Annotated in this window: 31 protein-coding genes (1 of these 31 only partly in view); 16 read left to right on the top strand and 15 right to left on the bottom strand. The window is 58.6% G+C overall.

What is annotated here, in order from left to right:
- Both AC5S3R_RS15820 and AC5S3R_RS15815 read right to left on the bottom strand, forming a co-directional pair.
- Positions 1-1421 (bottom strand): MHYT domain-containing protein (locus AC5S3R_RS15820; RefSeq protein WP_494268118.1); only part of this gene is annotated, 1421 nt, incomplete at its 3' end.
- A 64-nt stretch (positions 1422-1485) separates the two neighbouring features.
- Positions 1486-1893 carry a vitamin K epoxide reductase family protein gene (locus tag AC5S3R_RS15815; RefSeq protein ID WP_494268117.1) on the bottom strand — a complete coding sequence of 136 codons (408 nt, stop codon included), beginning with the start codon at positions 1891-1893 and terminating at the stop codon, positions 1486-1488.
- Here AC5S3R_RS15815 and AC5S3R_RS15810 point away from each other — a divergent pair.
- The gene (locus AC5S3R_RS15810) at positions 1892-2626 is read left to right on the top strand and encodes a DsbA family protein (protein ID WP_494268115.1); all 735 of its coding nucleotides are present in this window, start codon (positions 1892-1894) and stop codon (positions 2624-2626) included. The genes AC5S3R_RS15815 and AC5S3R_RS15810 overlap by 2 nt on opposite strands.
- A gap of 70 nt (positions 2627-2696) precedes the next feature.
- Here the strand turns inward: AC5S3R_RS15810 and AC5S3R_RS15805 are convergent, their stop codons facing one another.
- Positions 2697-5153 carry an ADOP family duplicated permease gene (locus tag AC5S3R_RS15805; RefSeq protein WP_494268114.1) on the bottom strand — a complete coding sequence of 819 codons (2457 nt, stop codon included), beginning with the start codon at positions 5151-5153 and terminating at the stop codon, positions 2697-2699.
- Positions 5154-5263: 110 nt separating this feature from the next.
- Between AC5S3R_RS15805 and AC5S3R_RS15800 the strand changes: the two genes are divergently transcribed.
- Positions 5264-5776: a MarR family winged helix-turn-helix transcriptional regulator gene (locus tag AC5S3R_RS15800; RefSeq protein WP_494268113.1), complete on the top strand. Its 513-nt coding sequence runs from the start codon at positions 5264-5266 to the stop codon at positions 5774-5776.
- 148 nt (positions 5777-5924) lie between these two features.
- On the opposite strand, the gene AC5S3R_RS15795 is transcribed toward AC5S3R_RS15800, so the two are convergent.
- The 5 genes from AC5S3R_RS15795 to AC5S3R_RS15775 form a co-directional block, all read right to left on the bottom strand.
- Positions 5925-8495, bottom strand: coding sequence for a CHAT domain-containing protein (locus AC5S3R_RS15795; RefSeq protein ID WP_494268111.1), 2571 nt, complete (start codon positions 8493-8495; stop codon positions 5925-5927).
- A 44-nt stretch (positions 8496-8539) separates the two neighbouring features.
- Positions 8540-9424 (bottom strand): hypothetical protein, encoded by an 885-nt coding sequence (locus AC5S3R_RS15790; RefSeq protein ID WP_494268109.1) that lies wholly within the window; start codon positions 9422-9424, stop codon positions 8540-8542.
- A 326-nt stretch (positions 9425-9750) separates the two neighbouring features.
- On the bottom strand, positions 9751-10425 hold the full coding sequence (locus AC5S3R_RS15785; protein WP_494268107.1) for a zf-HC2 domain-containing protein: 675 nt from the start codon (positions 10423-10425) through the stop codon (positions 9751-9753).
- 91 nt (positions 10426-10516) lie between these two features.
- Entirely contained in the window at positions 10517-11104 is a 588-nt protein-coding gene (locus AC5S3R_RS15780) for an RNA polymerase sigma factor (protein ID WP_494268106.1), read from the bottom strand.
- An 865-nt stretch (positions 11105-11969) separates the two neighbouring features.
- On the bottom strand, positions 11970-13334 hold the full coding sequence (locus AC5S3R_RS15775; RefSeq protein ID WP_494268104.1) for a hypothetical protein: 1365 nt from the start codon (positions 13332-13334) through the stop codon (positions 11970-11972).
- A gap of 233 nt (positions 13335-13567) precedes the next feature.
- Between AC5S3R_RS15775 and AC5S3R_RS15770 the strand changes: the two genes are divergently transcribed.
- The 5 genes from AC5S3R_RS15770 (at position 13568) to AC5S3R_RS15750 (ending at position 18543) form a co-directional block, all read left to right on the top strand.
- The gene (locus AC5S3R_RS15770) at positions 13568-14620 is read left to right on the top strand and encodes a ketose-bisphosphate aldolase (protein ID WP_494268102.1); all 1053 of its coding nucleotides are present in this window, start codon (positions 13568-13570) and stop codon (positions 14618-14620) included.
- 186 nt (positions 14621-14806) lie between these two features.
- Positions 14807-16348 carry a methyl-accepting chemotaxis protein gene (locus tag AC5S3R_RS15765; protein ID WP_494268100.1) on the top strand — a complete coding sequence of 514 codons (1542 nt, stop codon included), beginning with the start codon at positions 14807-14809 and terminating at the stop codon, positions 16346-16348.
- 41 nt (positions 16349-16389) lie between these two features.
- Positions 16390-17289, top strand: coding sequence for a D-hexose-6-phosphate mutarotase (locus AC5S3R_RS15760; protein WP_494268098.1), 900 nt, complete (start codon positions 16390-16392; stop codon positions 17287-17289).
- Between the two features lie 10 nt (positions 17290-17299).
- Positions 17300-17698, top strand: coding sequence for a thiol-disulfide oxidoreductase DCC family protein (locus AC5S3R_RS15755; RefSeq protein WP_494268097.1), 399 nt, complete (start codon positions 17300-17302; stop codon positions 17696-17698).
- Between the two features lie 62 nt (positions 17699-17760).
- Positions 17761-18543: a 3-keto-disaccharide hydrolase gene (locus tag AC5S3R_RS15750; protein WP_494268096.1), complete on the top strand. Its 783-nt coding sequence runs from the start codon at positions 17761-17763 to the stop codon at positions 18541-18543.
- A 71-nt stretch (positions 18544-18614) separates the two neighbouring features.
- On the opposite strand, the gene AC5S3R_RS15745 is transcribed toward AC5S3R_RS15750, so the two are convergent.
- Positions 18615-20069 (bottom strand): DHA2 family efflux MFS transporter permease subunit, encoded by a 1455-nt coding sequence (locus AC5S3R_RS15745; RefSeq protein ID WP_494268095.1) that lies wholly within the window; start codon positions 20067-20069, stop codon positions 18615-18617.
- Between the two features lie 87 nt (positions 20070-20156).
- Complete coding sequence (locus tag AC5S3R_RS15740) at positions 20157-22157, bottom strand: ABC transporter ATP-binding protein (RefSeq protein ID WP_494268094.1); 2001 nt, start codon at positions 22155-22157, stop codon at positions 20157-20159.
- Between the two features lie 148 nt (positions 22158-22305).
- Here AC5S3R_RS15740 and AC5S3R_RS15735 point away from each other — a divergent pair, with 148 nt between their 5' ends.
- Positions 22306-23934, top strand: a complete 1629-nt coding sequence (locus tag AC5S3R_RS15735; protein WP_494268093.1) for a hypothetical protein — start codon at positions 22306-22308, stop codon at positions 23932-23934.
- On the opposite strand, the gene AC5S3R_RS15730 is transcribed toward AC5S3R_RS15735, so the two are convergent.
- Entirely contained in the window at positions 23935-25293 is a 1359-nt protein-coding gene (locus tag AC5S3R_RS15730; protein WP_494268092.1) for an aminotransferase family protein, read from the bottom strand.
- Between the two features lie 213 nt (positions 25294-25506).
- Between AC5S3R_RS15730 and AC5S3R_RS15725 the strand changes: the two genes are divergently transcribed.
- Positions 25507-30135, top strand: coding sequence for a beta strand repeat-containing protein (locus tag AC5S3R_RS15725; RefSeq protein WP_494268091.1), 4629 nt, complete (start codon positions 25507-25509; stop codon positions 30133-30135).
- Positions 30136-30224: 89 nt separating this feature from the next.
- Entirely contained in the window at positions 30225-30353 is a 129-nt protein-coding gene (locus tag AC5S3R_RS15720; protein WP_494268090.1) for a hypothetical protein, read from the top strand.
- Positions 30354-30403: 50 nt separating this feature from the next.
- Here the strand turns inward: AC5S3R_RS15720 and AC5S3R_RS15715 are convergent, their stop codons facing one another.
- From AC5S3R_RS15715 to AC5S3R_RS15705, 3 genes are all read right to left on the bottom strand, one after another.
- Entirely contained in the window at positions 30404-32329 is a 1926-nt protein-coding gene (locus tag AC5S3R_RS15715; protein WP_494268089.1) for a CocE/NonD family hydrolase, read from the bottom strand.
- 135 nt (positions 32330-32464) lie between these two features.
- Positions 32465-34930 (bottom strand): ATP-dependent Clp protease ATP-binding subunit, encoded by a 2466-nt coding sequence (locus AC5S3R_RS15710; protein WP_494268088.1) that lies wholly within the window; start codon positions 34928-34930, stop codon positions 32465-32467.
- 315 nt (positions 34931-35245) lie between these two features.
- Positions 35246-36028 carry an ABC transporter ATP-binding protein gene (locus tag AC5S3R_RS15705; RefSeq protein WP_494268087.1) on the bottom strand — a complete coding sequence of 261 codons (783 nt, stop codon included), beginning with the start codon at positions 36026-36028 and terminating at the stop codon, positions 35246-35248.
- Positions 36029-36202: 174 nt separating this feature from the next.
- On the opposite strand from AC5S3R_RS15705, the gene AC5S3R_RS15700 reads away from it, so the two are divergent.
- Entirely contained in the window at positions 36203-37612 is a 1410-nt protein-coding gene (locus AC5S3R_RS15700; RefSeq protein WP_494268086.1) for an amidohydrolase family protein, read from the top strand.
- 115 nt (positions 37613-37727) lie between these two features.
- Here the strand turns inward: AC5S3R_RS15700 and AC5S3R_RS15695 are convergent, their stop codons facing one another.
- Entirely contained in the window at positions 37728-38222 is a 495-nt protein-coding gene (locus AC5S3R_RS15695; protein WP_494268085.1) for a nucleoside deaminase, read from the bottom strand.
- A gap of 146 nt (positions 38223-38368) precedes the next feature.
- Here AC5S3R_RS15695 and allB point away from each other — a divergent pair, with 146 nt between their 5' ends.
- The 5 genes in view from allB to uraD are tightly spaced (at most 27 nt apart) and all read left to right on the top strand, a layout consistent with a single transcriptional unit that may run on beyond the window.
- On the top strand, positions 38369-39730 hold the full coding sequence (gene allB / locus AC5S3R_RS15690; protein WP_494268084.1) for an allantoinase AllB: 1362 nt from the start codon (positions 38369-38371) through the stop codon (positions 39728-39730).
- On the top strand, positions 39715-40950 hold the full coding sequence (locus AC5S3R_RS15685; RefSeq protein WP_494268083.1) for an allantoate amidohydrolase: 1236 nt from the start codon (positions 39715-39717) through the stop codon (positions 40948-40950). Before allB ends, AC5S3R_RS15685 begins: the two co-directional genes overlap by 16 nt.
- Before the next feature lie 27 nt (positions 40951-40977).
- Positions 40978-41718, top strand: coding sequence for a (S)-ureidoglycine aminohydrolase (gene allE, locus AC5S3R_RS15680; RefSeq protein WP_494268082.1), 741 nt, complete (start codon positions 40978-40980; stop codon positions 41716-41718).
- Positions 41719-41721: 3 nt separating this feature from the next.
- Positions 41722-42963: a M20 family metallo-hydrolase gene (locus AC5S3R_RS15675; RefSeq protein WP_494268081.1), complete on the top strand. Its 1242-nt coding sequence runs from the start codon at positions 41722-41724 to the stop codon at positions 42961-42963.
- Between the two features lie 11 nt (positions 42964-42974).
- A protein-coding gene (gene uraD / locus AC5S3R_RS15670; RefSeq protein ID WP_494268079.1) for a 2-oxo-4-hydroxy-4-carboxy-5-ureidoimidazoline decarboxylase crosses the window boundary here: on the top strand, positions 42975-43421 show its 5' portion. 63 nt of this gene lie beyond the right edge of the window; 447 of the gene's 510 nt are visible here — the first part of the coding sequence; the start codon lies at positions 42975-42977; the stop codon falls past the right edge of the window.

Raw genomic sequence — 43421 nt, 5'->3', positions numbered from 1 at the left:
AAGCGGCTGCCTGTGGCCCCCGCGCCGCTGGTTATCGAATCAAAGTACAGCGTACCGCCGTGGCGCGCAATGATTTCCGTGCTGATGGATAGTCCCAGTCCCGTTCCGTTGCGCCCCTTGGTAGTGAAGAACGGCTCCAGAATCTTTCCGCGCACCTCTGTTGGAATTCCCGCGCCGGTATCTGCAATCTCAATCTGTACGCCGCGAGGTCCCGGGTCTACCGTCAAGCGCAGCTTTCCGCCGCTGGGCATTGCATCAATCGCATTGCTGATAAGGTTCGCCATTACCTGCCGAATCTCGCCCTCGCGGCAAATCACCTGCGGCACGCTGTCCGGCCAATGCCGCTCCACCGTCACCTTGTTTGCCGCCAGCGGGGTTTGAAAGAGCACCAGAGCCGACTCCAGCAGCTCCGGAATCGAGACTTCAGCCGGAGCGCTCTCCTGCCGGTAAAAGCGCAGCGTCTGCGCGGTAATCGCGCCGATTCGCTCTACCTCTTTCTGCGCCATTCCGAGATATTGCTTTTCGTTTTCGCCAATCTGGCCCATCTGCGCGAGGAACAGAAGGTTGGTCACCGCTTCGAGCGGGTTGTTAATCTCATGCGCTACCGAGGCTGCTATCTTGCCCGCCGCAGCGAGCCCTTCCAGCTTGCGCGTGCTCTCCTCGTTGCGCTGCTGCGCTTCGCCTGCCGCCTCAATCCATCGCGCCTTGTCGCGGTATGAGACCACCAGCAACGCGAAGAAGAGCAGCATGGCATTGCCTACACCAAACCGCGCCAGTATCTCGCCGCCCAGGGAGACCGGCATGCGCACGCTGACCGCATCCGGCGCAGGCGTGAACGCGCACATTCCCGCGTAGTGCATTCCGCAGATGGCCACGGCAGCCACTCCGGAGGCGACAATGCGCGGCCTCAAAGCCTTGATGCCGTTGGCGCTGCGGTCCAGCATCTCCATTGCGCCCCACGAGGCCGCCACCGCAATCAGGAATGAGTACACAACCCAGAACGGGTCCCACATGACCGGCCCGGAAAACTGCAGCGCGCTCATGCCGATGTAGTGCATGGCGCAGATGCCCGCGCCCACCACCACCGCTCCCACAACGCGCGAAGACACGGACTTGTTTCCCAGCCTGTGATTCTGCGCGACCAGGTGCAGCGCCAGCCACGCGCTGCCCACCGCCACCAGCACCGACAGCGCCGTGCGGTCCACCGCGTAGTAGAGCGGAAACGGCGGCTGCCACGCCTGCATGCCGATAAAGTGCATCGACCAGATGCCGAGGCCCAGCGTTATGCCGCCAAAGAGCACCCACCCGCGGCTGCCGGTATTGGCACGCGCGTGGTCCATGGACTCAAAGGCCACAAACCCCGCAAGAAATGCGATGACGAACGAACAGAAAATTGTCCAAAGATCGTAATTTCCGGGCAAGCGGAACCTCTTCGCGCATGCGAGAAAATCGGGAAATGGAACCCCGGGCCCAATTATCTATCCATCAAGCCGTACGCGATGGATTGCTTTTCAGGAAAATCCACACCAGGGCAAGGATCGTAATCAGCGCAATCGTAACCTGCGAAATTACGCAGTAGAGGCACCAGACTTCCAGACGGAAGGCCTCAATCGACGTCAAATAGAGAGCAAACCCGCAGCCAATGGCGGCAGCAAGCAAGGTAAGCGCGCGGCGCTTCTGCACGGCAAGCAAGGCCAGCGCAAGATAACCCGCAATCCCAATTGCCGCAACCGGGACATGCTGCAGCTCCGCATACCGGCTGTGGTTCACAACACCGCAGTCCCAGTGGGAGTTGATATCGCATGGCTCCACGGCGTTTGAATAATGCACCCGCAACGCAAGGATTGATACAATCAGGCCCAGTATTGCCAGAGAGGCGATCACAAACCGCATGAAGCTTTTACTCCTTTATCCCGAACAAAATCCCTGCATGCAAAATCAAAACTATCGTTCCAACAAGCTTACCCCAGCCAGCTCCGTTTCCGCTTCGGCGATTTTCCGCTGGGCCTTCGCCGCGTTCTCCCTTGCACTGGTGCTCGTGGGAGCATCCGCACATGCACAGAACATGGCCGCGCTGAAACCGCCGCCGGGCGCGCATGTGGCTCTCTATGAGTTTGCCGACCTGCAGTGCCCAATGTGCGCACGCGAGAATCCACTCCTCAGGGACGCCGCAGCCAAGTACCACATTCCCTGGCTGCGCCATGACTTCCCGCTGCCCATGCACAACTGGAGCTTCCAGGCCGCGGTGAATGCACGATGGTTTGACGCAAATCCCAAGCATCTGGGCAACGACTATCGCGATGCAATCTTTGCCAATCAGGCCAGCATTGAGACGACGGGCGACCTTACCCAGTTCACGCAGAAATTTGCGCAGCAGCACGGCATTGCCCTGCCCTTCGCGATTGATCCGATGGGAACCTTCAGCAATGCCGTCAAAGCCGACGCGGCATTGGCGCAGAGCCTGGGCGTTCATCAGACGCCTACGGTATGGGTTGTGACCGACCGCACCAACGGAGCCGCGCCTTATACCGAGGTGACGGACTTCAACAAGCTCTACGTGATGCTCGATGCGGCGATTGCGAAAACCGGCAGCAAGGCTGCAGTCGCTACCCACGCGAAGAAATAAGAGAGCGTGTATGCAAGACAAAAGCCCTGCTTATGCGGGGCTTTTGCTTTCTGCTCCCTTATTCCCTGCCTTATTCCGCCCGCAACGCTTCCACGGCGTTTACGCGTGCTGCGCGATATGCGGGAATTGCTGAAGCGACAACGGCTGCGAGCAGAATCACCAGCGCTGGGCCCGCAAAGGCCAGCACGCCCGGCTGGTCAATCTGCGCAATGTAGCTCCCTGCCACGCGCACTGCGGCAAAGCCGAGCACGATACCGGCTACAACGCCCAGGCCGGCCATCCACAGACCATCGCGCAGCACGCTCGCCAGAATTGAATTCGGCTGCGCCCCCAAGGCCATGCGGATTCCAAACTCGCGTGTTCTGCTGGAAACGGAAAACGCCAGCACTCCTGCCACGCCGACTACGGAGATCAGCAGCGCCACCGCTGCGAATCCGCCAAAGACAATTGCGTTCAGCTTGTCTGGCGAAAGCACCTCGGCACGCACGTCTCCCAGCGTCGTGGGCTTCTCAATCGGCTGGTCACCACTCATCTGATGAATCGTCTGCGTAATTGCGGGCAGCAACGAGTACGCATCCTGATGCGCACGTACGAACAGCCTTCCGCCTGCCCACTCCTGATCAATCGGCTGATAGACCGACATCTCCGGCGCGGGGATGATGTTCTCATCGTCGAAGTCAGGAACGACCGCGATAATTCTGCGTGGCTCCGGGCTGATGCCGATGAACTTGATGACAGGGTCGGTCCAGCGCAGTGTGCGGTTGAGCGCGTCCTGCCCGGGGAAGAGCTGGTCTGCGAGGCTCTTCGAGATAATGACTACGCGCTCGTTGCCGTCCTTGTCGCCGTCGTTAAAGTCGCGGCCTTCGAAAATCGGCACGCCCATTGTTGCGAAGAATCCCGGCCCTACTCCACGGAACTTTGCGCGGTAGTCCTGCCCGTCTGCCCTGCGCGCGCCGGAGGCTGCAAAGCTCATGGCGATGCTTGCTTCGCGCGAGTCGCGCCACGGCACGCTGAAGCCCTGCGATACGTGCTCCACGCCGGGAATCGCCGCGACGCTCCGCACTACTTCGTGATAGAACTCGCGTATCTGCTCGGGGGTTTTGTGATACGTCATTTGCGGCAGGTTGATCGCCAGCACTTGCGAGGTATCGAACGGAGGCCGCGTGCTTTCGAGGACAAAGAGCGTCTTCATCAAGACCACTGCGCCAACCAGCAGCAGGAACGACGCCGCAATCTGCGTAACCGCAAAGGCTTTCAGCTTGCGGCCACTTCCGCCTGTCACGCGAGCGCCGCGCGCTGACAGGCCACCCCCTGCGGCTTCCGGGGAAGGCAGCTTTGGCACATAAGCAAGGAAGACCGCCGCAACAAACGCCAGCGCAATGCCTACCCACACCAACGTAAAGTCGAGATGAATCTCGCTTGCGCGTACAGAGAACCGCGCTGCGTAACGCGCCAACTCCTCGACCATGGGGATTGCCACGAGCACGGCTGCAATTGCGCCAGAGATGCAGAGCACAAGGCTTTCAGCGAGCAGGGTGCGGCGCAAGGCCGATGCGGTTGCGCCGAGTGCGGCACGCACCGCCAGTTCTCCTTCACGCCGGACTGTTCTTGCGAGCACAAGGTTTGCCACGTTCGAGCTGGCGATGACAAACAGCAGCGCTGAGGCGGCAAACAGAATCCACAGAATCGCGCTGGCCTTTGCGTTGATCTGGTCGTGCATCCGCGTCACGCTGATCTGGTAGTGGTCGGTGGGGTGGTACTCGGCTGTATGCGCCGCCGTCATGGTTGCATAGGAGCGGTTCAGCTCGGCACGCGCCTGCTCCAGCGTTGCGCCCGGAGCCAGCCTTCCGAATATCTCGGTCATGCGATGCGAGCGGCCTGTCACCATAGTTGCGGAAAGATGATGCGGACTCGTCACCAGGTTGGCGAAGATTTGCGTCTCCGCCGGGTAGGGCGCGGACGGCTCCAGCACGCCGATTACCGTGCCGGAAGTTGGCCCGGCGTACACCTCAATGCGTACTACCTTGCCGAGCACGTTCGGGTCCGAGTGCAACGCTTCGCGCCAGAAGTTATACGTCAGCACAATCGCGCCCGCTGCATTGCGCCCGTCATCCTGCGGCCCCAGCAAGCGCCCCAGCACTGGCCGCAGGCCCATTACGTGGAAGTAATTGCCGTCCACAACTCCAGCGGTGACCGTGGTTGGAGATCCAAGGCCCACGAGCGTAAAGTCTACTTGCGAGAAGGTGCCAATCTCGCTGATTGTCTTCAGTCCCGTGCGAAGATCCACAATCTCCGGCACGGAAAACGTGGTGTTCTCCATGCCGAGGCCCGGCGCGCTCTGACGGATGTACAGCAGCCGGTTCTCGTCCTGATTTTGCAGCGGCTTGAGCAGCACCGCACGCACCACGCTGAAGATGGCGGCATTCGCGCCGATTCCCAGCGCCAGCGTCAGAGCCACCGTAATCCAAAGCGCGGGAACCCGCGCAAGCGAACGAACCGCGAACTTCAAATCGCGAAAGAAAGACATGAAGGACCTCCGGGGGAGGGGAAAATTCGCCAATAAAAGTTGACAGATACGTTGGTATCAACCAATCTAACCCCGTGTCAAGCTCTAAAATGGCTGTGGGAACGACTAAAATGGCTTCTTCGATGAAAAAAATTCCGGCGAAAAAATCAGCAGCCTCAAAAAACGCAGCGCCAGCGGAAGTCCCCGGCGGCATTCTTCCCTACACCACCACCCTGCTTGTGCGCGACTGCTGCTTGTGCCTGCATGTCCAGCGCGCCGCACGCACGCTTGCCCGCCGCTTTGACGAAGCCCTGCGCCCCTACGACCTGACCAACGGGCAGTTTTCTTTATTGATGAGCCTCAACCGCCCCGAGCCGCCATCGATGGCTCCCGTGGCGTCTCTGCTGGCAATGGACCGGACCACGCTCACCGCCGCCCTTAAGCCGTTGGAGCGCCGAGGGCTGGTCAAGATTACGCCAGACCCGGACGACCGCCGCAGCCGCATTCTTTCGCTCACCGCGAAGGGTCGTAAGCTGCTGGCGCAAGCTATGCCGGTATGGCAGTCTACTCATGAAGAGATTGAACTGCTCATCCCGGCAGGCACTCCTGAAGACCTTCGGCTGAATCTCAAGGCATTGTCTTGAAGGCGGCTTTTAGCTGTTAGCTCGACTGAGCGAGAACGGGCGGGGCATGTTCTCAAGCGTTGCTTCCTTAACTCAATTCCTATTTATTCCATGAAGCTGCGAGCTGCACGGAGGAACTAATAGCTAGAAGCTAACAGCTGCTTTTTCCCTATCGGCTGTATATCTGAAATGCTGCCCAGTAAAACGGCTGGCGCAATTTCCCTTTTGCGTGCAGCAGCTCCAGCTTTGCCTCGCGCAGCGCCTCTGCCGGGGTCTTGCCTGCTGCAATCCCCGCGTACAGCGTATCCATCAGTTTCGGCGTAGAATCATCACTCACTTCCCACAACGCTGCCACTACCTGCCGAGCCCCGGCACGCAAAAATGCCCACGACAATCCAATCGGGCCCTCGCCCACATAGGCTCGCGTCCCTGCTCCGTCGCATGCGGAAATCGTTACCAGCCGCGCATTCAGCGGATGCGTCAATATCTCCCGCGCATATAGCTTGTACGCTCCCGCGGCATCTTCCGCCTGCGCTGCGGTAACCACTTGCTTCCCATCCGGCTGCGAAAGCAGAATCGCCGAATCCAGCGGGTTGGTCCGGTTCGCCGTTGCATGCGAGACAAAGTGAATAAACTCAAACCGCTCCGGGTTCGCATTCACATATGCGGCAGGTGTAGCCTTTGCGTCGGAAATTACATCCACGCTTGCCGCATCAAAGTGCCCCGCCACTCGCTTCATCTCCGTGCCAAAGTACCGCAGCGGCGGAAACTTCGGGTCCTCCATCACAGGATTCCCCACCAGCAGCATCTTCTGCGCCCCTGCCGCCTTCGCGTTCTCTCCGTGCGCCAGCAAATCCAGCGAAGGCGCGGACTCCAGCGTCCAGTCTTCAATCAGCGCATGCGCCTTGCGCGCCGATTCCGGAACCGGCAACGTTTCAAAGTTCAGCTCATTCAACGCGCCATCCGCCAGCACAATCACGGGCTTCTTCGCATCCACCATCCCCCGTGCCGGCTCCACCAGCGTGTGATACAAGAACACACCGTCCGCATTCGCCGTCTCTATCGGGTCATGCAAATCGATAATCGCCCGACGATAGCTCTCCACATGCCCGGCAATCTCACTCTCGCCCGGCAGCGTAAACACAGCCGACTTCTGCGGCGTAACCACCCACAGATACGATGCCGTCTTATCCAGCCAATAGAAGAACAGCGTTGCATCCGTCTTCCGTGCAATCTGTTCCGCGCGCAGTGCTTCTTCTTTCCCCTCTGGATGCTTCGCGTCCATGCCAAGCCCAGCGGCAAGTGTCCGCGCCCGAATCTGGTCCGCCTGCGCCAAAGCCTCCGCAGTTCTTCCACGCTTGACGAGGAACCGCACATAGTTCTTGTAAACATGGCTGGCGGTGGTGGTGAACGAAAGCGCGGAATCCTCATGCTTCAACTGCGCACGCGCCGCAATCCACTCCGCAATCGCGTTCTTGTACGTACGCTCAGCCAGTGCAAACTTCCCTTCCGCTTCATAAAGCCTGCCTAAAGAGTTGCCCGCGTTCAGCCGGTCGGCAATCGGGTTGGAGGTATTGGCAAGAATCGAGCGGTAATTTTCCTCGCCCTTGGCAAAGTCATGCTTCGCCGTAGCCAGTTCCCCCTCCACCAGAGTCAGGTACGACGATGGGGCATGTTTTTCCTCCGCCTCGATCTGCTGCGCCTCTCTCAGGTGAGCATCTGCCTTATCCAGCTTGTCGGTATCGGTATATATCTCCAACAGGGCAACGTTGAGCAAAGCGTCCACAATTCCCTGCGGCTTGCGCAACTGTCTCGCAATCGCCAGAATCCTTTCGTCCAGCTCTTCCGCGTGAAGCACTTCTTCGTGGTCGTAATTCAGTGTCCCGCGATCACGGTACACAAGCGCTTCCTGCGTTACCCAGAATTGCTGCGAGCTTAGATCGCCCAGCCCGGCTGCAATCTTCTCCGCCGTCTCCAACCACTCCAGAGCCCGGTCGGTATCGCCCAGCTTCCACCACGCATCGCCCAGGTTGCCCGCAGTCAGTTGCTTCAGATCGTCATAACCATGGCGGGCGGCCATCTCGTTTCCCGTGCGCGACCATTGCACCGACTCGTCAAACTGCTCCGCCTGGAATGCCACGTATCCCAGTTGCATCAACGCATTCGCCTGCCGCCACGTATCTTTGTGCGCCCGGGCAAAATCAAGCGCGCGCAGATAGAACATCTGCGCCCTGTCCTTGTGCCGCAGGTTGTAAGCCAGGGAGCCACGCCCCAACCACATCCCTCCGCAAACATCCGGCTGCGGCTGTGCCTTGCTGCAAAGCTCTTCCGCGTCGTCCAGCTCCTGGTTCGCGGTCCTCATATTCGCTGGATACAGCTCCATTTGCTGTATCCAGGCGGAAGCCTGATAGGTCAGCTTTTCCACCTGCCCGCTCAAAGCGTCTTTGTGCGGTGGGGAATACTTTGAAAGAACGTCGAGCGCCTGCTTGCCATACTCGCTGCCCGCCTCATTGCTGCCCAGGTAAATCAGTGTCTGCGCATCCAGCAGGCGAAACTTCCCTGCCAGCTCGGGCTCGGATTCCTGATAGCGCGCCCACCCCGCCGCGGCCTCCTGGTGCGCCTCCGCATTGAATCCCTGGTGAAAAATTCGCACGGCATGCTCATAAGTATCTTCGGCGGCATCAGGGCGTTCATCTTTCAAAGGAATCAGCAGCAAAAACAGCAGGGCCAGCGGCAACACATACCATAGCCACTGACCCCGCTTGCGTTCTCTTTTTCCCGGTTCTACGGGCGTGTTCTGCCGCCCCCCGAACCCGATGCGATCGGAATTGTCCCGTCGATTGCGCAACCCAGCTTCAGATTCAGCATGGTCAGCTTCACCACGGTTGACTCGGGAATCCCATCCCCGTTGTAGTCCTCGTGGGTTATCACCAGGTTGGCCAGTTCCACGGTGCCAAAGTCGGGAATTTTCAAGATATTCCCGAAAGTAGTCCCAGGGAACGATCCGGTCACATGATGCACCAGCGAACACTCAAGCTTCTCCGAAATAGAAACATTAGAGGAAAGTTGATTGTACGCTGCCTTAAGCTCTTCAGGCGCATCTTCGCGGTCGTGAATCCCCGCGTACTGTTTTTTCAGGCGCTCCACCAGCGGCGGATGCTGGGCATATCCCTTATCGCCCGTGGGCTTCTCCCCAACCAGTTTCAGGTCAATTTCGGCATGGATCGGATGACCAGCAACTCTCAGATTCTCAAACCGCGTGCCCAGAAAGCTGATCTCCGGAACATAGCCCGTCTTAGGATGCTCGGTGATAATCTGCCCCACCACGCGGTCGCAGGTGAGAATCTCAAGCACGTTCAGCCCTTCCACCACGGTCGTCGTCAAGGTTGCCCACCCGTGGCCGTCCTTTGTGCCGCGATTGCCTGCCACCTGCGTATAGGCGCGATTGAAGGAAAGAACACCTTCCACCCTGTAGGGGTCCGAATGCTCCGCAAGGTAGCCGCCGCGCTGATAAAGATGTGTCGTTGTCTGCGGCTCAATCTTCTGCTTCAAGGGCAGATGAAGCTGGCCGGAAAGTATCTCGGCTTCGGCATGAAAATCATGCGTCCTCGTCTTAGTTGACTTCTTGTGCGTTACCTCGATAACAGACTCATCACGCATTCTCGCCATAAACGGACCCATCCTCTCAGAAATCGAAACATCAGTTAGGAAAAGTTAGAAAGAGCGCACAGGCTTTTGCCTGCACAGAATTTCTCGAACCAACGTAGGAGCTTTCATACAAAAGGGGGGGGAGATACCTGGGCCCGAAAATAATCACTCCCGGATTTTCGCGGGAATTGTATCGAATACAGAAGGCATTTGCATAAAAAAGACAGGGGACAGGGTGTCGGGTGCAGGGAGATTGCTATTCCGCCTAACTGGGCATCCCAGCCTTGCACGCGGATGGAATATCGAGAGTTTTTCTCTACTCCCCGCGTCCTCCTGCACCCGATCTCCTATTTGTCCACTGTCAAATCAAACACGCTTGTCGTTGCCACTGTCCGTCCGCCCTGCGCGTCCACGCCAGTGACCTTGACCGTATACGTGCCGTTCACGAGTGTCCGTCCCGGAATCGTCAGCGTCTGCTGTTCGCCTGCCTGCGGAACCGGCACTGTCTTGCTCCACAGCGTCTTTCCCTGCGGACTCACCAGCTCCACCACGTACGAGACGTAGCCTGTTCCGTCGGACGGCAGCACGTCGGGAATGGAAAGCGCGCCCTGCGCACTCACCGTCAGACGCTGGTGATCGCCGTCGCCGCGTGTAGAACCACGGAGTGGGGTTGGAGAGGCCAGGCTGGGCTCACTCGCCGCAGTCTTAAGCCCTGGTAGAACCACAAAGTTCTGGTATCCCACCACGAGCAGCAACAACGCCATCACCGGAACCATGTAAACAGGCTTCAGCCACGCGAACCAATCGTGCTTCTCTTTTACCGGCCGGGCGTCCTTCACCACAGCCATCTTCGGCAACTGCTTCTTCGCTTCGTCGATGAACACAACACCTGCGCGCACATCCATCGCGCACTCGGTGCAATCGAACATATGCTCTTCAAACGCATCGCGAGCATCAGGGCCCATCTCGTTGAGCAGGTACTGCTCCACGGCCATCTGTTCCAGTGCTTCGCTATGATTCATCGCTTTTCCTCCCTGCCGTACCAGGGCTTAACCAAACTGCTTGCAACCCAACATCCCATCTAAAATTCAGACTTCCTTTCCTTCCAGCCATTCAGGCCCTCGCTCCCATCAACGTGGGATTCCCCAGGCGTTTCACATACTCTGTCTTGAATCCCTGCTTGGCGCGGTGCAGCAAAACGCGCAGATACTCGCGGTCTACACCGAACTTCGCGCACACCTCGTCGCGGTCGCGCTCTTCCAGAAACACCGCTTTCAACAGGTCGCGGTCGCGCTGCGGCAGCTCTCGCAGAATCTCGCGAACCTTGTCCGCTTCCTGGCGGCTCGCGGCAATATCCAAGGCATTCCTGCTCTTATCCGCCGGCTCCGGGCTGTTCTCGTCATCGAGAGAATCGTTGCGCCCCATCGCGCGGTACTCCTCAAAAAGAATGTTGTTACAGGTCGAATTCACAAATGCGCCCAGCCGCTCCGGCTGCCGCAACCCGCCATCTCTCCGCAGGGTGGCATACACCCGTGCGAAGGTCTCCTGACATACGTCATCAATTGCCTGCGCTGACCGTAGCCGCGAGCGCAACTTGATTTGCAGCAGCGCGCTGAAATACGCAACAAAGTGATCCTGCGTAGTCCTGTCGCCGGCGCAAAGATTTTCTACGTAACTTGCATCAAAAGAATGAAATTGCAACGTTTTCCTCGTTCCGGGGGAAGGAGACGAGTATAGCACTGCATCAGTTAATGTCGAGCGAACACCACGGCCCAGTGAGCCCGAATCAGCACCCCGGCTCGCGGTAATCCTTGCACCGTTTCCCGGAATTGCAACCGTCGTAGACAAGTTCATAGCCCTGCTCCATGCCAGACTGCGGCCGTGGATTCTTCCACGCTCTTCCCCCGCAAGCTGTGTGTCTCGATACACAGGAGCCTCCCCCTACGGAGGCACCAGAATCACCACCAACAGGTTCCATCTTCAGGACGCCAAGACGTCCCTCCGCTGGCAGAATCTCAACGTTCGCAAGCAACTTTCACCAGGCCGGACCCAGGACAGACACGAACCAAGGTCCGCGCATTCCATCCGGAAATGTATGGGAAAAGCCTCACGCCGCCTCGAATCCCTGGCAGGACGGTATTGCAGCATCTGGCTTTGGAGAGAGAGAAGTATCACAGACGGAGCCCGCTCCTCCGAAAAGCGAGCCCCGTCTGTGTTCTGGAGCTGGCCTTCAAGACGCGTGCGCTACCCGAAGGAACTGTCCCAGAACGCTGCGTGCTTTGCGCCACTGCGCACAACACGCTTTCCACTCAAACGCCGGCAAGCTTCAGCCGTTTATCCTGCCCCCAATGCCACGATGCGCGTGACTTCAGCCAAACATCCTATTGGAATCTCAGGATGTCCGCTCGCGTATCCCATCCATTGGGTTACATCGGGGTAGTGAGCAGGAGTAAAAAAGCGTTTCATCTATATAAGCGAAATTCGTCAGAAAATTGTGTCACGCAAAAAAAGAAATTTTCCAACTTAATTAAGAGACAGCCGCAGACCCCGCTTTTGCGGTTGCTTTCTACTCGTTACCCCCTGCGCCCTGCCCTTTCGACCCGTGCAGAATCTGCTCAATCACCCTCTTATCCTTCGGATAGCCATCATGCGCCCGCGTCGGGCTCTCAATCACTCCAAACCAGTGCAGAGCATTCTTCACCAGCAGATTCTGCACATCCACCGTCTGCAGCGGCGGAACCCTCCACGTCAGCAGGTCGCTCGGGTCATTCAGCGCAATAATCTTCGGCTTCACGCAGGGCGTGCCCGTCTTCGCCAGCGACATCTCGTAATCACAATGCAGCTCGCCCCACGCTTCCAGATGCGTAACAAACTCATCCTGCGGCGATTCATCGAGATTCGCCAGTTCCAGCAGCGGCACCTGGTTGGCAAAGAAGTAAACCAGCGAAGTCTGCCGCAGCACCTGCATGTAAGCCTGCGCCGACCGCTGTCCACTGTCGGCGCGCGCGGCGATATCCTCCACATCCAGTGCGGAAAAAATCAGGTAGCTGCCCAGCGAGTGCGCCACCAGCACAAACTCCTGTTCCGGAGCTGGGAAAATCGCCGATTCGTCCGTTCCCGTCGCCTCGGATGCTGCCACCGACTTCAAAATCAGTTGCCGAATCCCATCGGTCATCCACGAGTGCATGGGCCCGAGCGACAAAATCGCATCTGCAAATCCCCAGTCCGCCAGATTGCTCTTGAGCGCCCGGTTGGCCAACGCGCTGCGCTTCGGCAGCTTCAGAAGCTCCTGCGCCTCCGCCTTTGTAACCCAGTCATAGGAAAGAAACCGCCCTGCCACTTGCGGGTCAGGCTCACGCGTGGAGCAGGTCTTCAGTCGCTCCGGAGCCGGCCCCGCCAGGCGCGCATCCGACGCAATAATCTGACGGCACTTCAGGCTCATCGCCAGCGGCCACCAGTTCAGCTCATCCACAAACACTGCTTCGCCGTTCCTGCGCGCCAGCTTGTAATGCACGGCAAACGGAGCCGCCGCTCGCCACTCTTCCGCCGTGGCCCAAACCGGCTTTCCCATATACCGCAGCGACGGCAGCGGCCCATCCGGCGCAAACAGCCTGCGATCTGCATAGTCATACGGCCCCACCTGCTCCCCCGCATCACTCGTGCAGTCCTTCAGATATGAGCAGATGCTCTTCCGCAGCGCCAGCGAATCATGCGATCCCGGTCCATCGGCTCCAATCCCGTGAATAAAAAAGATGTGAACCTCATGCCCGGCCATCCGCGTCAGCTCATCGCCCAGCGAACTGTACGCACCATGCTGCAGCGACACCTCAGGCGCAGCCTGCGCCCACACGCACACCGCACCAGCCGCCAACACCCCTGCGGCCACAATCCTTTTGAAAGCAAAGCGCAAAAAAACAGAGCAAGCCAGCATGCCCCATCCTCCCAACGCCTCAACTTCAAGTCAAGTAACCACAAAGGCCCACACCTGCACTTCTGCACCCCGTACCCTGCACCCTGTCCCCTGTTTTTTCTGTGTCCCATCTCACAAACCAGCCGTCCCAAACCTCTGCTACCATAAAGGCGACATAAGCAAGGCGCCCCTCGGGCTTCTGTACCACGTACCTCAGAGGCGGCTGAAAAAAGCACTCGCAAAGGAGATTCACCATGCCTCTCGTTACCACGCGGCAACTCCTCGACGAAGCCGCCAAGGGCGGTTACGGCGTCGGCGCATTCAACGTCAACAACATGGAGCAGATTCAGGCCATCGTAGGCGCGGCCATTGAGACCAACTCCCCGGTCATCATCCAGGCCAGCCGCGGCGCTCGCTCCTATGCGGAAGACCGCTACCTTTTCCACCTCATCCTCGCCGCCAACGAACTGCATCCCGAAGTAATGATTGCCATGCACCAGGACCACGGCAACAGCTTTGAGACCTGCAAGTCGGCCATTGAGCTTGGCTTCACCTCCGTCATGATGGACGGCTCGCTCAAGGAAGACGGCAAGACCCCCAACACCTTTGAAGAGAACGTGGAAGTCACCCGCCGCGTAGTTGAATACGCGCATGAGCGCGGTGTTTCCGTCGAAGGCGAAATCGGCGTCCTTGGCGGCGTGGAAGACGGACACGGCGCGGGCGGCACGGGCCTTGAGCACCTCACCGATCCCGACCAGGCGGTTGAGTTCGCCGAGCGCACCGGCGTGGATTCGCTTGCTGTTGCCATCGGCACCAGCCACGGCGCTTACAAGTTCTCGAAGAAGCCCGACGGCTCCGTCCTCAAGATGGACCTGCTCATCAAGATTCACCAGCGCCTGCCGCACACGCATCTCGTCATGCACGGCTCCAGCTCGGTGCCAAAGGATCTGCAGGACATCGTGAACCAATATGGTGGTAGCCTCAAGCCCACGTGGGGCGTTCCGGTCGAGGAGATTCAGCTCGGCATCAAGAACGGCGTCCGCAAAATCAACGTGGATACCGATAGCCGCCTTGCCATCACCGGCGCCATTCGCAAGGTCTTCGCGGAAACCCCCGAGAAGTTCGATCCCCGCGACTACCTGAAGCCCGCCCGCGAAGCCATGAAGAAGCTGGTGGCCCTGCGCATGACGCAGTTCGGCCAGGCCGGCCACGGCGGAGACTACAAACCTCTGCCGCTGGAGCACTTCATCAAGGGCTACGCCGACGGAAGCCTCGACACGCGCCCCTCGCTGGTAGCTGCGAAGTAGGACTAGTCGTCCAGGCAACTGCGCCTCCGGCGCAAAACCCAAAGGCCGCTCCATCCGGAGCGGCCTTTGTTCTTTCTAATTACCATCGGCAACTTCCCAAACCGGAAAGTCACTTTCCCCTCTTCAAAAAATTCTGCATCCCTTCTCCTTCCCGCCGATAAGCCTCAACAGGAAGGTAGTCCAGCCATGTCCAAAATTGCCCATACCGCCGAAGCCTCCCAGGCCAACACCTCTCTCGTTCACCGCCTGGCCTGCCAGGCCGACCGCATCATGGTCGCCGTGCTCTGGCTGCTCTGGCTCGTCTCCTTCGGGTTCGCCTTCCTCAATCAGACACTGCCATTGTGGGCTATACTCGCCACGGCTATCTCGGCTCTCGGAACCCTCCTCGTCCGCGCCGCGTGCGGCTCCCTCGCCACGCGCCTCTACATGGCTGCCGCCTTCATGGCCTACTCCGCCCTGCTCATCCACCAAGCTCACGGAGAAGTCGAATCCCACTTCGGCATCTTCGTTCTTCTCGCCTTCCTGCTCTACTACCGTGACTGGCGCCCGCTCATTGCCGGAGCCGCTGTTATTGCCGTTCATCACGCGCTCTTTTACTTCCTGCAATCCATCGGCACGCCCGTCTACGTCTTCCCGCACACCGGCATGCCGCTCATGGTTGTCATTCATGCTGCGTATGTCGTTGTTGAGACGACCGTGCTGGTCCTCATGGCCAGCAGCCTTCGCCATGAAACGCAGGAAGCCTCCACGCTTGCGCAACTCGGCATGCAATCCACCGCCAGTGAGGAAATCAGCCTCGACGCCTCCAGCATTGACACCGTGGGCGACGCAGGCAAGAGTGTTGCCCGCTTCCTCGGCGTTATTGCCAACACCATCGGCGAAACCATGAAGGTCGCCGGCTCCATCCGTCAGGCTTCCACCGACCTCAACACTGCCAGCGTTGCGATGGTAAAAATCCGCGACCGCCAGGACGCCGACATTCAAAGCGTCAAAAACATGGTTCACCAGATGGACCAGATGGCCACCGAGGTCGAAAACGAAAGCCGCCGCCTCTCCACTGAGGCCAACGACTCCGCGCAAGCCGCCTCCTCCATTCGCCAGATTATGAATGAAGCTACCGAGTCCATCTCCATGCTGGTCAGTTCCGTTGAGCAGACAAGCTGCCAGATTCTCGAGCTCGAAACTGCAACCACGCACATCGGCAACATTGTGGACATCATCAACCAGATTGCCCAGCAGACCAATCTTCTAGCTCTCAACGCCACTATCGAGGCCGCTCGCGCCGGCGAATCAGGCCGCGGCTTCAACGTTGTTGCACAGGAGGTTCGCCGCCTCAGCGAAGGCACGCAGCAATCCGCCAAAGAAATTCAGGAGATGCTCAGCAACCTGCGCCAGGCCGCCCTGCGCACCAAGGAAGTGGCCGAGCACAACCGCGCTGAAGCCATCCAGAGCGGCGAAAAAATGCAATCCGCCGGACAGGGCCTCGAAGAAGTCGTCACCCGTATTCCCGCCTTCGCTGCACAGGCCGGACAACTCAGCCAAGCCATGGACCAGCAGCAGTCGCTCACTCGCGCCATCAGCACCAAGATGGAGGAGATTTCCAGCTTCGTCAGCGACTCCGCGGGCCGCGTGCAGAACATCTCCGCCAGCGGGCAATCGCTCGAAGAAATGTCCGAACGCCTCTACGCCAACGTCCGCCGCTTCCGCCTCAGCCACTCCTCTCTTTAGAATGACTCTTGAAGCATTCCAACGGAGAGAACGAGAGACCCATGACAGCAGCGGAGTGGAACCAGAAATTCGGCCTTCCCGGCATTGCGGAAATTATTGAAGGCAACGGCGGCCTGCCCAAGATACGCGTTACCACCCCGGCAGCCACAGCGGAGGTCTACCTCCACGGCGCGCAGGTCACCTCGTGGATTCCCGCCAGCGGCTCCGAAGTTCTCTTTCTCTCAGAGCACTCGCTCTTTCAGGAAGGCAAAGCTATACGCGGCGGCATTCCCATCTGCTATCCGTGGTTCCGCGCCAAGGCCGACGACCCCAAGGCCCCCTCGCATGGCTTTGTCCGCACAACCGCGTGGCAAATCGAGTCCATTGCGCAGCAAGGCAGCGATATCGTTCTCTCTCTCGTTATCACACCGAGAGAGGTCACCCGTAAATTCTGGCCCCATGACTTTCACCTGACGCATCGTATCACCGTGGGCTCTGAACTTAAGCTGGAACTCATCACGCGCAACACCAGCCTGGAAGCCTTCCATATTGAGGAAGCCCTGCACACCTACTTCCGCATCGGAGATATCGAACGGGTCTCCGTCTCCGGATTGGACGGCGTCACATACTTTGACAACGTTCGCAACAACATCGAGCAGACGCAACAAGGCGAGTTGACGATGGCTGGCCCCACCGACAATGCCTACGTCGATACCCATTCCACGGCTACAGTCATCGATCCGGTTCTCAAGCGCAAGCTGATTACGGAGAAGACAAACTCCGCCACAACCATCGCATGGAATCCGTGGCAGGCTGCCGCAGCATCCATGTCCGACCTTGGCAATGACGAATGGCGCGAAATGATCTGCGTCGAAGCCTCGAACATCCTCCGCTCTGCCGTAGAAGTCGCTCCCGAAGCGGAACATATTTTCGCCGCCACTCTCCGCGTAGCAGAGCTTTAGGCAAAACCGGGTGCCCCAATCGCAGCAAATTATCGTCTATGACGGAGACTGCCACCTTTGCAATCGCTGGGTAGTCTTCGTCCTCAGACGCGACCCGCAGGCCAGATTCCAATTCACCACGCTCAACTCGGAAACCACCCGCAACCGCATCCCCAACCCTGCCGGACGCGACGGCTCAACCCTCATCCTGCTCACGCCGGAAGGCGCTTTCACCCGCTCCACCGCCGTTCTCAAAATCGCCGCGGAACTGCACGGTTATCGAACTCTCGCCAGACTGCTTCTCAAGATTCCCCAGCCACTGCGCGACGCTTTCTACTCTCTTGTCGCCAGGCATCGTCATTCCCTACTGCCCGGCAGCGGCACCGCTTGCGCCTACATTCCCGGAGCCGAGTCTCGCTTTCTTCCCTGAATCCGTCACGGTGGAATCGCTTGAATGGCCAGTCCCCTGCTAAACTCCCTTCGGTGACCTACATGCGATTTTTCCAGTTCTCTACTCTTGCCCTGTTGAGCGCAGCAAGCTTTGCGGCTTATGCGCAGACCGCTCCCAAGCCCAAACCTGAAGACACCGAAGTATGGAAACCCGCGCCGCCCGTAGTCACGCCCGGCACGGCTTACGGAGTTCCGCCCTCGGACGCCATCGTGCTCTTTGACGGCACAAATGTAGACCAGTGGGTAACGGTAAAGGACCAGTCCCCCGCCACGTGGAACGTCCACGACGGCGTAATGACCGTGAACAAAAACGGCGGCGGCAACATAGAAACCAAGCGCCGCTTCAAGGACTACCAGCTCCACATCGAGTGGCGCATTCCCGAGTCCATCACCGGCACCAGCCAGGCACGCGGCAACAGCGGCGTCTTTCTTGCCTCCACCGGCCCCGGCGACTCCGGCTATGAGCTGCAGGTGCTCGACAATTACAAGAACGAAACCTACGTCAACGGCATGGCCGGCAGCCTCTACAAGCAGGCTATCCCTCTGGCTAACGCCGCCCGCAAGCCCGGCGAGTGGCAGGCCTACGACGTGGTCTGGACCGCGCCGACATTCAATGACGACGGCTCCGTCAAGACACCGGCCTATGCAACCGTCTTCTGGAATGGGGTTCTGGTCGAAAATCACTTCGAGCTGAAGGGCGAAACGCTCTATATCGGCAAGCCGTTCTATAAGAAGTACGACACCGCGCCCATCAAGCTGCAGGCTCACGGCGACAAGTCCGAGCCCATCAGCTTCCGCAACATCTGGGTTCGCGAACTGCCATAAGCCATCCCTTACGTCAAAATAAAAATGCCGGGGCAATTGCCCCGGCATTTTTATTTGGCATGCAGCAAGTTTTAATCCCCGTGATGCTCAGACCCATGGTCGTTCACTGTCTCGCCATCTCCGCGCCGCAGCCCTATAAACACCAGCGTTGAAATCACGGTGAGCACGCCAAGACAAAGAAATGCCTTGTGAATCCCGGCAATCATGCTGCCTGCAGTTGCATTCGCAGCACTCGGCAAAAAGAAAGCCGTAGTGAGTCCAGCCGTAGCCACGCCAAAGCTGATTGCCATCTGCTGCCCCGTGCTTGCAATCGAACTGGCCATCGACGTGTCATGCTCGCCTACATCCGCGTATACCAGCGTGTTCATCGCCGAGTACTGCAGAGATGTTGCAGCGCCATAGAAAATCCCAAGCAACACAATCACCCACACCGGAGTATGCAGGCCAATCGTCGCAAACAGTGCGAGCAACACGCCAATTACCAGCGTATTGGAAACCAGCACACCTTTATAGCCCATCGCACCGAGCAGCTTGCGCAAAACCGTCTTCATCCCCATGGAAGCCGCGGCCTGCGGCATGATGAGCAAGCCCGACTGCACCGGAGTAAACCCAAGCCCCGCCTGGTAAAGCAGCGGCAGCAGAAACGGCACACCGCCAATTCCAAGCCGGGTAAAGAATCCACCCATCACCGAAGCCCGAAACGTTCGCAAGTTAAACAGCGAAAGATTCAGCAGGGGAAACTTAAGCTCCCTGCCATGCGCCCAATAGGCCGTCAGCAATGTCAGCGCCAGCACCAGCAGGCCCGTCATCTCCCGCACGCTCAGTGTGTGCTCGCCAAAGACTTCCAGCACATACGACAGCAGCGCAATGCCCGAACCGAACAGCACCAGCCCCACAAAGTCGAGTGGATGAGTGTCCTCTTCGCGAAAATCCGGCAGGTGCATGTAGACCATAACCAAGCCCAGCAAGCCTATCGGAATGTTCAGAAAGAAAATGACTCGCCAATGCAGGTACGCCACAATCAGGCCACCCGTCATCGGGCCCAGCAGCGGAGCCACCTGCGCAGGCAGCACCACAAAGCTCATTGCCCGCAGCAGATCATGCTTGGGGAACGCCCGCACCAGCGTCAGCCTTCCCACGGGAACCATCATGGCGCCGCCCATGCCCTGGATCACGCGGCATGCCACCAGCAGATGAATATCGCTGCAAAGTCCGCACAGCAACGAGCCCAGCGTAAACAGACCAATCGCCGAGGCAAATACCCGCCGCGTGCCAAACTTGTCGGCCATCCAGCCGCTGATGGGGATAAACACCGCCAGCGCCAGCGTGTAACTTGCCAGCACGGCCTTCATCGCAAGCGGAGTTACATGCAGCGCCTCGGAAACCGCGGGCACGGCGGTATTCAGAATCGTTGTGTCCAACGACTCCATGAAGAACGCAACCGCAACCAGCCACGGCAACAGCCGCTGTGCCGCCGAAAGTGCATGCGGCTCCGCCGCGTCAATAGGGGTTTCCGGTGAGCTCATGAGCCTGATTTCCGCACAATTTCAGAAGGAAGTTTCTTGCGCCGCAATCTTTTTGGATGCGAAAAAAGCCACAACTGCTGCGTGCAACTAAGTAGTAGAAGGAGCAGCCACGCCAATTGCAGGCGCATGAATAGCAACTCCCTCCTGGTCCTTGTACTGCAACTGATACAGCTTCCAGTAGAGCCCTCGCAGGGCAAGCAACTGCTGATGCGAACCCATCTCGCGCAGCGTTCCCTTGTGCATCACCAAAATCGTATCCGCCCGCTGCACCGTGGAGAGCCGGTGTGCAATCAGCACGCTCGTTCTGCCCTCGACCATCCGCTCCAGCGCTCCGCGAATCCGCAGCTCCGTGTCCGTATCCACGCTGGAAGTCGCTTCATCCAGAATCAGAATTCGCGGATTAAACGCCAGAGCACGAGCGAAGTTGATGAGCTGCTTCTGCCCCGTAGAAAGCGAGTTGCCGCGCTCCTTCACCGGCTCGTCAAACTTCTGCGGCAAGCTCTCGATAAAGTCCAACACATTGACGTCATTCGCGGCCTGACGCAAACCGGCCTCGCCAATCTCCGTATTTCCCAGCCGGATATTTTCCGCAATCGTTCCGGTAAACAAGAACGGATCCTGCAGCACCACGGCGAAATGCTTCCGCAGCGCCGTCAAATCCTGCTCGCGCACATCGACGCCATCCAGCAGCACCTGCCCCGCCGTCACGTCGTAAAAGCGCATCATCAAGCCGGTCAGCGTCGTCTTGCCTGCACCCGTATGGCCCACAATCGCTATCGTCTGCCCCGGCTCCACAACAAACGAGACATCGCGCAGAATCCACTCCACATCTTTCAGCGCTGTCAGTTCCTCCGTACCAGCCTGCGATGCCGCGGCCTTCTCCACAAGCGCCTTCTGTTCGTCGGAAAGCTTCTGATACGTGAACCACACATGCCGGAACTCAATCCTGTTCGACCCATCCCCCAGCAGCGGCTTCTCAGGACTCGTAATCGCCGGCTTCTCATCCATCAGCTTGAAGATGCGTTCGCAGGCCGCCATCGCTGCTTGCAGGATGTTGAACTTGTCGCTCAAATCCTGGATAGGCCGCCAGAACCGCTGCGAGTACATATTGAACATTGCCAATATGCCAATCGTCACCGCGCCATGCGACAGCACGCTGAACCCGCCGCGCCACAGCACCAGGGCCACCGCCACCATCGACAGAAAATCCACCGCCGGATAGTAAAGCGCGTACGCAAAAATCGTGTCCTTAAAGGCAATCATGTGCTGCCGGTTCACCGACTCAAAGTCCGTAAAGGCCCTCTGCTCGCGGTTAAACAACTGCACCACGCTCATGCCGCTGATGTGTTCCTGCGTAAAGCTGTTGATGCGCGCAATCGCCGCTCGCACCCGCCGGTAGCTCTCGCGCACGCTCTTCTGAAACAACCGCGTCACCACCAGGATGATGGGCAACACCGCAAACGCCAGCAGCGCCAGCCACCAGTTGATGCTCAGCATCACAATGCCCATGATGGTCAGCGTGAAGAAGTCATCCACAATTGCAAGGATGCCCGCCGTGAACATTTCATTGATGGCATCCACGTCCGACGTAAGCCGCGTAACCAGCCGCCCCACCGCATGCCCGTCAAAGAACCCCGGATGCAGCCTCTGCATGTGCCGGAAGATATCGCGCCGCAAGTCAAACATTACCTGCTGGCCAACCCACTGCATCAGGTACGTTTGCACAAACTCAAACAGGTAAGCCGAAAGCAGCGCCGCAAGATACAGCCATGCAAGCTGCGAGATGCCCGTCCACGCGTCTGTCGAGAGATGTCGCCCCAGCCACGTCTTTGACGCGCCCGGCTCATGCGACATGTAAAGGTCGATGCCGACCTTCACGAAGTACGGCCCGGCCACATCGCTCAGCGCCTTCAGCGTTACGGAAATCGAGGAAATAGCCGCCTGAACCCAGTATGGGCGCAGATAGCGGCCCAACCGGCGCATCAGCACGCCATCGTAGACCTTGCCTACCGAGTCCTCGTCGGCCTTGCGAGCCGGCTTTTTCTTCGCCGCATCTTCGTTTTGTTTCTGTGCTTGATGGTCTGTCATCGGCCGGGGAAACTTTCATCTTCTATTGTAAGGGCCAGCCAAACCTTCGCGTGCACTCGCACCCCGCCGGATGGCATCCATTCCTGCCACTCATTCCGTCTAATTAACGGAACTGAAATACACACGAAAGGCGTAAAGGGGATTACGGTTGGCTCGATTGCTGAAGGGGCTTCCCCATTTTGCGATTACTTGCATTGTTCTCATTCTCTCCGCTCACGAACCCGCTTCGTGCCAGGAAAACTCCGGCCTGCTCCACGACGAAACATCGAGCGCGCTCCAACAGCCTGACCAGGACGATACGGAACTCCCCAGACTGATCCCCAGCGCTCCCTCGCTGGTCATCCCCAGTGAGACCCACTACAACTGGCGCGGTCTCCTCCTTGAGTCCTTCGCCTTCAACTCCGTCGAAAACGCCTTCCGCCTAGCCACGGACAACACGCTCCGCTCCCTGCTCGTCACCAAGCCCTACTGGCACGACTACATCGCCTCTCTTCGCCAATTCAACATGCGCCGCTGGAACGACGGAGACAACTTTCTCGTCAACTACGTCGGCCACCCCATGCAAGGCGGCGTTGGCGCTTATCTCGAAATCCAGAACAGCCCCACCCAGGCACGCCTCCAATGGGGCGACCCCGGCTACTGGAACTCGCGCGCCAAGGCCTTTCTCTGGACGACCACTTACAGCACTTATTCCGAAATTGGCCCTACCGGTGAAGCAGGCATTGGCAATGAAGGCGGCTACACCTACGACACCCGCTGCATTCTTAGTTGCAACCCCGTTACAAAGCCGCCCAGCGGCCGCGACACCAACAACACCGGATGGGTGGACTTCGTCGTCACGCCCTCTGTCGGCATGCTCTGGGTCTTCGCGGAAGACTTCCTCGACAAGCACGTCAGCGAACGCATCATCCGCCATGCCGGGCGCAACGCCGCCTATCCCAAGATCATCCGCGGCGCGCTCAACCCCACACGCACCTTCGCCAATGCCTTCCGCGCCCGCAAGCCCTGGTACCGTGACTGGGACTATCCCGAAGTGCAGCGTCTCGATGAAGGCTATGGCCTGCATTTCGTCAACGCGTGGGAGGCTGCCAACGGCGACCTGGAAGAGTATCCCAACTGGAAGCGCATCGAAATCGCGCCACATTCCTCCAGCTTCGCTACCACCATTACTACGCGACATTGCCAATACTGCGTCCGCATGACGCAGGGGTATGGCGTGCAGGTCTCCACACAGCTCTGGAAATATCTCTATGCCGACACCGACCTGAGCTATCAGCCCACCGCCAGCCCGGAACCCAGCGACCGCTCCGGCGGCAGCCTGTTCATGGGATACTTCGGCATGCGGGTTGGCAAACACTGGCCGCTCTATGCGGTTAATCTCTCCATCCGCCCCGGCTTTCTGCACTGGAATCACGCTTACCTGACCAGCGTTCCTCTCAGCACACCCACGCAACCCGCGCCGCCCAATCCGCCTGCGCCGCAACAGGGCGATATTACGCACTTTGCATGGAACTTTCTGCTTGCAGGAGACTATAAGCTCAACCAGCATGTGGCTCTGCGCGCAGGGATTCAAGAATCCATCGTCCGCTATCGCAATGCGTGCCTCGACTCCTCCGGCATTGGCATCAGCGGCGGCATGCAATGGCTCAACTACCAGACACCGTGCGAGGTGAGCGCGGGCGCAGGCAAGCAGCCTTACCTCTCGTTCCTCTCGCACGAGGACTATGTGAACCGCGGGAGCTGGGGTATTCAGCTAGGTCCGGTCTTTTCGTTCTAGTTACTCGACCAGCGCGTCGGCAATCGACAGGTGCCGGTCGAGCGCACCGATTCCTAGATCCAGCTCTTCTTTTGTCACAATCAGCGGCGGCGCAATCACAAAGTGGCTTACCCATGCCTGGATCGTCACACCATCCGCCATCATCTTCGCCGCAATCTGGTCCACCACCAGCCCCTTGCCCTCAATCTTGTCGCGATAGGTGTTGAACAACTGCTTCGTCTTGCGGTTCTTCACCAGCTCGACAGCAAAGAAGAGCCCCAACCCGCGCACATCACCAATCGAAGGATGCTTCTCCTTCAGCGCCTCCAACTTACCGCGCACATATGGTTCCAGTTCCGCGGCGCGTTCTACCAGCTTCAACCGCTGCATCTCCTCAATGGTGGCCACAGCCGGTCCGAGCGTCAGCGGATGCGCCTCATACGTATGTCCATGCGAGAAATAATGCTCCTCAAAATAGCTCGCAATCTTTGAGGTCGTAGCGCAGAGGCCCAGCGGCACATACGCCGAGGTAATTCCCTTCGCCGTAACAAGAATGTCCGGCTTCAGCCCCCAGTGGTCAATCGAAAACCACTTCCCGGTTCGTCCCCAACCCGCCATCACCTCATCGGCAATCAGCAACACACCATGCTCATCGCAAATCTGCCGCAGCTTTGGGAAATACTCCGGCGGAGGAACCAGCACGCCATTCGTACCCACCACCGGCTCCACGATAATTGCCGCCACATCGCTCTCATTGCGGATCATGTGCTCGATGTAATCCGCGCAGGCAACGTTGCATGTGGGATACGTATGCTTAATCGGGCAGTCGTAACAGTTCGTCTCCGGAGCAAAAATCACACCGCCGCCTTTGCCGCCCGGCTCCATTGCCCACCGCCGAGGGTCGCCCGTCGCCGCAATCGAACCCATCGTCGAGCCATGATACGAGCGGTATCGCGAGATAATCTTCGTCTTGCCCGTGTACATGCGCGCAATCTTGAAGGCTGCTTCATTCGCCTCCGTGCCGCTCGTCGCAAAGAAGAACTTGTCGATTCCCTCCGGCAGCACTTCCAGCAGCTTCGCGCTCAGCCGCGCCCTTGCCCGCGTTGCATATACCGGCCCCACAAAGGCCAGCTCTCGCGCCTGCTCCGCAATCGACTCCACCACTTTCGGATTCTTGTGCCCAAGATTCACGCACATCAGTTGCGAAGAAAAATCGAGATACTTCTTCCCCGCTCCGTCCGTAAACCAGCAACCCTCCGCATCCACCACAGACAGCGGCTTCCACGTCTTCTGAAAACGCCACGTCCCATAGTTCGTCTGCCGCGTAACGCTGGAAATCTCATCCGCAGTCAGTCCAGCAGTGGAAACAGTCTCGCTCATCACACACCTCGCAGAAAGTTGTTTTCTATGCTACGCCAGGACGCTGTGAACCAAGAATCACTCACGAAATAACCATGACACCCGCTTCCACTCTCCGGCAAAGGTAACCAGGCACAGTACACCAAAAATTTATAGTCCTCTCCCACTGGCATACCCTATACTTCCTCCACAATGAATCGCTTTTCTCTTTCTGCTTTGGTTTTGTGCCTTGGTGTGTCTGGACTCATTACAGCTTGCGGCGGCGGTAACGGCGGCAGCTCAAACGGCAATGGAAACAATGGCGGAGGCAGCAGCACCCCGCCGCCAACCGTGACCTCCATCAGCCCCACTTCAGTCCCAGCCGGCTCAGCCGCGCTCACGCTCACCGTGAACGGCACCGGGTTCACCAGCGCAACCGCGATTCAGGTCGGCGGCGTCACCGACACTACTACGTATGTAAGCGCCACGAAGGTCACCGCCACCGTTGAGCCATCGCAAATGGTCAGCGGAGGCGACTTCGCCGTAATCGCCGCCAATGACTCCAGCACCAGCGCGGCCAGCCCTGCCATCAATCTCGAAGTCACCAACCCGGCGCCTGTCATCAGCACCGTTCTCCCCGAGTCGGTAACCGTAGGCGCAGCCTCCCCTGTCGTTTCTGTCGCCGGAACAGGCTTTGTGCCCACTACCGTCGTCAACGTCAACGGCAGTGCACGCACCACCATCTACGTCAGCGCCACGCAAGTCAGCGTCGAGCTCACCTCCGCAGACGTTGCGGCAGCTGCAAACCTCTCGCTCACGGCAGTCAACACCAAACCCGGTGGCGGAACATCCCAGGCCGCCACCCTGGTTGTAAATCCCGTAGCCACCAATCCCGCGCCGGCCATCACAACAACCATCCCGGCAGCGGTAACCGTAGGCTCAGGCACGCCGATTATTGCCATTGCAGGCACCGGCTTTGTGCCCACTACCGTCATCAACGTCAACGGCAGTGCGCGCACCACGGTCTTCAGCAGCGCCACACAAGTCAACGTGCAGTTGACCGACGCCGATGTCAAAACCGCCGGCAGCCTGTCCCTCACTGCTGTAAATCCCGCGCCGGGTGGCGGAACGTCGAAAGCGGTAACGCTGTCCGTACTCAACCCCGTGCCCAGGATCGCGTCCCTCTCTCCCACCTCCGTTCTCGTCACCAAGTCCACGCCATCCGTCATCACGGTTACAGGAACCAACTTCATTCCCTCCTCCACCGTGCAGCTCAATGGAACCAATCGGGCTACAACCTACGTCAGCGCCACGCAGCTCACATTCCAGCTAACTGCCGCCGACCAATCCACAGCTCAGAACGTAGCAATTACCGTAGTCAATCCAACGCCCGGCGGCGGAACATCTTTCCAGACGACGCTGGCCATCCTGCAGCCGTTGTCAACGCCTGTCATAACGCAGGTCTCGCCCAACCAATTCCTCGTTGGCTCTGCTGCAACCACCATCACAGTCACAGGAACCAATCTCATCGAACAGGTACCGGCCGGATTTTACGCACAACCAGCGGGCTCGATTACATGGAATGGAACCACGCTTCAGACAACAGCGTGGGGAGTGTATGGCGCTCAGCAAACCGTCACAGCCACCGTTCCAGCAAGCCTGTTAACCGCCGTCGACACCGCGTCCATCGCATTTGTCAGCACAGTTGCTACGCCTGCCACGTCGAATACGTTGCAGGTTTCCATCACCAATCCTCCTGCGCCAACGCTCACCTCGATAAATCCCACGTCCGGTCCCGTCAATACCGCCACCTCTGTAACTTTGAATGGAACAGGATTCACCGCCAACTCGACGGTTGCAGTCAACGGAGCCACCGTTCCCTCCACCTACGTCAACTCTAGCCAGCTCACTGTCACAATCCCTGCTGACAGCATTGCAACCCCGGGCAACGCCAACATCACCGTAACCACGCCCGCGCCGGGCGGCGGTACGACCTCGCCGTTGCTCTATACCGTCTACGTCTCCATCCCCAACAACGACATCGTCTACAACACCACCGACGGCCTCATCTACGCCTCCGTGCCCGGCACAGCGCCAGGCAGCATGGGCAACTCAATCGTCGGCATTGATCCAGTCACAGGCAATGTCCTACGCACCATCTGGGTAGGCAGCAATCCGAACAAGCTGGCGCTTTCCGCTGACGGCAAGCAGCTCTTCGTCGGCCTTGATGGCGCTTCGGAGGTGACACAAATCGACCTCACTGCCGGCAAGCCCGTAAATAAGTTCCCCCTCGGCGGAGGAGCCGGACTTTATAACGCCCTCTACACCGCAACATCTCTTGCAGCAGTCCCCGGACAGCCAAACTCCGTCGCCGTGCTCGCCTCCAATGGAGCCATTACGATTTACGACTCCGGAGTAGCACGCGCCAACACATCCAGCACGCTCAACACCAGTTTCGGCAGCTCCATCGCCTTCGGCTCTTCCGCTTCTACCCTTTACGCAAGCGGCCAGGGCATTGAGCAACTCACCGTGGACGCCACCGGCATTACCGCTGCAACAACCATTTATCAAACCGGCACAAATGGCATCATGCAGTATGACAACGGCCGGATCTACCTACCTTCCGGCGCTGTAATTGATGCCTCAACAGGAGCGCTCCAAGGCACTTTCTACGCAACCGCCAGTACCACCGCGCAGGGTCCTGTCGTCTCGGATTCCACGCTGGGCCGGGCCTTCATTGCCAACCAGTCGTACACTTCCAACGGCAATGCAATCCTCGCATTCAACGAGAGCACCTTCGATCCCGCAGGCAGCATCTCCTACAACGCAGCGGCATCCAACGGCTACTACAACGGCCCAGGCAGAATCATCCGCTGGGGACAAAATGGCGTTGCTCTCGCAGCACAGCAAGTGCTGTATATCTTCCAGTCGCCCGCGGTGAAAGATATTTCCTCTTCCCCCGCCGACCTGGCCCTCACACTCACCGCGCCCTCCACAGCCGCCACCGGCAGCAGCATCTCTTACGTTGCGACTGTCAAGAACAACGGAGCCAGCTCAGCATCCGGCGCAACCGTCGCGCTGAACCTTGATTCGTCTCTTATCCTCGGCAGCGTAACCCCGAGCCAGGGCTTCTGTGGAACCGGCACATCCTTCCTCTGCAACCTGGGAACAATAGCCAAAGGCGCCAGCGCCACCGTAACCATCAGCGCTAAGCCAACCGCAGCCGGAACACTAAACACCTCCGCAACGGTTGACTCTGTAAGCTACGACCCAACGGCTGACAACAACCAGGCCGCAGCCTCCACCACCGTCACCGGCGACCAGTACAGCGCCGTCCCATCCATCTCTGCCATCTCGCCAAACCTTGTGCAGGCTGGCTCCGACGCATTCACACTCACCGTCAACGGCAGCGGATTCAACTCCGGTTCAACCATCAATCTCGGCGGAACCGCACTCACAACCACCTATGTCAGCGCCACGCAGCTCACCGCAAGCGTGGACGCCACCTCCGTTGCCAACTACGGCTGGTCTCCGGTCACTGTCACCAACCCATCTCCCGGCGGGGGAACCTCACCAGTCTCTCCGCTCACCATCTACGCGCTCGTGAATGTCGAAGCAAACTCCATGCTCTTCGATCCCTTCTCGCAGAAGCTCTATGCTTCCATGCCCAGCGCCTCAACCCCGGTAACCGGCAACTCCATCGTCTCCATCAACCCGGCCACCGCCGCGGTCGGCACGCCTGTCCTTGTTGGCAGCGAGCCAAACGCCATAGCGGAAACCTCTGACGGCAATTACATCTACGCTGCCCTTACCGGCTCCAACAGCATCGCGCAGTTCAGCCTGCTACAGCAGAAACTCACCGCAACCATTCCCGTCGCAACCACAGGTGGCGGCGGAACAACAGGCAGCGTAACTCCTACCTGGATTGCGACCATGCCCGGTAGCGATACAACTCTGGCCGTTGACATCGCCAACGGCTGGAGCAACTTCGGCATCTTTGACATCAGTGGAAACACTGGCACTTTCCGCCCGAATTTCTCTGGCTACTACGACGGCATCAATCCCACCTTCGCAGATGCAACTCACCTTTATGCCGCTGACGGCGAGTTCTATCGCTATACCGTCGATGCTAACGGCCTGACCGAACAGGACGGTTGGACACTGAACGGCCTCGGAGGCTATAACGGCGGCTTCAAGCTTGCCAACGGAATCGTCTATGGCGGCAACGGTGGCATCATTGACCCACGCACAACTCCGCCGACACAACTCGCCACGTTGCAACTGCCGGGTAATTCGCCTAGCTTTGGCTCATACGGCTCAGGCGTCGTTCCGGATATCTCCACGCAGAAAGATTTTCTAATGCTGGATGACGTGGAAAACACGTACGCTTATGCCATTGCGAGGTACAACACCAATACCTATCTGCCGGAAGACGTGCTCACGTTGCCAACTACCTTCTCCGCACCCCAGGGCAACTGGACGATGTTGCGTTGGGGCCAGGATGGCCTGGCGCTCCTCGGAAACGTGCAACAAAGCAGTGATACTGGTGGAACCCAAACCAATCCCCAGATCATCCTGCTTCGCGGCCCATTCGTAACGCCGCAGTTGCTCGGGACAGGTTCCAAGGCCACGTTAACCGCCAGTTCCGTAACCACCATCGCACACGGTTCCGGCAACACGCTGCTCACACTCACCGGCTCCAGCTTTGCACCTGGCGTAGCGGTGACATGGAACGGCAGCTATCGCACCACCACCATCGTGGATGCAACCCACCTCACCGTGGCCATTCCGGCAAGCGACCTCGCAGCCGCAGGCAGCGCATCGCTGGTAGCCACCAACCCCGGCGCAACGGCATCCAGCGCTCTCACCATCACCATCAACTAGCCCGCTACAGCATCCAGCCTCCGTCCGACGGGCGAAGGCTGGATGCTGTATACCGCTTTTGAATTACCATTCTTTGAGAGAGGTAAATCATGAGCGACGGACGCGAAGAACGCGAAGAACAAGAGTGGCGCCGCGAGCAGGAGAAGCAGCGCGACCGCGAAGACCGCGTAAACCGCGACCGCCAGGACCAGTGGGAACCAGAGCGGCGCGAATCCTGAGCACCAAAAGCAAAAGGCGCCCGAAGGCGCCTTTTGTGCTTTCCTATTCCCTACTCCCCTGCCTTAACCACCGGCAAGCTGATGTAGCTCGCATTCCCCGGCGTGTGCCAGATACGCTGCGTTGCCTTCTGGAAATCCGAAGGCTTGGCCGTGAAGATGTTTGGCACAAACGTCTGCGGGTTGCGGTCATAGACCGGGAACAACGTGGACTGCACCTGCACCATGATGCGATGCCCCGGCTTGAACGTGTAGTTAATCATCGGAAGCGCAAAGGCATACGGCAATGGCACGTTCGGCTTGATGGCCTCTGGATGCTCAAAGCTGGTGCGATAGCGTCCACGGAAGATATCGGTAGCAAGAGGCAGCTCGTACCCGCTCATATCCTGCTCGCCCTGCGCTGCTGGAAGGCCGCTCTCCGGCTGCACATCAATAATCTTGACCACCCAGTCGGAATCCGTTCCGCTTGTGGAAGCAACCAGGTGCACCATGGGTTCACCGGCCAGCTTCATTGGTTCTTTCAGCGGTTCTGACTCCCATGTCAGCACGTCAGGACGTCCGTCCACAAAGCGCTGGTCCGTTACCAGCCACGTCCGCCAGTTGGCGTGCGAGACGGGACGCGGCAGATATGGAACCGGCTTGGAGGGATCGGAAACGTACTCGGAAAATTTCTCTTCACTGGCTGCGGGAGAGTCAAACGAAAGCTTGCCGTCTGCCTGCAGATAGAGCGGTTTGGAGGTTGAAGGGCAACCCTTTTCGCAAGCCTGCGGAAAGACCTTGTACGTATCCCACTTGTCGAGCGACGGGTTGTAGATAAGCGCGTTCGGCGTATCGGCCTTGGGAGAGCCGGGCTTGAGGTACTGGTTGAAGAACGGCAGCAGAACTTCTTCGCGCCAGTACGCCGTCGTGTCCGTTGCCCACTCAAGCGGGCCGAGGTTGCGGCCGGGCCGGTTGACCTGACTGTGGAACCACGGGCCCATCACCAGGTGATTCAGCGAGTCCGGCGTGTTGATGCCTTTGAGCGCGCGATAGCTATGATTGGCGCCCCACATGTCTTCCTGGTCCCACAACCCCTGCTCCCACATGGTGGGTACGGTCAAGGCCTGCTTGGCAATCAGCTTGTCGAGCGCCTGGCTCTGCCAGAAGCCGTCGTAGTTGGGATGCTCCATGGTGAGCTTGAAGAAGGGCAGTTCGTCCGCGCCGAGAAGATGCGCAAAGTCGCCCGCCGTACCTGCTTCAAGAAGACCAGTGTAGTCATCCGCGTTAGGATGGGGCACATGCACGCCCGCACCGCGCCGGGTCGTCTGGCCCACCGCATAGTCAATGTTGGGTTGCCGGTAAGCACCGTAATGAAACCAGTCATCGCCCATCCATCCGTCCACCATGGGGCTCTCCGGAGCAGCCACCTTGAACGCAGGATGCGGATGCAGCAGCGCCATCACGACAGTGAATCCTTCATAGCTGGAGCCAATCATGCCTACGCGTCCGTTGGACTCGTGGATATTTTTGACAAGCCAGTCAATGGTGTCCCATGCGTCGGTGGTGTCATCTGCGCCGGTGGGGTTATAGCCGGAGTTCACGGGCGGCGGCGTCATGAGGTAAGGGCCTTCAGAGCCGTACTTGCCACGCACATCCTGGTAGACACGAATGTATCCAGCCTTGACGAAAATCTCGTCACTCAAGGGAAGCGCCTCAATCATTTTGGGGCTATCCGACCGCGCCGCGCGTCCCGCCGCGTTGTAAGGCGTGCGCGTGAGCACAATCGGCGCGTCCTTGGCGCCTTTCGGAATCACGATGACGGTGTAGAGCTTTACACCATCGCGCATGGGAACCATTTCCACGCGCTTGATGTAGTCGCGTTCCACCGCAGGCGCTTTGAAATCAGGCTTCAGTTGGTCGGCAGGCAGATTCGCTTGCTGTGCGAACGCAGCAAAACTACATCCCGCCGCAAGGGCTGCAAGAATAGCGTATCGTCTCATGTCTCTCTCGGGCCGTCCCCATCGAGCAAACGGTTCGGCAATGTCTAGGATTACCAACAAGCCTACAACATGCCACCAAATGAAGAGGCCTCCGAGAAACCGGAGGCCTTTTCGTGTTTCTGTTGGAGAGCAGTTTTATGCGGAGTACAACAGGATTCCCGCAGCCTTCTCTTCACTACCCGTGTCATCACTGCTGACCGGACGATAGAAGAGCTGGTTGTTGTCGAGGTAGACCTCGAGGAACGCCGGGCGGTCCGTGATATTCCCGGCTATCAACGCCTCGGAAAGCGGGTCTTCCACGTAACGCTGCAGAGCACGGCGCAACGGGCGAGCCCCGTAACTGCGGTCCGTCAGCGTCTTGTCGAGGATCCACTTCTTCGCCTCGTCGGTGACAGAAATCGTAATCGCCTTCTGCACCAGGTTCGTATTGAGTTGCTGTACCAGCAACTCCACAATCTGAATCAGGTCTCCATCCAACAGCGACTGGAAGAGGATGACTTCATCGAGACGGTTCAGGAACTCAGGATTGAAGGTCTTCTTCACTTCCTGCTTGACCAGTTCCTCCACCTTCTCCATCACCAACTCATCGCGCTCACTCTGGAAGCCGAGGCCCTGCTTCTTCTGCAGGTGCCGTGCACCAATGTTCGAGGTCATGATGAGAATCGTGTTCTTGAAGTCCACCGTGTTGCCAAGCCCATCCGTCAACTGCCCGTCTTCAAACACCTGCAGCAGCAGGTTGAAGACATCCGGATGCGCCTTCTCAATTTCATCCAGCAGGACCACCGAGTACGGCGAACGCTTCACGCGTTCCGTAAGCTGACCGCCCTCTTCGTAGCCCACATATCCCGGAGGCGAACCAATCAGCTTCGACACCGAATGCTTCTCCATGAACTCCGACATATCGAAGCGAATCAGCGCCTTGTCCGAACCAAAGAGGAACTGCGCCAGCGTGCGCGCCATCTCCGTCTTACCAACACCCGTCGGGCCCAGGAAGAGGAACGACCCAATCGGACGATGCGGAGATTTCAGCCCTGCACGCGAACGGCGAATCGCACGCGCCAGCGCAGAAATCGCCTTGTCCTGCGAGATCACACGCTTGTGCAGCTCTTCTTCCACGCGCAGCAGCTTCTGCGTCTCTTCTTCCTTGATGCTCGTAACCGGCACGCCCGTCCACCGGCTGACCACATCCTCAATATCCTCGCGGCCCACAATGCCAGCCGCCGAATCATCAAGATGATACTTATCGCGCAGAGCCCGCAGATTCTCGCGCTCCTTGCGTTCTTCATCCGAGTAGAACCGAGCCTTCTCAAACTCGTGATTTGCAATCGCCGAGTCCATGCGGTGAACGATGAACTTGATCCGCTTCTGAACCTCGGTAATCTCTTCGGGAAGCGAAGTCTGCCGCAGCTTTACACGCGCGCCGGCCTCGTCAATCAAGTCAATCGCCTTATCAGGAAGAAAGCGGTCCGGAATGTAGCGATTCGAGTGCGACACCGCAAACTCAATCGCCGCATCCGTATAGCTCACCGCATGAAACTTCTCATAGCGGTCCTTGATGCCCATGATGATCTTGATGGCATCGGTCTCGTTCGGCGGCGGAACCTTGACAGCCTGAAAGCGTCGCTCTAGCGAACGGTCCTTCTCGATGGACTTGCGATATTCCGCCGGTGTGGTTGCGCCGATGCACTGAATCTCCCCACGGCTCAAAGCAGGTTTCAGGATGTTTGCCGCATCGAGCGAACCCTCCGCCGAGCCAGCCCCAACCAGCGTATGCAACTCATCGATAAAGATGATGGAGTTCTGATTTTCCATCAGCTCTTTCATGATGGTCTTCAAACGCTCTTCAAACTGGCCGCGATACTTGGTTCCGGCAACAATCAACGAAAGATCCAGCGCCAGCACTCGCTTGTCGGCAAGGAACGTTGGCACCTCGCCATCCGCAATCCGCTGGGCAAGGCCTTCGACGATGGCCGTTTTGCCAACGCCCGGCTCGCCAATCAGCACCGGATTATTCTTCGTGCGGCGGCAGAGAATCTGGATCACGCGTTCCAGCTCCCCATCGCGCCCAACCAGCGGATCAAGCTGCGCATCCATCGCAGCCTGCGTCAGGTCGCGGCTAAACTCCGCCAGCAAACTCGACTCCCGCTGCTGCCGCTGCGCCGGAGCCTTCTCCTGCGTCACGCGCGCCAGCTCATCGCGAATCTGCGCCAGCTTCAGCCCGCGTTCCTGCAGAATCTCCGAGGCAAAGCTCTTCTCCTCGCGCAGCAATCCCAGCAGCAAATGCTCCGTGCCAATATGCTTGTGCCCCAGCCGCTCGGCTTCTTCCGCCGCATAGGCCAGCACACGCTTGCACTCATTGGATAATGGCAAATCAACCGAGGTAGAAACTTTCTCGCGAATCGTAGTGTGCGCCTCAATCTGCTTGCGGATAGACTCCACCGAAGCATGGGAACGCAAAAAGCGGTTCGTCAGCGCTTTATCCTCGCGCAACAGGCCCAACAGCAGGTGCTCCGTCTCGATATAGGGCGAGCCAAACTGGCTGGCCTCATACCGCGCGAAGAAGATCACGCGCCGCGCCTTCTCCGTATATCGTTCGAACATGGTGTTCTCCCTTATGCCAGGCGAATCGGCCTAAATAGCTGTCTGGTTCTACCAGCCTCAGCTTCCAGCCCGCCGCCCGGTGAAAAACAATGCCGTCCGAGACCACTCTGAAAATACGCTCATGCCCCGGAACAGCGAATCGGATGGTGTCAGAAGGTTTTCTTGACCTGCCTCCAGCGTTCCCCGCCTTTGGCCCACCCTGCCTTGTTAAGATGCCCGCCACTTGCTCGCGGACTCCTCTGCGCGTTTTTGTTATTCAGACTCATCCCGACGCCTGAACGTTTCTGTTGTACTGCGGAACCCGCTTTGTTCCATCTAGTTGCTGTTATTTGTTGAAGTTACAACAAGCCGGCCGCCCTCAAGACGCAACATTCGCGTACATCGGGCAGCCAACTCCATATTGTGCGTTACGAGGATGGAGGTAAGCCCATGGGAACCATGAAGCCGATTGATGAGATCAAAAATCTGCCCTGCCGTCGCCTCGTCCAGATCGCCGGTCGGCTCATCCGCCAGCAGCAGGCGAGGATCGTTCACCAGCGCCCGGGCCAGCGCCACGCGCTGCTGCTCGCCGCCGGAAAGCTCGCCCGGGCGATGCGCCGCGCGCTCCTCCAGCCCCACTTCCCGCAGCCAGTTTGCCGCCTGTGTCATCGCTTCCCGCCGGGTTAGGCCGCGCGCCAACAGCGGCATGGCTACGTTTTCCTGCGCCGTAAACTCCGGCAGAAGATAGTGGAACTGCCAAACGTAGCCAATCTCGCGATTCCGGAAGGCCGCAGCCTGCCGGGCGCCAAGCTCTGCCACGTTGGTTGACGCGCAGTATACAGTCCCTGCGGACGGCGCATCAAGAGCGCCGAGAATGTGCAAAAGTGTGCTTTTTCCCGCACCGGACTGGCCCACAATCGCAACCAGCTCACCAGGCTGCACCTCAAGGTCGAGATTGCGAAACAAGGTCAGCGGCCCGCGAGCCGTTACATAGGTTTTTTCAAGATTGCGAACCTGGACAATCGGAGAATTCGCCGCGTCATCTCCGCACACCCGCAACTCCTGTTCCCGCTGGGAGCGGGGAGCCTGCGTGGCAGCCGCTGGAGGAGGTACGTTCATCCGTACATGTGATTTTAACCTGCTGAACCCGCCGTGCACGCCGCGCAAAAATATTCCCGTTGAAAACAGGTCCGAAATTCCCTGCAATTCAATTTCGGAACACGGCCTTCTCCTAAAACCCCTTCATGCGATTCCCATTGCCATCCCCTATGCCCGCCAGTTATCAACTTCTGTATGCCCCTGAGAAAGAAATGCCTGCTATCCATCCTTGCCGCCGTATGTTTTGCCTGTATTTCTACGCTACTTGCCGCCCAATCCTCTAAGCTTCTCGTCACTCATGCCTACTTCCTCACCATGGCGGAAGGCCAGAAGACGCCTTTCACCGGCTACATGCTCGTGGACAGCGAAGGCAAAATTCTTGCGATTCACGCTGGCGAACCTCCGGCCAATACGCATGCCGATGCCACATGGGATGCTCATGGCGACTGGATTATTCCCGGCTTTCTCTCCGCGCACTCCCATCTCTGGCAAAGCGCTTTTCGCGGCATTGCGGCTGACAAAACACTTCCCGGCTGGATTGACGGGCTCTATATTCATCACGCTGCGTACGCCAAGCCTGACGATTTCTACTGGTTCACTCTGCACGGCGCGCTTGACCATCTCTCCCACGGCATTACGGGAGCCTACGACTTTGCGTATGGCGGAACCTCGTGGGGGCTGTGCAAGCAGAATGACTGCGACGAAGCCGAATTCCGCGCCGAAACGGACTCCGGCATTCGCTTTGTCCACGGCTACCAGCCAGACCAGATCAGCACCACCGACACACAGGCAATGGCACGCACACGCCTTAAGGGTTTTCTTGACTGGACCGCTGCGCAGCCCCGAACTTCGCGCTTTCTAAGCGTGATGCTGAACGGCTCAACCGCCTTCAACGATACCTATCAGCAGTCTCTTGCGGAAAAAGCCATGATGGATGAGTTCCACATTGGCAACCAGAGCCACTATCTGGAGCCGCCTGACACGGTAGGCGAAGAACAAACCAAGTTCCGCTGGTTCATGGACTCCGGCTTGCTCGGTCCTACGCTCTACTTCGGGCATTTCATCCATACCAATGACTACATCCTCGACCAGGTGGCCAAGGCGCATGGCGGCATGAGTTGGAACCCGCTCTCAAATGGCCGCCTTGCATCCGGCGTTGCGGATATTCCGAAGTACCGGAAGAAAGGCATCCGCATTGGCATGGGCGTGGATGGCGAAGCCAGCGCCGACCTTGCCGATCCGTTTGAAAACATGCGCACCGGCCTTTATGCGATTCATGACAAGTATGAGGACGCCACCATCATGAGTCCCTATGACGTTCTCTACCTGCACACCATGGGCTCGGCAGACGTGATGGGCGTGAAGGACAAGTTAGGCAGCCTTGAAGCTGGCAAGTTTGCGGACTTTGTGGCTATCAACCCTGACCGGCTTGGAAGCATCTTTGATCCGTACGCCAATCTTGTTCTTGTAGCCGCGGAGCGCGATATTGACCGCGTTTACATAGGTGGCGAGCTCAAGGTTGAGGATGGCAAACTTCTCGGCCAGGATATAAGGAAGATTCAAGCGGAAGTGAACCGCCGCGCTACAGCTACCGGAGGGCACTGAAGCAGCTTTGCTGAAGCCTTTGATGCTGACAAGAAAGAAATTCGGGGAAATTTTCGGATTTAGGGCCTGGCAAAGTTTTCCCGCAAGTCAGCCACGCGCACCGATGCGGTCTGGATCAGTACGCGGTCTTGGTTGGCGATTCCAGCCACGCCGCAAAGCTTTCCCAGGCCTCATCTCCCAGCAACCGCACCGCAGGCAGCGCCCTCTCATGCGAATCCTTCTTAAACTCTGCATAGAGAAACGCGTCGTCAAACCCTGCCTTCGCCGCGTCTGCCGCACAGGCTCCGTAATAGACAGCATCCAGACGAGCCCAGTAGCTTGCCGCCAAACACATCGGGCAAGGCTCACAACTCGTATAAAGCACGCACCCCGCCAGCGAAAACGCCCCCAGCGCCTTGGCCGCCGCGCGAATCGCCGTCACCTCCGCATGCGCTGTTGGGTCATGCGTCGCAGTCACCGAGTTCGCGCCCTCACCAATAATCTTGCCGTCGCGAACAATCACCGCTCCAAACGGCCCTCCACGCCCGGAAGTGACATTCTCCGTGGCAAGCGCAATGGCACGGCGCAAAAACTCCGGATTCGGCACATCATGACTCGGCCCAGCCGTCATTCTTCATCATCCTCTGCTACAAAAGTAAACACAGTTCAAGCTATCTCCTAATTTAACCGCCGCCAAAAATCGCATCATGAAACTCGCCTCAAAGCGAGTTTCAAAAAGTGAATCAAAGCCCAAAAGCATAATATGAGATAGCTTCTATGGCGCAGGCATTCCGCTCAACCCGCGTGGTGACCCCTGAAGGCGTACGCTCCGCCACGGTCTTTGTGGACGCAGGCAAGATCACCGACGTCGCGCCGTGGGATGCGCCCCTTATCTGCGACATTATCCATGACTTCGGCAGCCTTGCCCTGCTCCCCGGTCTTGTAGATACCCATGTTCACATCAACGACCCCGGCAGGGACTGGGAAGGCTTTGCAACGGCCACTCAGGCGGCGGCCTCCGGCGGTGTAACCACGCTCGTGGATATGCCACTCAACTGCATTCCGGAAACAACCACCGCCACAGCCCTGGAAGAGAAACGCCGCGCCGCGCAAGGTTCCGCGTGGACAGACTGGGCCGCATGGGGCGGTCTTGTTCACGGCAACGCGGACGAACTCCCTGCCCTCATCGCCGCCGGGGTTCCCGGCTTCAAATGCTTCCTCGTCCACTCCGGCGTGGACGGCTTCTCCGCAGCAGAGGAATCCGACCTTTGCTCAGCTCTTGCAAAGCTCAAAGACACGGGCCTGCCGCTGCTTGCGCATGCAGAACTAGCCGGCTCGATTGACCATGAGACCGCCGCTCTCAATGCGCAATCCGCCGACTGGCAGCATTACTCGACTTACCTGTCTTCGCGACCGGACTCTGCCGAAGTGGAAGCGATTGCCTTGCTCATCCGCTTATGCGAGGATTTCGGCACGCCCGTCCACATTGTCCATCTCGCCACGGCGCAGGCCCTGCCCATGCTCAGCGAAGCCCGCAAACGCGGTCTGCCTGTCACTGTCGAAACCTGCCTTCACTATCTCCATTTCGCCGCCGAAGAAATTCCCGTCGGCGCAACCGAATACAAATGCGCCCCACCCATCCGCAGCGCACAAAACCGCGAAGCACTGTGGCAAGCTCTCGCTACCGGAGTCATCGACATGGTGACGACAGACCACTCCCCTTGCCCGCCCAGCATGAAGAAGCAGGACATAGGGCGTTTTGATGGGGCATGGGGCGGCATCGCCAGCCTCGGCCTCGGGCTCCCCATCCTCTGGACTGGCCTGCTGGAACGCCTCTTCACCCCCGAAGCAGCGCTGACGCATGTTGCCGAATGGCTCTCCGCATCACCAACGCGCCTGGCTGCGCTGCATAGCAAAGGTGCCATTCGCACTGGCGCTGATGCAGACTTTGCAGTCTTTGATACCGACACCATCCACAAAGTAGAAGAGAGCATGCTCCACTTCCGGCATAAGCTTTCGCCTTATCTTGGTGCGAGTCTCCGCGGGCGCGTTACGGAAACGTGGCTTCGCGGCGAGAAGATTTTTACCAACGGCTCTTTCGCCCCCACCCCACACGGACAAGAATGCCCACACCGCTAAAAGACCGCGCGCAACGCGCCATTATCGAATGTCTTCACTACGCCCGCTTTACGGAAGAACCCGGACGCATCACACGCCGCTTTCTTACACCGCCCGTACGGGAACTCCACGGCTGGCTCGGGCATCGCATGGAAGCTCTCGGCATGACGGTACGCACGGATGCCATCGGCAACTTGCGCGGCATCTATCAACCCGCCAATGCCAGCCCCAGGCGCCTGGTAATTGGCTCGCATATTGATAGCGTTCCCAATGCCGGCGCTTTCGATGGTGTTCTGGGTGTGGTGCTTGGTTTGGAGCTAGTGCAAATTGCAAAAGAGCGCGAGCTTCCGCTGAGCATTGAGGTCATCGCCTTCAGCGAAGAGGAAGGCGTGCGCTTTGGCGTTCCGTTCCTTGGCAGCCGCGCCGTTGCCGGCAGTTTCGACCCCGCGCTGCTGGAGCGAAAGGATGCCGATGGCGTTACTTTGTCGGAAGCCATCCGCGCCTACGGACTTAATCCAGCGGAAATCCCCGCAGCGCAACTCGATTCCAACGCAGCCGCCTTCTTTGAAATCCACATTGAACAAGGCCCTGTCCTCGAATCGGAAAATCTGCAGCTCGCCGTTGTCAGCGCCATTGTTGGGCAGATGCGCAGCACGCTGACCTTTACCGGGCACGCCAACCATGCCGGGACAACTCCGCCATCGCTGCGGCATGACGCGCTGGCAGCCGCCGCGGAATGGATTACCGCTGTCGAAGCTGCAGCCCTGCGTACGGAAGGCCTGGTTGCCACCGTTGGCCAAATTGCAGTTGAGCCAAATGCCGCAAACGTTGTCCCCGGCCTTGCGCGCCTCAGCCTCGACGTTCGCCACGCTGATGACGCCGTGCGGACAGCAGCCGTAAGTGTGCTTATCGAAGAAGCGCATGCAATTGCGCAGCGCCGCAAGCTCATCGTCGCGTTTGAAGAAACAATGAGCGAGCCGGCCATTCCAATGGACAGGCAACTCACCGCTCATCTCACCAGCGCCCTTCAATCATCCGGCTTTCCTCTCCGCATTCTGCCCAGCGGCGCAGGCCATGACACCATGATGCTTGCCTCGCATATTCCCTCCGCCATGCTCTTTGTTCGCAGCATTGGCGGCATCAGTCATCACCCTGACGAGTCTGTACGCGAGCAGGATGTAGAAGCAGCGCTCGAGGTTGCAGCCAGCTTCCTTCAACGCATTGCAGCAACCATCAGCTAAAATCAGACGCACATTGAGTGAGGTTCTATGCACCGTCTCGGACATACCCGCAGCAGCCTTAAGCCCGACCATCTTCTGCAAACGCCCGATGCCTTCATCCGCACCGCGCTCAACGGCGCAACAGGCGTGAATGTCATCCTGCACGCCGCTCCGCAACTCGGCGCGGAGTTCACGCAGCTCACAGCAGAGTTCAGCGCCGGAGGAACGCTCGCGCCTGCGCCCGCACAGCGCTTTCTTTACGTTCTGCAAGGCGAATTAACGCTGGAAGCAGCCGGACAGACACATACGCTTAAGCCCGGAGGCTTTGCATATCTTCCCGAAGGCACGCCGCACACGGTTACAGCAGCGGCAGCAGCAAAGGCCACTGTTATTGAGAAGCCTTACGAGACACCGAACGCGTCGGAACGGCCAGAAATTCTCATCGGCAACCAGTCGGAGATACCTTCCACGATTCCCATCACTGGAGAAGACGGTCTCCGCCTCCAAACTTTTCTACCCGATGCGCCCGCCTACGACTTCGCCGTCAACATCATGACTTACGACCCCGGCACTGCGTTGCCTATGGTCGAAATCCATGTGATGGAGCACGGCCTTCTCATGCTGGAAGGTGGCGGCATCTACCGGCTCGGTGACAACTGGTATTCCGTTACCGCAGGCGACTTCATTTATATGGCTCCTTATTGCCCGCAGTGGTTTGGTGCCCTTGGCAAGCAGCCTGCGAAGTACCTCATCTACAAGGATTCACGCCGTCACCCACTCGGAGAGTAAAGCATGCCGCGTCCCCCGCTCAGCATTGACGGCCTTATCAACGAGCTGCTTACGCTCGGCCGCATCTCGCAGGCCGACCCGCCCGTTGTTACTCGCGTGGTCTTCAGCCAGGCAGACCTTCGCGCACGCACTTATGTAAAGGATCTTTGCGTAGAAGCAGGGCTCACGATTCATGAAGATGCCATTGGCAACACCTTCGCCCGCTGGCAGGGCTCTGACCCAGCGCTTGCACCCATTGGAACTGGCTCGCATATTGACGCAATTCCTAACGCGGGCCTCTATGACGGCTGCGTTGGCGTGCTCGGCGGACTGGAGGCGATTCGCGTTCTACAGAAGCTTGGCTTCAAGCCACGTCGCTCCATTGAACTGGTCATCTTCACTTCAGAGGAGCCAACGCGCTTCGGCATTGGATGCCTTGGAAGCCGCATGATGTCCGGAGCGCTTTCACCTGCCCTGGCTCGTACGCTGCGCGACAACCAGGGCAGCACTCTTGAGGAACTGCGCTCTGCCGCGGGCTTCTCCGGACCGATTGAATCCGTTGCGTTGCCTTCCGGACACTTCCATCAATTCATCGAGTTGCACATCGAGCAAGGCCCCACTCTCGAGGCGGAAAACATCGGCATAGGCCTTGTCACGCACATCGCTGCCCCGGCAGGCCAACGCATTGTGATTGAGGGAGAAGGCGGGCATGCAGGAGCCATGCTCATGCCTGTGCGTCACGACGCTCTCACTGCCGCTGCGGAAATCATTCTTACCGCCGAGAGCGCTGCGAAAGCTACAGGAGCTATCGATACGGTGGCAACCGTGGGTGTCTGCGAGGTCTTTCCTGGAGCGGTTAACTCTGTGCCCTCCCGCGTAAAGCTTGAGCTGGATATTCGCGATATTGACGCGGCACGCCGCGACCGCGTGCTCGCAGAGATTCAGTCTGCATGCAACGCTGCCGCTGCGAAACGAGGCGTTCGCATCACCACGGAAACCATCAACGCCGACCCGCCCGCCACCTGCGATGAAGCTATCCTCGCCACGCTGGAAGAATCCGCGATTGCCGCTGGAAGCAGCTATAAGCGCATGGTGAGCCGCGCTTATCACGACTCGCTTTTCATGGCGCGCATCTGCCCGGTCGCCATGCTGTTTATTCCCTGCCGCAAGGGCGTAAGCCACCGGCCCGACGAATACGCTTCACCGGAATGGATCGGCACCGGCGTTCACGTCCTCGCCCGCACGCTGGCTGAACTTGCGAACTGAAATGCACACTCATGAATGCCATTCTTGAAGCGTGGAATCAGGCCGACGCGCATAGCGCCACCGAAGCAATGCTCGCATGCTGCGGTGCTAAGCGCTGGGCTGTAGCAATGACCGCTGCACGGCCTCTCTCCACGCAACAAGCGCTCTACGCGGCTGCTGACGAAATCTGGTCACAGATGACCGAATCAGACTGGCTTGAAGCATTCGTCTGTCATCCACGCATTGGCGAACGCAAGGCTGCGCACGCATCGCAACAATCCGCAGCATGGTCGCAGCAAGAGCAATCTTCCACTACATCCGCTTCACAAGAAATTCTGGATGCGATTGCGCAGGCGAATTTGCAGTATGAAAAACTCTTCGGCTTCACCTATATTGTTTGTGCAACGGGAAAATCTTCCGAAGAGATGCTTGCTATCCTGCAGCGCCGCCTGCACAACGACCGCGCAACAGAACTTCGC

Source organism: Occallatibacter sp. FHG110214_02 (assembly GCF_059115385.1).
Note: the sequence above shows the minus strand (reverse complement) of the source record. Positions and strands in the feature narration are given on the sequence as shown.

Excerpts from the sequence above, each read along its gene's own strand:
- AC5S3R_RS15810 (WP_494268115.1), top strand. The coding sequence starts at position 1,892 with ATGAAGCTTTTACTCCTTTATCCCGAACAAAATCCCTGCATGCAAAAT.
- AC5S3R_RS15815 (WP_494268117.1), bottom strand. The coding sequence starts at position 1,893 with ATGCGGTTTGTGATCGCCTCTCTGGCAATACTGGGCCTGATTGTATCA.
- AC5S3R_RS15805 (WP_494268114.1), bottom strand. The coding sequence starts at position 5,153 with ATGTCTTTCTTTCGCGATTTGAAGTTCGCGGTTCGTTCGCTTGCGCGG.
- AC5S3R_RS15800 (WP_494268113.1), top strand. The coding sequence starts at position 5,264 with ATGGCTTCTTCGATGAAAAAAATTCCGGCGAAAAAATCAGCAGCCTCA.
- AC5S3R_RS15790 (WP_494268109.1), bottom strand. The coding sequence starts at position 9,424 with ATGGCGAGAATGCGTGATGAGTCTGTTATCGAGGTAACGCACAAGAAG.
- AC5S3R_RS15785 (WP_494268107.1), bottom strand. The coding sequence starts at position 10,425 with ATGAATCATAGCGAAGCACTGGAACAGATGGCCGTGGAGCAGTACCTG.
- AC5S3R_RS15775 (WP_494268104.1), bottom strand. The coding sequence starts at position 13,334 with ATGCTGGCTTGCTCTGTTTTTTTGCGCTTTGCTTTCAAAAGGATTGTG.
- AC5S3R_RS15770 (WP_494268102.1), top strand. The coding sequence starts at position 13,568 with ATGCCTCTCGTTACCACGCGGCAACTCCTCGACGAAGCCGCCAAGGGC.
- AC5S3R_RS15765 (WP_494268100.1), top strand. The coding sequence starts at position 14,807 with ATGTCCAAAATTGCCCATACCGCCGAAGCCTCCCAGGCCAACACCTCT.
- AC5S3R_RS15760 (WP_494268098.1), top strand. The coding sequence starts at position 16,390 with ATGACAGCAGCGGAGTGGAACCAGAAATTCGGCCTTCCCGGCATTGCG.
- AC5S3R_RS15750 (WP_494268096.1), top strand. The coding sequence starts at position 17,761 with ATGCGATTTTTCCAGTTCTCTACTCTTGCCCTGTTGAGCGCAGCAAGC.
- AC5S3R_RS15745 (WP_494268095.1), bottom strand. The coding sequence starts at position 20,069 with ATGAGCTCACCGGAAACCCCTATTGACGCGGCGGAGCCGCATGCACTT.
- AC5S3R_RS15740 (WP_494268094.1), bottom strand. The coding sequence starts at position 22,157 with ATGACAGACCATCAAGCACAGAAACAAAACGAAGATGCGGCGAAGAAA.
- AC5S3R_RS15730 (WP_494268092.1), bottom strand. The coding sequence starts at position 25,293 with ATGAGCGAGACTGTTTCCACTGCTGGACTGACTGCGGATGAGATTTCC.
- AC5S3R_RS15720 (WP_494268090.1), top strand. The coding sequence starts at position 30,225 with ATGAGCGACGGACGCGAAGAACGCGAAGAACAAGAGTGGCGCCGCGAG.
- AC5S3R_RS15715 (WP_494268089.1), bottom strand. The coding sequence starts at position 32,329 with ATGAGACGATACGCTATTCTTGCAGCCCTTGCGGCGGGATGTAGTTTT.
- AC5S3R_RS15710 (WP_494268088.1), bottom strand. The coding sequence starts at position 34,930 with ATGTTCGAACGATATACGGAGAAGGCGCGGCGCGTGATCTTCTTCGCG.
- AC5S3R_RS15705 (WP_494268087.1), bottom strand. The coding sequence starts at position 36,028 with ATGAACGTACCTCCTCCAGCGGCTGCCACGCAGGCTCCCCGCTCCCAG.
- AC5S3R_RS15700 (WP_494268086.1), top strand. The coding sequence starts at position 36,203 with ATGCCCCTGAGAAAGAAATGCCTGCTATCCATCCTTGCCGCCGTATGT.
- AC5S3R_RS15695 (WP_494268085.1), bottom strand. The coding sequence starts at position 38,222 with ATGACGGCTGGGCCGAGTCATGATGTGCCGAATCCGGAGTTTTTGCGC.
- allB (WP_494268084.1), top strand. The coding sequence starts at position 38,369 with ATGGCGCAGGCATTCCGCTCAACCCGCGTGGTGACCCCTGAAGGCGTA.
- AC5S3R_RS15685 (WP_494268083.1), top strand. The coding sequence starts at position 39,715 with ATGCCCACACCGCTAAAAGACCGCGCGCAACGCGCCATTATCGAATGT.
- allE (WP_494268082.1), top strand. The coding sequence starts at position 40,978 with ATGCACCGTCTCGGACATACCCGCAGCAGCCTTAAGCCCGACCATCTT.
- AC5S3R_RS15675 (WP_494268081.1), top strand. The coding sequence starts at position 41,722 with ATGCCGCGTCCCCCGCTCAGCATTGACGGCCTTATCAACGAGCTGCTT.